Origin of the sequence: Actinomyces stomatis, from assembly GCF_031292835.1 — a bacterium.
GTDB classification, from domain to species: Bacteria; Actinomycetota; Actinomycetes; order Actinomycetales; family Actinomycetaceae; genus Actinomyces; species Actinomyces stomatis.
Window position 1 is genome coordinate 1 of record NZ_JASPEP010000013.1, and the last position, 57,671, is coordinate 57,671.

General features: G+C 68.7%; 53 protein-coding genes, 3 tRNA genes and 1 pseudogene (1 of these 57 running past the window's edge). 42 read left to right on the plus strand and 15 right to left on the minus strand.

The annotated features are described in order from the left end of the window. The 16 genes from RIV12_RS08080 to RIV12_RS08155 form a co-directional block, all read left to right on the plus strand. A partial coding sequence (locus RIV12_RS08080) for a molybdopterin-dependent oxidoreductase (RefSeq protein WP_309323094.1) occupies positions 1-940 on the plus strand: 940 nt, incomplete at its 5' end. Then, complete coding sequence (gene nuoH, locus RIV12_RS08085) at positions 937-2,541, plus strand: NADH-quinone oxidoreductase subunit NuoH (RefSeq protein ID WP_075418277.1); 1,605 nt, start codon at positions 937-939, stop codon at positions 2,539-2,541. The genes RIV12_RS08080 and nuoH, both read left to right, overlap by 4 nt. Continuing rightward, on the plus strand, positions 2,534-3,244 hold the full coding sequence (nuoI, locus tag RIV12_RS08090; protein ID WP_075418278.1) for an NADH-quinone oxidoreductase subunit NuoI: 711 nt from the start codon (positions 2,534-2,536) through the stop codon (positions 3,242-3,244). The genes nuoH and nuoI overlap by 8 nt, the downstream gene beginning before the upstream one ends. Next, entirely contained in the window at positions 3,241-4,242 is a 1,002-nt protein-coding gene (locus RIV12_RS08095) for an NADH-quinone oxidoreductase subunit J (protein WP_075418279.1), read from the plus strand. The genes nuoI and RIV12_RS08095 overlap by 4 nt, the downstream gene beginning before the upstream one ends. Next, positions 4,239-4,544, plus strand: coding sequence for an NADH-quinone oxidoreductase subunit NuoK (gene nuoK / locus RIV12_RS08100; RefSeq protein WP_075418280.1), 306 nt, complete (start codon positions 4,239-4,241; stop codon positions 4,542-4,544). Before RIV12_RS08095 ends, nuoK begins: the two co-directional genes overlap by 4 nt. A gap of 17 nt (positions 4,545-4,561) precedes the next feature. After that, a complete protein-coding gene (gene nuoL / locus RIV12_RS08105) occupies positions 4,562-6,556 on the plus strand; it encodes an NADH-quinone oxidoreductase subunit L (protein WP_075418281.1) in 1,995 nt (664 codons plus the stop codon). Between the two features lie 13 nt (positions 6,557-6,569). Further along, complete coding sequence (locus tag RIV12_RS08110; RefSeq protein ID WP_309323097.1) at positions 6,570-8,174, plus strand: NADH-quinone oxidoreductase subunit M; 1,605 nt, start codon at positions 6,570-6,572, stop codon at positions 8,172-8,174. Further along, on the plus strand, positions 8,171-9,784 hold the full coding sequence (gene nuoN / locus RIV12_RS08115; protein WP_309323099.1) for an NADH-quinone oxidoreductase subunit NuoN: 1,614 nt from the start codon (positions 8,171-8,173) through the stop codon (positions 9,782-9,784). The genes RIV12_RS08110 and nuoN overlap by 4 nt, the downstream gene beginning before the upstream one ends. Then, positions 9,781-10,887 (plus strand): polyprenyl synthetase family protein, encoded by a 1,107-nt coding sequence (locus tag RIV12_RS08120; protein ID WP_309323101.1) that lies wholly within the window; start codon positions 9,781-9,783, stop codon positions 10,885-10,887. The genes nuoN and RIV12_RS08120 overlap by 4 nt, the downstream gene beginning before the upstream one ends. 370 nt (positions 10,888-11,257) lie before the next feature. Beyond that, complete coding sequence (locus RIV12_RS08125; RefSeq protein ID WP_309323103.1) at positions 11,258-12,655, plus strand: OmpA family protein; 1,398 nt, start codon at positions 11,258-11,260, stop codon at positions 12,653-12,655. A 285-nt stretch (positions 12,656-12,940) separates the two neighbouring features. Further along, positions 12,941-14,428, plus strand: a complete 1,488-nt coding sequence (locus RIV12_RS08130) for an FAD-dependent oxidoreductase (RefSeq protein WP_309323105.1) — start codon at positions 12,941-12,943, stop codon at positions 14,426-14,428. Positions 14,429-14,509: 81 nt separating this feature from the next. After that, positions 14,510-15,625, plus strand: coding sequence for an alanine dehydrogenase (gene ald, locus RIV12_RS08135; protein WP_309323107.1), 1,116 nt, complete (start codon positions 14,510-14,512; stop codon positions 15,623-15,625). 3 nt (positions 15,626-15,628) lie between these two features. Then, a complete protein-coding gene (locus RIV12_RS08140; protein WP_309323109.1) occupies positions 15,629-16,213 on the plus strand; it encodes a GNAT family N-acetyltransferase in 585 nt (194 codons plus the stop codon). Between the two features lie 33 nt (positions 16,214-16,246). After that, positions 16,247-17,116 (plus strand): zinc metalloprotease HtpX, encoded by an 870-nt coding sequence (htpX, locus tag RIV12_RS08145; RefSeq protein WP_309323111.1) that lies wholly within the window; start codon positions 16,247-16,249, stop codon positions 17,114-17,116. A gap of 124 nt (positions 17,117-17,240) precedes the next feature. Then, positions 17,241-17,918 (plus strand): sensor domain-containing protein, encoded by a 678-nt coding sequence (locus tag RIV12_RS08150; protein WP_309323113.1) that lies wholly within the window; start codon positions 17,241-17,243, stop codon positions 17,916-17,918. Then, positions 17,918-18,457 (plus strand): P-loop nucleotide/nucleoside kinase family protein, encoded by a 540-nt coding sequence (locus RIV12_RS08155; RefSeq protein WP_309323115.1) that lies wholly within the window; start codon positions 17,918-17,920, stop codon positions 18,455-18,457. Before RIV12_RS08150 ends, RIV12_RS08155 begins: the two co-directional genes overlap by 1 nt. On the opposite strand, the gene RIV12_RS08160 is transcribed toward RIV12_RS08155, so the two are convergent. Then, entirely contained in the window at positions 18,454-19,068 is a 615-nt protein-coding gene (locus RIV12_RS08160) for an LppU/SCO3897 family protein (protein WP_309323117.1), read from the minus strand. The two genes, RIV12_RS08155 and RIV12_RS08160, sit on opposite strands and share 4 nt — an antisense overlap. A gap of 209 nt (positions 19,069-19,277) precedes the next feature. Here RIV12_RS08160 and RIV12_RS08165 point away from each other — a divergent pair, with 209 nt between their 5' ends. The 3 genes from RIV12_RS08165 (at position 19,278) to RIV12_RS08175 (ending at position 22,251) form a co-directional block, all read left to right on the plus strand. Next, on the plus strand, positions 19,278-20,252 hold the full coding sequence (locus RIV12_RS08165) for a phosphotransferase family protein (protein WP_309323119.1): 975 nt from the start codon (positions 19,278-19,280) through the stop codon (positions 20,250-20,252). Between the two features lie 98 nt (positions 20,253-20,350). Beyond that, positions 20,351-21,619: a sensor histidine kinase gene (locus RIV12_RS08170; protein ID WP_309323120.1), complete on the plus strand. Its 1,269-nt coding sequence runs from the start codon at positions 20,351-20,353 to the stop codon at positions 21,617-21,619. Then, positions 21,607-22,251, plus strand: coding sequence for a response regulator (locus tag RIV12_RS08175; RefSeq protein WP_075417056.1), 645 nt, complete (start codon positions 21,607-21,609; stop codon positions 22,249-22,251). The genes RIV12_RS08170 and RIV12_RS08175 overlap by 13 nt, the downstream gene beginning before the upstream one ends. A 17-nt stretch (positions 22,252-22,268) precedes the next feature. Here RIV12_RS08175 and RIV12_RS08180 read toward each other — a convergent pair whose 3' ends face one another. Beyond that, entirely contained in the window at positions 22,269-22,766 is a 498-nt protein-coding gene (locus RIV12_RS08180; protein ID WP_075417057.1) for a YajQ family cyclic di-GMP-binding protein, read from the minus strand. A gap of 159 nt (positions 22,767-22,925) precedes the next feature. Between RIV12_RS08180 and RIV12_RS08185 the strand changes: the two genes are divergently transcribed. The 6 genes from RIV12_RS08185 to RIV12_RS08210 all read left to right on the plus strand — a co-directional run bounded on the left by RIV12_RS08185 (position 22,926) and on the right by RIV12_RS08210 (position 25,642). Then, positions 22,926-23,007 (plus strand) — tRNA-Tyr (locus RIV12_RS08185). Positions 23,008-23,119: 112 nt separating this feature from the next. Next, positions 23,120-23,192, plus strand: a tRNA-Thr gene (locus RIV12_RS08190). Positions 23,193-23,230: 38 nt separating this feature from the next. After that, positions 23,231-23,304, plus strand: a tRNA-Met gene (locus RIV12_RS08195). A 60-nt stretch (positions 23,305-23,364) separates the two neighbouring features. After that, on the plus strand, positions 23,365-23,535 hold the full coding sequence (gene rpmG / locus RIV12_RS08200; RefSeq protein WP_003779904.1) for a 50S ribosomal protein L33: 171 nt from the start codon (positions 23,365-23,367) through the stop codon (positions 23,533-23,535). Between the two features lie 114 nt (positions 23,536-23,649). Further along, positions 23,650-24,456, plus strand: a complete 807-nt coding sequence (locus RIV12_RS08205) for a MaoC/PaaZ C-terminal domain-containing protein (protein ID WP_309323122.1) — start codon at positions 23,650-23,652, stop codon at positions 24,454-24,456. 502 nt (positions 24,457-24,958) lie between these two features. Next, positions 24,959-25,642: a MarR family winged helix-turn-helix transcriptional regulator gene (locus RIV12_RS08210; RefSeq protein ID WP_309323124.1), complete on the plus strand. Its 684-nt coding sequence runs from the start codon at positions 24,959-24,961 to the stop codon at positions 25,640-25,642. 13 nt (positions 25,643-25,655) lie between these two features. On the opposite strand, the gene RIV12_RS08215 is transcribed toward RIV12_RS08210, so the two are convergent. Further along, a complete protein-coding gene (locus tag RIV12_RS08215; RefSeq protein WP_309323126.1) occupies positions 25,656-26,321 on the minus strand; it encodes a Maf family protein in 666 nt (221 codons plus the stop codon). Positions 26,322-26,355: 34 nt separating this feature from the next. On the opposite strand from RIV12_RS08215, the gene RIV12_RS08220 reads away from it, so the two are divergent. The 4 genes from RIV12_RS08220 to RIV12_RS08235 all read left to right on the plus strand — a co-directional run bounded on the left by RIV12_RS08220 (position 26,356) and on the right by RIV12_RS08235 (position 30,584). Further along, entirely contained in the window at positions 26,356-27,273 is a 918-nt protein-coding gene (locus tag RIV12_RS08220; protein ID WP_309323128.1) for a biotin--[acetyl-CoA-carboxylase] ligase, read from the plus strand. A gap of 94 nt (positions 27,274-27,367) precedes the next feature. Further along, positions 27,368-28,522, plus strand: coding sequence for an adenylate/guanylate cyclase domain-containing protein (locus RIV12_RS08225; protein WP_309323130.1), 1,155 nt, complete (start codon positions 27,368-27,370; stop codon positions 28,520-28,522). A 226-nt stretch (positions 28,523-28,748) separates the two neighbouring features. Beyond that, positions 28,749-29,420 carry a response regulator transcription factor gene (locus RIV12_RS08230; protein ID WP_309323132.1) on the plus strand — a complete coding sequence of 224 codons (672 nt, stop codon included), beginning with the start codon at positions 28,749-28,751 and terminating at the stop codon, positions 29,418-29,420. 87 nt (positions 29,421-29,507) lie between these two features. Next, complete coding sequence (locus RIV12_RS08235) at positions 29,508-30,584, plus strand: sensor histidine kinase (RefSeq protein WP_075417064.1); 1,077 nt, start codon at positions 29,508-29,510, stop codon at positions 30,582-30,584. Positions 30,585-30,688: 104 nt separating this feature from the next. Here RIV12_RS08235 and RIV12_RS08240 read toward each other — a convergent pair whose 3' ends face one another. The 3 genes from RIV12_RS08240 to RIV12_RS08250 all read right to left on the minus strand — a co-directional run bounded on the left by RIV12_RS08240 (position 30,689) and on the right by RIV12_RS08250 (position 33,397). Further along, a complete protein-coding gene (locus RIV12_RS08240; RefSeq protein ID WP_309323134.1) occupies positions 30,689-31,420 on the minus strand; it encodes a VTT domain-containing protein in 732 nt (243 codons plus the stop codon). A 110-nt stretch (positions 31,421-31,530) separates the two neighbouring features. Next, positions 31,531-32,094 (minus strand): GtrA family protein, encoded by a 564-nt coding sequence (locus tag RIV12_RS08245; RefSeq protein ID WP_309323136.1) that lies wholly within the window; start codon positions 32,092-32,094, stop codon positions 31,531-31,533. A gap of 40 nt (positions 32,095-32,134) precedes the next feature. Beyond that, positions 32,135-33,397, minus strand: coding sequence for a hypothetical protein (locus RIV12_RS08250; protein WP_309323138.1), 1,263 nt, complete (start codon positions 33,395-33,397; stop codon positions 32,135-32,137). A gap of 77 nt (positions 33,398-33,474) precedes the next feature. On the opposite strand from RIV12_RS08250, the gene RIV12_RS08255 reads away from it, so the two are divergent. Both RIV12_RS08255 and purE read left to right on the plus strand, forming a co-directional pair. After that, positions 33,475-34,770 (plus strand): 5-(carboxyamino)imidazole ribonucleotide synthase, encoded by a 1,296-nt coding sequence (locus RIV12_RS08255; protein WP_309323140.1) that lies wholly within the window; start codon positions 33,475-33,477, stop codon positions 34,768-34,770. Between the two features lie 51 nt (positions 34,771-34,821). Beyond that, a complete protein-coding gene (gene purE, locus RIV12_RS08260; RefSeq protein ID WP_309323142.1) occupies positions 34,822-35,373 on the plus strand; it encodes a 5-(carboxyamino)imidazole ribonucleotide mutase in 552 nt (183 codons plus the stop codon). A 43-nt stretch (positions 35,374-35,416) separates the two neighbouring features. Here purE and RIV12_RS08265 read toward each other — a convergent pair whose 3' ends face one another. Further along, the gene (locus RIV12_RS08265) at positions 35,417-36,079 is read right to left on the minus strand and encodes an Abi family protein (protein WP_309323177.1); all 663 of its coding nucleotides are present in this window, start codon (positions 36,077-36,079) and stop codon (positions 35,417-35,419) included. Between the two features lie 20 nt (positions 36,080-36,099). Continuing rightward, positions 36,100-36,564, minus strand: a pseudogene (locus tag RIV12_RS13165) (Abi family protein); the annotation flags it as partial. 54 nt (positions 36,565-36,618) lie between these two features. Between RIV12_RS13165 and galE the strand changes: the two are divergent. Then, complete coding sequence (gene galE / locus RIV12_RS08275) at positions 36,619-37,608, plus strand: UDP-glucose 4-epimerase GalE (RefSeq protein WP_075417071.1); 990 nt, start codon at positions 36,619-36,621, stop codon at positions 37,606-37,608. Positions 37,609-37,696: 88 nt separating this feature from the next. Here galE and RIV12_RS08280 read toward each other — a convergent pair whose 3' ends face one another. Both RIV12_RS08280 and RIV12_RS08285 read right to left on the minus strand, forming a co-directional pair. After that, a complete protein-coding gene (locus RIV12_RS08280; protein WP_309323144.1) occupies positions 37,697-39,193 on the minus strand; it encodes an LCP family protein in 1,497 nt (498 codons plus the stop codon). Between the two features lie 15 nt (positions 39,194-39,208). Then, positions 39,209-40,483, minus strand: coding sequence for an LCP family glycopolymer transferase (locus tag RIV12_RS08285; protein ID WP_309323146.1), 1,275 nt, complete (start codon positions 40,481-40,483; stop codon positions 39,209-39,211). A 119-nt stretch (positions 40,484-40,602) separates the two neighbouring features. Here RIV12_RS08285 and RIV12_RS08290 point away from each other — a divergent pair, with 119 nt between their 5' ends. Beyond that, positions 40,603-41,658, plus strand: a complete 1,056-nt coding sequence (locus RIV12_RS08290; RefSeq protein ID WP_309323148.1) for a glycosyltransferase family 2 protein — start codon at positions 40,603-40,605, stop codon at positions 41,656-41,658. Between the two features lie 35 nt (positions 41,659-41,693). Here RIV12_RS08290 and RIV12_RS08295 read toward each other — a convergent pair whose 3' ends face one another. Next, positions 41,694-42,107: a DUF2304 domain-containing protein gene (locus tag RIV12_RS08295; protein WP_075417074.1), complete on the minus strand. Its 414-nt coding sequence runs from the start codon at positions 42,105-42,107 to the stop codon at positions 41,694-41,696. A 23-nt stretch (positions 42,108-42,130) separates the two neighbouring features. Continuing rightward, a complete protein-coding gene (locus tag RIV12_RS08300; RefSeq protein WP_075417075.1) occupies positions 42,131-42,847 on the minus strand; it encodes a glycosyltransferase family 2 protein in 717 nt (238 codons plus the stop codon). A gap of 253 nt (positions 42,848-43,100) precedes the next feature. Between RIV12_RS08300 and RIV12_RS08305 the strand changes: the two genes are divergently transcribed. Genes RIV12_RS08305 through RIV12_RS08325 form a run of 5 tightly spaced genes read left to right on the plus strand, consistent with a single transcriptional unit; the run spans position 43,101 to position 48,623 of the window. Further along, complete coding sequence (locus tag RIV12_RS08305) at positions 43,101-43,757, plus strand: acyltransferase (RefSeq protein ID WP_309323150.1); 657 nt, start codon at positions 43,101-43,103, stop codon at positions 43,755-43,757. Beyond that, the gene (locus RIV12_RS08310; protein ID WP_309323152.1) at positions 43,757-44,890 is read left to right on the plus strand and encodes a DegT/DnrJ/EryC1/StrS family aminotransferase; all 1,134 of its coding nucleotides are present in this window, start codon (positions 43,757-43,759) and stop codon (positions 44,888-44,890) included. Before RIV12_RS08305 ends, RIV12_RS08310 begins: the two co-directional genes overlap by 1 nt. A 1-nt stretch (position 44,891) precedes the next feature. Further along, a complete protein-coding gene (locus tag RIV12_RS08315) occupies positions 44,892-45,962 on the plus strand; it encodes a Gfo/Idh/MocA family protein (protein WP_309323154.1) in 1,071 nt (356 codons plus the stop codon). Between the two features lie 26 nt (positions 45,963-45,988). After that, positions 45,989-47,353, plus strand: coding sequence for a lipopolysaccharide biosynthesis protein (locus tag RIV12_RS08320; protein ID WP_309323156.1), 1,365 nt, complete (start codon positions 45,989-45,991; stop codon positions 47,351-47,353). A gap of 1 nt (position 47,354) precedes the next feature. Then, the gene (locus RIV12_RS08325; protein ID WP_309323158.1) at positions 47,355-48,623 is read left to right on the plus strand and encodes a glycosyltransferase; all 1,269 of its coding nucleotides are present in this window, start codon (positions 47,355-47,357) and stop codon (positions 48,621-48,623) included. Here the strand turns inward: RIV12_RS08325 and RIV12_RS08330 are convergent. Together RIV12_RS08330 and wecB are read right to left on the minus strand one after the other, a co-directional pair. Continuing rightward, positions 48,595-49,716: a glycosyltransferase family 4 protein gene (locus RIV12_RS08330; RefSeq protein ID WP_309323160.1), complete on the minus strand. Its 1,122-nt coding sequence runs from the start codon at positions 49,714-49,716 to the stop codon at positions 48,595-48,597. The genes RIV12_RS08325 and RIV12_RS08330 overlap by 29 nt on opposite strands. 31 nt (positions 49,717-49,747) lie before the next feature. Then, entirely contained in the window at positions 49,748-50,830 is a 1,083-nt protein-coding gene (wecB, locus tag RIV12_RS08335) for a non-hydrolyzing UDP-N-acetylglucosamine 2-epimerase (protein ID WP_309323163.1), read from the minus strand. 290 nt (positions 50,831-51,120) lie between these two features. Here wecB and RIV12_RS08340 point away from each other — a divergent pair, with 290 nt between their 5' ends. Genes RIV12_RS08340 through RIV12_RS08350 form a run of 3 tightly spaced genes read left to right on the plus strand, consistent with a single transcriptional unit; the run spans position 51,121 to position 55,795 of the window. Beyond that, the gene (locus tag RIV12_RS08340) at positions 51,121-52,275 is read left to right on the plus strand and encodes a glycosyltransferase (RefSeq protein WP_309323165.1); all 1,155 of its coding nucleotides are present in this window, start codon (positions 51,121-51,123) and stop codon (positions 52,273-52,275) included. After that, a complete protein-coding gene (locus RIV12_RS08345; protein WP_075417084.1) occupies positions 52,272-53,693 on the plus strand; it encodes a glycosyltransferase in 1,422 nt (473 codons plus the stop codon). The genes RIV12_RS08340 and RIV12_RS08345 overlap by 4 nt, the downstream gene beginning before the upstream one ends. Continuing rightward, positions 53,690-55,795 carry a DUF6541 family protein gene (locus RIV12_RS08350; RefSeq protein WP_075417085.1) on the plus strand — a complete coding sequence of 702 codons (2,106 nt, stop codon included), beginning with the start codon at positions 53,690-53,692 and terminating at the stop codon, positions 55,793-55,795. Before RIV12_RS08345 ends, RIV12_RS08350 begins: the two co-directional genes overlap by 4 nt. A gap of 30 nt (positions 55,796-55,825) precedes the next feature. Here RIV12_RS08350 and RIV12_RS08355 read toward each other — a convergent pair whose 3' ends face one another. After that, positions 55,826-57,535, minus strand: coding sequence for an asparagine synthase-related protein (locus RIV12_RS08355; RefSeq protein ID WP_309323167.1), 1,710 nt, complete (start codon positions 57,533-57,535; stop codon positions 55,826-55,828). A gap of 102 nt (positions 57,536-57,637) precedes the next feature. Between RIV12_RS08355 and RIV12_RS08360 the strand changes: the two genes are divergently transcribed. Further along, a protein-coding gene (locus RIV12_RS08360; protein ID WP_075417086.1) for a nucleotide sugar dehydrogenase crosses the window boundary here: on the plus strand, positions 57,638-57,671 show its 5' portion. Its footprint extends 1,271 nt past the window's final position; only the first 34 of its 1,305 coding nucleotides appear in the window; its start codon is at positions 57,638-57,640; the stop codon falls past the right edge of the window.

The window sequence follows — 57,671 nt, forward strand, 5'->3', positions numbered from 1 at the left end:
GGTCCCGCGCCGCAGCGGCGAGCGCGGTGGCATCGAGGCGGGCCTGCTGCCCGGCCTCCTGCCCGGCGGTCGCCCCGTGGCCGACTCCGAGGCCCGTGCCCAGGTCGAGCGGGCCTGGAACCTGGGTCCCGAGCACCCTCTGCCCGCCTCACCGGGCCGCGATGCCACCGGCATCCTCTCGGCCCTCCTGGAGGGGAGCCTCGGCGGCACCGTCGTCGGCGGTGTCGATCTGCGCGACTTCCCCGACCCGGGCCTGGCCCGCGCGGCCCTCGCCGCCAGTGGCTTCACCGTCCAGCTCGAGGTGCGCCGCAGCGAGGTCAGCGAGCACGCCGACGTCGTCCTGCCCGTCGCCCCGGCCGTGGAGAAGAACGGCACCTTCGTCAACTGGGAGGGGCGTGTGCGCCCCTTCGGTCAGGCCCATGTCTCACGCGCCCGCACCGACCGCCAGGTCCTGGGCATGCTCGCCGACGAGATGGGAGTCGACCTCCAGGTCGACGACCTGGTCGTCCTGCACGAGCAGCTCGCCGACCTGGGCCTGTGGCGCGGGAAGCGCACGCCGGTCGCCTTCGGGCCCGCCCCAGTGGTCTGCGCCGGTGCCCCCGTCCCCGCCGACGGCGTGGAGGCGCGCCTGACCACTCACAAGCCCATGCTCGACGCCGGACGCCTCCAGGACGGCGAGCCCTTCCTGGCGGCCACCGCCCTGCGCCCCATCGCCCGGGTGGGCGCCGACCTCGCCCAGCGCCTGTCGCTGGCAGCCGGCCAGGAGGTGACCGTGGCGACCGCCACCGGATCGATCACCCTGCCGGCCGTCGTCGGCGGAGTCAGCGACGGCACCGTGTGGCTGCCCGAGTGCTCGGCCGGATCCACCGTCCACCAGACCCTGGGTGCCGGGCACGGCTCCCAGGTCACCCTGACCCACGCAGCGGAGGTACTGAGGTGAACCCGATCCACGCGGCTCAGGCCGCCGCCGACGACGCCATCTCCAACGGAGGCGTGACCGCCGACTTCTCCGCCGAGACCTGGTGGCTGACCCTCATCAAGGCCGGCTTCATCGTCGCCTTCCTCATCGTCAGCGTCATGATGGCGCTGTGGGTGGAGCGACGCGGCCTGGCCCGTATGCAGACCCGTCTGGGCCCCAACGTCAACGGCCCCCTGGGCCTGCTCCAGGCGGTCGCCGACGCCGGCAAGCTCATCATGAAGGAGGACTTCTGGCTCAAGGGGGCCGAGAAGGTCATCTACCTCCTGGCGCCGCTCATCGCCGCCTTCAGCGCCTTCATGGTCTACGCGGTCATCCCCTTCGGGCCGCAGGTGAGCATCTTCGGCCACTCCACGCCCCTGCAGCTGACCGACTTCCCGGTGGCGGTCCTCTACATCCTGGCCATCACCGCCTTCGGCGTCTACGGGATCATCCTGGGCGGCTGGTCCACGCACTCCACCTACCCGCTCTTCGGCGCCGTGCGCAGCGCCGCTCAGGTCATCTCCTACGAGCTGAGCATGAGCCTGTCCATCCTCACGGTCTTCCTGGCCTCGGGGACCATGTCCACCTCCGGGATCGTCAGCGCCCAGCAGCGCATCTGGTGGGCCGTGGCGATGGTGCCCAGCTTCATCATCTACGTCATCTCCATGGTCGGTGAGGTCAACCGCCTCCCCTTCGACCTTCCCGAGGCCGAGGGCGAGCTCGTCGCCGGCCACATGGTCGAGTACTCCTCGATGAAGTTCGCCTGGTACTTCCTGGCCGAGTACATCAACATGTTCAACGTCTCGGCCGTGTGCGTTACCCTGTTCCTGGGCGGCTGGCGCTCGGCGATCCTCGGCCTGTTCTGGGAGGGCGCCAACTCCGGTTGGTGGCCGATGCTGTGGTTCGTCGCCAAGGTCTGGGCCGTCATGTTCTTCATGATCTGGACCCGTGGAACCCTGGTGCGCATCCGCTACGACCACTTCATGAAGCTGGGCTGGAAGGTTCTCATCCCGATCTCCCTGGTCTGGTTCGTGCTGGTGGCAGTGGTGCGCGCCTTCCGCACCTTCTCGGGCGCCTCCGTGCAGGCACTGCTGCTGCCGATGGCCGGTGTCTTCTGCGTCATCATGTTCATCCTCTTCCTCATGCCCGACAAGGAGGAAGAGGAGGAGCTCTACGACGAGTACGACGACGAGGACGCCGACGACGACGTCGAGATCCTGAGCGCCGACGACGATCACGTCGCCTTCCTCGAGGGCTTCCCCGTCCCGCCGCCTCCGGGCAAGTCCCTGCCCCCCTCACCGCGTGCCCGTCGCGCCGCCCTGGCGGCGGAGGCGGCCACCGCGGCCGATGACTCCGAGACCGGGGCGGTCACCGCCGTCGGTCTGCTGGAGGACGTCGACCTCGAGGACGACGACGCGGCCGGCTCCGCGGACTCCGCCGCATCCGCCGAGTCCCCCGACTCGGTCGGCACGGACGCGGCCACCGCCCTGCCCACCTTCACCCTTGACCTCAAGGCCGACTCGGCCGGTGGCAAGGACACAGACACGGCCGCTGAGGCACCCCAGGAGGGAAAAGATGACTGATCGCCCCCACCGTTCCCGGGGCTCGCAGCACGACAAGTGGCTGCGCGACGCTCCCTCCGCCCTGGCCCGGGCCTTCGCGCCCGTGGCCGGCTACGGGGTCACCATCTCCTCGATGTTCCGTCCCGTGGTCACCGAGCAGTACCCCTTCGAGCCGCCCCAGGTGATGCCCCGCTACCACGGGCGCCATCAGCTCAACCGCTACGACGACGGCCTGGAGAAGTGCATCGGCTGCGAGCTGTGCGCCTGGGCCTGCCCCGCCGACGCGATCTACGTCGAGGCCGCCTCCAACGAACCCGGCGCCCAGTACTCGCCCGGCGAGCGCTATGGGCGCGTCTACCAGATCAACTACCTGCGCTGCATCTTCTGCGGCATGTGCATCGAGGCCTGCCCCACCCGGGCCCTGACCATGTCCACCGACTTCGATGAGCTCGTCGGCCCCGGCCGCGAGGGCCTCATCTACGAGAAGGAGGACCTGCTGGCCCCCGTGCCCGAGGGCGCCGTGGCCGCGCCCCACCCCATGGTCGAGGGCACCGAGGACGGCGACTACTACCGCGGGCGGGTCGTCGGCTCCACCCAGGCCCAGATCGACTGGGTGCGGGCCCACCGGCCCGACGACCCCAGTCTGGACGATGCCCGCGCCAAGGCCGTCCCCACCGCCTCCGGTCGGGGTAGCCGTCAGACTGCGAAGGGAGCCCTGCGATGAGCGCCCTCCTGATGACCGGAGCCTCCGCCGCCGTCCCCACCGCCCTGACTCAGGACGGTCACCTGGGGCTGGGCGAGGCCATCGTGTTCGGCGTCGTCGCCCTGGTCACCGTGGCCTGCGGCATCGGCGTCCTGACCGCCAAGCGCGCCGTGAACGCCGCCATCAACATGATCGGCATCATGGTCTCGCTGGCCGTCCTCTACATCGTCAACGAGTCGCCCTTCATGGGCATCACCCAGGTCGTGGTCTACACCGGCGCCGTCATGACCCTCGTCCTGTTCGTCATCATGCTCGTGGGCGTCGGCGGCGACGAGCCGGTGGGAGCCGCCGGTACCGTCATGAGGCGCCCGGTCCTCATCCTGCTGGGACTGGGGCTGGCCGGCGCCCTGACCGCCGTCGTGTGGCGCTCCACCCTGCCGACGCCGGTCGGCCTCAAGGACGGCGCCAAGGCCGCGCCCGACCTGCTGGCCGTCACGCTCTACCACGACCACGTCGTCACCATGGAGCTGACCGCCATCCTGCTCATCGTCGCCGCCGTCGGCGCCCTGACCCTCACCCACCGTCAGCGCATCCGGGCTCGGCTCAGCCAGCGCGGGGTGGCCGCCGGCAAGATGCAGGACTACGCCACCAAGAGCGCCCACCCGGGCCAGAAGCCGATGCCCGGCGTCTACGCCTCCACCAACTCCGCCGCCGCCCCGGCCCTGGACGCGCAGGGCGAGGCCGTGGAGGAGTCCGTGCCCAGGGTCCTGCGGGCCCGCGGACAGGGCCTGGAGCTGTCCGACGTCTCCCCGGAGATGGGTCTGGCCCAGCGCTCGGGGACGATCGTCTCCCGCCTGGACGGCGCCCCGGAGGCCGGTGCAACCGGCGGCTCCCGGGCCGCCCGCCGCTCCGGGATGCCCGCCATGCCCGGCGCCGCCGCCCCCGCCGTCAAGCAGCCCGTCCTCAGCGATGACGGGGCAGCCGACTCGGCCGCCCCGGAGCAGAAGGAGGAGAAGTGAGTCTCCCCATCACCGTCTACCTCGTCCTGGCCGGGGTGCTGTTCACCCTGGGGGCGCTCACGGTGCTGCTGCGCCGCAACGCCATCATCGAGCTCATGGGAGTTGAGCTCATGCTCAACTCCGTCAACCTCGTCCTGGTGACCTTCTCCCGGATCCACGGCAACCTCACCGGTCAGGTCTTCGCCTTCTTCGTCATGGTGGTGGCCGCCGCCGAGGTCGTGGTGGGTCTGAGCATCGTCGTTTCCATCTTCCGCACCCGCAGGTCCACGTCGGTCGACGACGAGAACCTGCTCAAGAACTGAGGGGAGAGACCACCGACATGCTTCCCGCTCCTGTCACCGCCGTTGTGACGCCCCTGACCGAGGCCACCGGCCCGGCCTCCTGGGCCTGGCTGCTCATCGCCGTCCCCGCGGCCTCCGCCGCCTTCCTGCTGCTGGCCGGCCGCCGCTCCAACGCCTGGGGCCACTGGCTGGGTCTGGCCGCCTCCTTCGCCGCCGCCTGCCTCGGTGTGGGCATCCTCGTGCAGGTCCTGGGCCTGCCCGCCGAGGAACGCGTCATCGGCCTGCCCCTCTACCACTGGTTCTCCGCCGGGAACCTGAACATCGACGTCGGCCTGCGCCTGGACCCGCTGTCGCTGACCTTCGTCACCCTGGTCACCTGCGTCGGCTTCCTCATCCACCTGTACTCGGTGGCCTACATGGCCCACGACCGCGACCGGCGCCGTTTCTTCGCCTATCTCAACCTCTTCATCGCCGCGATGCTCACCCTGGTCCTGGGCGACTCCTACATCGTGCTCTTCGTCGGCTGGGAGGGCGTGGGCCTGGCCTCCTACCTGCTCATCGGCTTCTGGAACACCGCCGACGCCGATGCGCCCCAGGGCGAGCAGGCCACCAGTCGCGAGAACGCCGCCGCCGCCAAGAAGGCCTTCGTCATGAACCGTGTGGGCGACGTCGGTCTCCTGCTGGCCATGATGACGATCGTCGGCCAGATCGGCTCGGTCTCCTTCGACGACGTCTCCGCCGCCGCCCTCGACGGCTCGGTGACCACGGGCTGGCTCACCGCCATCGGCTTCTTCCTGCTCCTGGCGGCCTGCGGCAAGTCCGCCCAGTTCCCCCTCCAGGCCTGGCTGGGTGACGCCATGGCCGGCCCCACACCGGTCTCCGCCCTCATCCACGCAGCCACCATGGTCACCGCCGGCGTCTACCTCATGGTCCGCTCCGCCGCCGTCTTCGAGGGAGCCCCGAGCGCCCAGACGGCCGTGGCCGTCGTCGGCGCCATCACCCTGCTGCTGGGGGCCGTCATCGGAAGCGCCAAGGACGACATGAAGAAGGTCCTGGCCGCCTCCACCATGAGCCAGATCGGCTACATGATGCTGGGGGCCGGTCTCGGCCCGATCGGCTACGCCTTCGCCATCTTCCACCTGCTCACCCACGGCTTCTTCAAGGCCCAGCTCTTCCTGGGGGCCGGCTCGGTCATGCACGCCATGGGCGACCAGGTCAACATGCGCCGCTTCGGCGGCCTGCGCGGCGCCATGGCGATCACCTGGGTCACCATGGGCATCGGTTGGCTCGCCATCCTGGGGGTGCCGCCCTTCTCCGGCTTCTGGTCCAAGGACCGCCTCATCGAGGCCGCCTTCATCGGCGAGGGCGCCAAGCCCTGGATCCTGGGAACCATCGCCCTGTTGGGCGCGGGCCTGACCGCCTTCTACATGTCCCGCCTGTTCTTCATGATCTTCCACGGCAAGCAGCGCTGGACCACCAAAGACGACCTGGAGGGCGAGGTCCATCCCCACGAGTCCGGCTGGCTCATGACGCTGCCCCTGATCGTCCTGTCCGTGTTCTCCGCGGGCCTGGGCGGGCTGCTGACCTACAACAACATGTTCGTCACCTGGCTGGAGCCGGTCACCGGTCACGCCGAGCACGGTGAGCCGGTCCTGCCGGCCACCGTCATCATGGGCGCCACCCTCGCCCTGGTTGTGGTCGGGGTTGTCGTGGCCTGGTGGATGTACGTGCGCCGCACGGTGCCCGTCGTCCTGCAGCCCACCAACCCCCTGGTGGAGGCCGCCCGCAAGGACATGTACCAGGACGCCGTCAACGAGGCCCTGGCCATGCGCACCGGTCAGGGGCTGGTCCTGGCCACCGACGCCGTCGAGCGCTACGTCGTCGACGGCGCCATCGAGGGTGCCGCCGCGGGCACCGGCGCCCTGGGGCGCCTGACCCGCCGCACCGAGTCCGGGTACGTGCGCTCCTACGCCGGCTACATGCTGGCCGGAACGGTCCTCGTACTCATCGCCGTCCTGGCCGCCAGGTTCTGAGAGGACACGTCACATGCCGACTCTTCCCGCATCGCTGCCCGTCCTGACCGTCATGGCGATCACGCCGTTGGCCGGGGCGCTCCTGCTGTGGCTGGTTCCGCCGCTGCGCCGGCTCCACGCCCGCGCCGTGGGTCTCGTGTTCTCCCTGGCGGTCCTCGCCCTGGGCCTGTGGGCGCTGAGCGCCTTCGAGCTGGGCCACGCCGGCACTGTCCAGTTGACCGACACCCACTCCTGGATCCCCGCCATCGGCGCCTCCTGGGCCCTGGGCGTCAACGGCCTGGGCCTGTCCATGGTGCTTCTGGCCGCCTTCGTCACGCCCCTGGTGCTGCTCGCCTCCTGGGGCGAGGTCCCCGCCGACCGGCAGGGGCTGTTCACCGGGCTCGTCCTGGCGCTGGAGTTCTTCGTCGTCGTCATCTTCTCGGCCCGGGACCTGCTCCTGTTCTACCTGTGCTTCGAGGCGATGCTCATCCCGGTGTACTTCCTCATCGGCTGCTTCGGCGGACAGAAGCGTCAGCGCGCCGCCCTGAAGTTCCTCCTGTACTCCCTGGCCGGCGGGCTCGTCATGCTCATCGGCGTCATCGCCGTCTACCTGCACTCCGCCCAGAACGGCACCCCCAGCTTCCTCATCGACTCGGTGGCGGCCAACCTGCACGTGTCGGCCTCCGCGGGGCACTGGATCTTCCTGACCTTCTTCATCGCCTTCGCCATCAAGGCGCCGCTGGTCCCGGTCCACACCTGGCTGCCCGACACCGCCGAGCAGGCCACTCCGGGCACCTCGGTGCTGCTCATCGGCATCCTGGACAAGATCGGCACCTTCGGCATGATCACCCTGGTCCTGCCGATCTTCCCGGAGGCCTCCCGCTGGGCCGCCCCGGTGATCCTGGTCCTGGCGGTCGTCTCCATCATCTACGGGGGCCTGGCCGCCATCGCCCAGGACAACCTCTACCGCCTCATCTCCTACACCTCCGTGAGCCACTTCGGCTTCATGGTCCTGGGGATCTTCATCGGCAACCAGGTGGCCGCCAACGGCGCCATGGTCTACATGGTGGCCCACGGGCTGTCCATCGCCGGCCTCTACCTGGTCACCGGCTTCATGGCGCGGCGCACCGGGACCGTCACCATCAGCGAGCTCGGCGGCATCGCCCGGGTCATGCCGCTGGTGGCCGGGACCTTCCTGGTCTGCGGGCTGGCCTCCATCGCCCTGCCGGGCCTGAGCGGATTCGTGCCCGAGTGGATGGTGCTCACCGGCACCTTCTCGGTCTCGCTGGCCCTGGGCGGTGCGGCCGTCGTCGGTGTCGTCATCGCCGCCGTCTACATGCTGCTGCCCTACCAGCGGGTCTTCACCGGAGCGCCTGCGCCCGAGCGCGTCGGCAGCCCCGACCTCGACGGGCGTGAGCGCCTCGTCGTCGTCCCCATCATCGCCGCGATGCTCGCGCTCGGGCTGGCCCCGGCCACCCTCACGCACGCGCTCGACGACGTCGCCCGGCAGGTCGCGCTCACGGTGACCCGCTCCCCGCAGGACGCCGCCTCCGCCGTCGTCGCAGGTGACAGCCACGATGCCGGCGGTGCATCCGAAGCGCCCGCCGCCTCCACCGCTACGGAAGGGAACACCAAGTGAGCCCCTCAGCCACTGCCCCGATCGTCAACTGGGACGCCCTGACGCCGGTACTCATCATCCTGGGCGCCGGTGTCCTGGGCGTCCTCGTGGAGGCCTTCATCACCCGACCCGCTCGCCTGGCCATCCAGTCCACGCTGAGCCTTCTGGCCATCCTGGCCTCCGGGGTCTCCCTGTTCCTGCGCTGGGGTGAGGTCAAGGCCGCCGGGGCCGCCGCCGCGGCGACGCCCCAGTTCCAGCTCCCCAAGGGCTTCCTGCCGGGTGCCCGCATGTCCGCGGGCCTGACCGAGGATCCCTTCTCCATCGCCGCCCAGGGCATCCTCCTGGTCATCGGGCTGCTGGCCGTCATGGTCATGGCCGACCGGACCTCTGTCGGTGACGGGGCCTTCGCGGCCCAGGCCGCTGACCGGCCCGGCAGCGCGGAGGAGACCGAGTCCCTCCTGGCCGGGTGGACCACGACCGAGGTCTTCCCCCTGACCCTGTTCTCGCTGGGCGGCATGATGCTCTTCGGAGCCAGCAGTGACCTCATCACGCTGTTCGTCATCCTGGAGATGATCTCCCTGCCGCTGTACATCCTGGCGGCCACCGCCCGCCACCGCCGGCTGCTCAGCCAGGAGGCGGCGCTGAAGTACTTCGTGCTGGGTGCCTTCGCCTCGGCCTTCCTCCTCATGGGAGCGGCCCTGCTCTACGGGGTGGCCGGTGCCGTCGACTACGAGATCCTGGGCGAGGCCGTGCGCACCGTGCCGGGGCAGGAGTGGCTCGTCCTGGCCGGCCTCATGCTGGTGATCATCGGCCTGCTGTTCAAGGTGGCGGCCGTGCCCTTCCACGCCTGGAGCCCGGACGTCTACCAGGGCGCCCCCACCCCGGTCACCGGGTTCATGGCCGCCGGGGTCAAGGCCGCCGCCTTCCTGGCACTCGTGCGCTTCTACTACATGATCGCCGGTGCCATGGGCTGGGACCTGGCCCCCGCCTTGTGGGCCGTGGCGGCGCTGACCATGCTCGTGGGCACCGTCGTCGGGGTGGTTCAGCACGACGTCAAGCGCATGCTCGCCTACTCGGCCATCGCCCACGCCGGCTTCATGCTCATCGGGATCCTGGCCTACTCCCAGGCGGCGATCTCCGCGCTCAGCTTCTACGCCCTGACCTACGGGATCGCCACCGTGGGAGCCTTCGGCATCATCACCCTGGTGCGCTCCAACCGTGACGGCTCCGTGGGCGGCGAGGACGGCGACCTGGATGCCTTCAAGGGTCTGGGACGCCGCAGCCCTTGGGCGGCCGGAGCCATGACCGTCTTCCTGCTGTCCTTCGCCGGAGTGCCCCTGACGGCCGGCTTCATGGCCAAGTTCCGGCTCTTCGCCACCGGCCTGAGCGGTAACGGGGTGCCCTTCGTCATCCTCGCCGTCGTCTGCTCGGCCGTGACCGCCTTCTTCTACATGAGGCTCATCGTGCTCATGTTCTTCCATGAGCCCGACGGCGAGCGCTCCGCGGTCGTGGGCAGCCAGGGCCCGATCCTCCTGGCGGTCGGCGTTGCGGTGATAGCCACAATCGGGTTGGGTGTTTTGCCGCAGACCGCCTTCGACCTGTTCGACCAGACGGCTATGCTCCTTCCGTGATCGGATCACTGCCGCTGAGCGCCCCCGAGCTGGAGTCGCGCATCATCCCCGCCCTCCAGACCGTCGAGGACCGCCTTATGGAGGTGGTCACCAGCGCTGACGAGACCATCAACCCACCGACCTCGCACCTGGCCGAGGCCGGCGGCAAGCGCCTGCGCCCGGTCCTGGCCCTGCTGACCGCCCAGCTCGGAGACCCGGCCCTGGCCACCGGCGAGCAGATCCGCGATGCCGGCGTGGCCGTGGAGCTGACCCACATCGCCACCCTCTACCACGACGACGTCATGGACGAGGCCCCGCTGCGCCGTGGCGCCCCGAGTGCTCAGATCGTCTGGGGCAACTCCGCCGCCATCCTCACCGGCGACGTCCTCGTGGCCCGCGCCTCCCAGCTGGTGGCGGCCCTCAGCCCGGAGGCCGTCATGGCTCACGCCAAGACCTTCGAGCGCCTGTGCATGGGCCAGCTCCACGAGACCCTGCCGCGCCCAGCGGGCACCGACCCGGTGGATCACTACATCCAGGTCCTGGCGGACAAGACCGGCTCCCTCATCGCGGTGTCCGCCCGCTTCGGGGCGATGCTCACCAATGCCGGGGCGCGAACAGAACGGATCGTGGAGGAGTTCGGAGACAAGATCGGCGTGGCCTTCCAGCTGGCCGATGACGTCATCGACCTCATGAGCGACTCGGCCACCACCGGCAAGACCCCCGGCACCGACCTGCGCGAAGGCGTGGACACCATGCCGGTCCTCCTTCTGCGCAAGGCCCTGGCGGCCGGTGAGCTCGATGCCGCCGGCCAGGCCATCCTCTCGCGCCTGTCCACCGGTGACCTGTCCGACGACGCCTTCCTGGCCGACGTCGTCGCTCGCCTGCGCGAGCACCCGGTCCTGGCCCGTACCCGCGAGATGGCCATGGCCTGGGCCACCGAGGCGGTCGAGGGCCTGGAGGGCCTGGAGGAGGCCGTTCTTGACGGCACCCGGCAGCGCCTGACCCGGGCCGGCATCGAGGGTGAGGCCGCCGCGGAGGCTATGGCCGACGCCGGTGAACGGGTGGTGCAGGTGCGTGCGGCTATGGAGGACTTCGCCCGCATCCTCGTGGACCGGGCCGCCTGACAGACCGGTCCGAGGACTGACGAGGCCTCGCAACTACCCATTGACTCCCCATGGGGAGATGGGGAGCTGATGGGGAGAGACGGGTAGTTCCTCATCGTGAGCGGTGGACCGCGGCGTATAAGGTGTCTCGTACGTGTTCCCAATGCGCCGAAAGGTCCCCGACATGCCGTCCTCCACGCCGCTGTCACCCGATACCCGTACCCGACTGACCCGCCGTGGTGTCCTCACCCTGCCCGCCCTGGCCGGTGCGGGGGCGGTCCTGGCGGGGTGCGGGGTGCTCAAGAAGGGCGATACCGCCTCCTCTGGGAAGAGCTCGGGGGCCACGTCCCCACGTGCGGTCGCGACTGCGACTGGTCCGCATGGTGGGGTGATGCTGGAGGCGGAGTGGAAAGGGGCTCCGCTCTCGGTTGAGGTGGGGCCCGCCGCAGTCAACGACAAGTACGCTGTCGTGCGCTTGGTGTTCACAACGACCTCGGATGAGAATGTGAGCCTGTCTCAGCCGTTCGGCTTCGTGGATCATTCGGGGACGATGCTTGCGATCAGAATGCTCTCTTTGGATAAGGGGTTGGTGTATCGCGAACTCGACGAAGAAACACGTCATTTATATGATGGTGTTGAAAAGGGTAAACCCTTGGAAGTATTTCCAGTATTTCATGCGCCGCCCGAGGGTGTTGGCGTCGTGGAGCTGCTCCTTCCTAATGTGGGTATTGCTGCAGGTGTTCCGGTTTTGAAGAATACCGAGACTGATATCTCAGTGGATGATGTGCTGTCAAAGGCGAAGCTCGATGAGTCGGAGGCGGGGCCGTTCAAGATAGAGACGATGTCCCTAGCGGCTGACGATTCGTCGGACACGAAACAGGATGAGAAGTCGACGACGGTGACGGTGGCTGGGGATGTCACGTTCGCAACGGACTCCGATCAGCTCTCGGCTCAGGCTGACAGTGTGCTGGCGAATGTGGTGGAGCAGATCAAGAAGTATCCCTCTGGCGGGGAGCTGACGATCACGGGGCATACCGATGATGTGGCTGATGACGCGCACAACCAGGATCTATCGGAGCGGCGGGCCAAAGCGGTGTCGGAGCGGCTCAAGAAGCTGACGGAGTTGTCTGCGTGGAAGGAGTCGGTCTCGGGCAAGGGGGAGTCCTCGCCGCGAGTATCGAATGACTCCGACGAGCACCGGCAGGCTAACCGTCGTGTGGAGATCACGCTGACGCCATCGAAGCCGGCTGAGTCCAGTGCCCCACCGAGCGCGAGCGCAGCACCGTCGTCAACCTCGATGCCAAAGGCTGCCGGTCCTGCGGGCAAGGGGCCTGAGGGAGTCGATGTAACGATTCGAGATAAGGTGGCGCGCATGTCGATCGATAGTGTCACTCGGGTGGGTAAGTTCTTGATTGGCACCGTCCGGCTTGAAGCGGAACAGGATGTCATCATGCCTGCTGCGTGTCTTGTTTTGCCTGAAAGTATTGAAAGTCTGGGGTGGGAGGCTCTGCAATATGATATGTTTAGGTTCGGAGCTTATAGTCTGACAATTCTCGACGGCGGGAAGCGTTACCTGGAGGCTGGGTTTAGCTTCTCGGACGGCCGTGGCAGCTTGTTGACCAACCAGTTCGTTTATGATCTCGTTGCGGGTGGTGTGCTGAGTATGCCTGCTGTATGGCCTGACCCCGGTGGGGACAGAGTCGTTGTTGACTTGCCCGATGGAAACAATCCGACTGCGCCGCACAGGATTGTCGCCCGTCTTACCGACATCCCGGTCGTCAACGCGTAGCGCCTCTGTCGCTCAGAAAGGGGGTGGTTGATAAGAAGATGCCGCGCCGTCCTGATCGGCTCCCCGGTGGTGGCCTCGCCACATGTCCTGCCGGTACCTCCCCGACGTGACGCGGCTCAAAGCCGCGATGTTGCCCGCGCCCTGGGGGAGGGCCGCCCTTCCTCCATAGACTGTGGCACGGTGCCCCGCCGTCATCGCCGTCGCCCCGGACCGGATCAACCGGTCATCCCGGCAGCGGGAGCGCGGGCGCCACGTCCACGTCCCCTGAATCAGGAACGAAGAACAGTGAACGCACGTCCTCTCAATGTCGCCGTCATCGGAGCAGGCCCCGCAGGCATCTACGCCTCGGACATCCTCTCGAAGTCGGGTCTGGACGTCTGTATCGACCTGTTCGAGCGGCTTCCTGCGCCCTACGGGCTGGTGCGCTACGGCGTCGCCCCCGACCACCCGCGCATCAAGCAGATCATCGTGGCCCTCTACAAGATCCTCCAGCGCGGGGACATCCGGCTCATCGGCAACGTCGAGGTCGGCCGCGACATCTCGGTGGCCGAGCTCCACGAGCACTACGACGCCATCGTCTTCTCCACCGGAGCCGACACCGACGCCCCCCTCGACATCCCCGGCGTCGACGCCCCCGAGTGCTACGGCGGCGCCGACTTCGTCTCCTGGTACGACGGGCACCCCGACCACCCGCGCACCTGGGACCTGAGCGCCAAGGAGGTCGCTGTCATCGGCGTCGGCAACGTCGCCCTGGACATCGCCCGCGTCCTGGCCAAGCACGCCGACGACCTCATGACCACTGAGATCCCCGCGAACGTGGCCGCCACCCTCCGGCAGTCCCCGGTCACCGACGTACACATCTTCGGCCGCCGCGGCCCCGCCCAGGTGAAGTTCACCCCGCTGGAGCTGCGCGAGCTCGGCAAGCAGGCCGACGTCGACGTCATCGTCGACGAGGAGGACTTCGAGTACGACGAGGGCTCGCAGGCGGCCTTGGCCTCCTCCAACCAGCAGCGCCAGGTCGTCAAGGCCCTCGAGGGGTACGCGATGCAGGAGCCGGAGGACCTCACCGCCTCCCACCGCATCCACATCCACCTCTTCTCCGCACCCCACGAGGTCCTCACCGACGACGACGGCCACGTCGTCGGCCTGCGTACCGAGCGCACCCGCCTGACCGGAGACGGCAACGTCACCGGCACCGGCGAGTACCGCGACTGGCCCGTCCAGGCCGTCTACCGCGCCGTCGGATACGCCTCCAGCGCCATCGAGGGCCTCCCCTTCGACGTCGAGCGGCACGTCGTCCCCAACGAGGGCGGCCGCGTCCTCGGTGAGGACGGCAAGCCCCTGACCGGTCTGTACGCCACCGGCTGGATCCGCCGCGGCCCCGTGGGCCTCATCGGCTCCACCAAGTCCGACGCGCAGGAGACCATCACCAACCTCGTGGCCGACGCCAACGCCGGCCTGCTGCACGCCGAGACCAGTGACGAGGCCCAGGTCGGCCACGACGCCGTCATCGCCCTGCTGGAGTCCCGCGGCATCCCCTTCACCAACTGGGAGGGCTGGGAGCTGCTGGACGCCTACGAGCGCGAGCTCGGCGAGGGCTACGGCGAGGTCGTCGTCACCGGAGGGGAGTCCAAGCCGCGCGAGCGCGTCAAGGTCGTCTCCCGTGACGCCATGACCGCGATCTCCCGCTCCACCGAGGTCCCCGAGGACCTCATCGGCCAGCCAGAGGCGGGCCGCGTCCCCGAGCGCGTCGCCCACCGCCTGGCCGACTGAACCCGGGGCCGGCGGCCCCGCCGCCGGCCCCGGCCCACACGCGCCACACCACCCCTTCACAACCACACCGAAGGCAGAACCATGCGAATCGGCGTTCCCACCGAGATCAAGGACAACGAGTTCCGCGTCGCCATCACGCCGGCCGGTGTTCACGCACTCACCCGGCGCGGGCACACCGTGACCATCCAGGCGGGCGCCGGTCAGGGGGCCTCCATCCCCGACGCGGAGTACACCGCCGCCGGCGCAGTCATGACCGACGACGTCCCCGGTCTGTGGGTCGACTCCGAGCTCATCCTCAAGGTCAAGGAGCCGATTTCCCAGGAGTATCCGTTCCTGCGCCCTGACCTGCTGCTGTTCACCTACCTCCACCTGGCCGCGGACCGGCCCCTGACCGAGGAGCTGCTCACCAGGCGGGTCACCTCCATCGCCTACGAGACCGTCGAGACCGACACCGGTGCCCTTCCCCTACTGGCGCCCATGTCGGAGATCGCCGGACGCCTGGCCGCCCAGGTTGGCGCGGAGGCCCTGCTGCGCCCCTACGGCGGGGCCGGTGTCCTCCTGGGCGGCGCCGCCGGGGTGCGGCGGGGGAGCGTCGTCATCCTGGGCGGAGGCACCGCCGGCCTGAGCGCCGCGCGGGTCGCCGCCGGCATGGGCGCGGACGTCACCGTCTTCGACGTCGACCCGCTGCGCATGCGCCGGATCGAGGAGCTCGACGGCGGGACCATTCGCACCCGCTTCTCCACCGAGCTCGACGTGGCCCAGGCCTGCGCCGGGGCGGACCTGGTCATCGGCGCCGTCCTCGTGCCCGGGGCCCGCACCCCGAACCTCGTCACGCGTGCCATGGTGGAGACCATGCGGCCCGGTAGCGTGCTGGTCGACATCGCCATTGACCAGGGAGGCTGCTTCGAGGGCTCCCGCCCCACCACCCACTCGGAGCCCACCTTCGAGGTGGACGGCAAGATCTTCTACTGCGTGGCCAACATGCCCGGAGCCGTCCCGCACACCTCCACCTACGCGCTGACCAACGCGACCCTGCCCTACACCCTGGCCCTGGCCGACGAGGGCTGGCGTGGCGCCATCGCGGCGCGCCCCGACCTCGCCCGCGGACTGAGCACCTACGCCGGGACGCTCTACACCGCCGGGGTCGGCCAGGCCCTGGACCTCCCCGCGGCCGACGTCGCCGACCTGCTGGGCTGAGCGATGAGAACCCGTCGCATCCGCTTCGCCAGCAGAACCGACCGCTGGGCGCACGACCTCTACCTGCGCGCCTTCCCCGAGGATGAACGCCTGCCCTGGGCGCTCATCCACGTGCTCAGCCTGCGGCGCGGCGTCGACCTCGTCGCCTGGTGGGACCGGCCCGCCGAGCCGACCCGTGCGGCCCGCCCGGATCCTGTCGCCCTGACCTGGACCGTGCGCCGCCCCGGCTCCCGCCTGCTCTACCTCTTCTACCTGGCCGTCGATGACGCCGCCCGCGGCCGCGGCGTGGGCACCCGCCTCCTGGCCGAGCTCGAGCGCCGTCGCCCCGGCTGCAGCATCGTCCTGAACATCGAGCCCGTCATCGACGAGGCCGACAACGCCGAGCAGCGACGCCGTCGGCTTTCCTTCTACGAGCGGGCCGGCTTCCGCGACACCGGGTACGCGGTCCAGGACTCAACGGGGGAGTACTGGACCCTCGCGCGTGAGGCGCCGGGAACCACCTTCGACCCCGACGACTTCCGCGATGCCCTGCGCTGCCTGGACTGCGGCCTCATCACCGCGCGAGTGGTCCCGCGCCAGCAGACATAGGTGAGACACAGGTTCATCCCATAGTCTCCAGTCATGACAAGGACTCACCACTATAACGGTCTCAAGACCGCCGTCCTCCTGGGCGGCATGTGGAGCCTGCTCCTCCTGATCGGCTACGTACTGGCCCGGGCCACGGGTTCCGCCGTCTGGCTGATCATCGCGCCGGTCTTCGGCCTGGTGCAGACCGCCTACGGCTTCTGGAACTCCGACAAGATCGCGGTGCGCGCCATGGGGGCCATTGAGGTCACCGAGGACCAGCAGCCCCAGATGTACGCCATTGTGCGTGAGCTCTCCGCCGCCGCCGGACAGCCCATGCCACGCCTCTACGTGGCCCCCACGATGAGCCCCAACGCCTTCGCCACCGGCCGCAGTCCCTCGCACGCCGCCGTGTGCTGCACCCAGGGCATTCTCCAGCTCCTCAATGAGCGCGAGCTGCGCGGCGTCCTGGGGCACGAGCTCTCCCACGTCTACAACCGAGACATCCTCACCTCCTCGGTGGCCGCGGGCATCGCCGGAGTCATCTCCTCGATGATCACCATGACCCTGTGGTTCGGCGGCGGCAACCGGCGCGACCGGGACGGTGGCAGCATCATCACCGTCCTGCTCCTCTCCCTCCTGGCGCCCCTGGCCGCCGCCATCACCCAGTTCGCCATCTCCAGGACCCGCGAGTACGACGCCGACCACGACGGCGCCGAACTCACCCAGGATCCGCTCGCCCTGGCCAGCGCGCTCAGCAAGCTCGAGTCGGGTATCTCGCGCGTGCCCATGGGGCAGGACCCGCGCCTCGAGCCGGTCTCCTCCATGATGATCGCCAATCCCTTCGGGAGCCTGCGCAACCTCTTCTCCACTCACCCGCCCATGGACAAGCGCATCGCCCGCCTTGAGCAGATGGCCGGGTACTGACGATGACCCCGACCGTCGTCGTCGGGCTGCCGCGTCCTTCCGGCTGCCGTGTCGGGCTAGCCCCACCAAGGTCTTTCCAGGTGGCAGGATTGGGCGTGGTTCCAGGCCTGAGGAAGATGGGGGTATGAACCGATCAGTATGGGCCGCGCGCTACCGCCGACTCGGCCGGGATGCCGCCTTCCTCTTCCTCAGCGGGCCACTGGGCCTGCTCGCCTTCTGCCTCGTTCTGCCGCTGACCGCAGCCGGTGCGGGCACCGTCATCGTCGGGATCGGCCTCTTCCTCCTGACCTTGGCGTTGAGCATCTCCGGGGGCTTCGCCAACCTGGCCCGTCTCCGTGTGGCGCGTCTGGACGGACGTGAACCCAGACCTGGCGCTTACCTGTCTCCTGTTCCGGGGGCCTCCGCGCGTCGTCGGCTCTTCCGGCGTCTGCGTGACCCTCAGCGCTGGATGGACCTGCTGTGGGTCATCGTCTACTTCCCGGTCTCCCTGGTCACCTGGATCATCAGCGTCGGGTGGCTGGCCCTGGCCGTGGGTGGTTTATTCTCCCCCGTTATCGACGTCATTCTTGAGTTGATTCTTAACGCGACCGTGGGAGACCAGAGCCAGAGTCTGGCCGAGTTTCTGGGCCTGTATCCGCCCCTGCTCTGGGAGATCGGTATCCACCTGAGCGCCGGCGTCGTCTTCTCCCTGACCGCCCCCTTCGTCCTGCGGGGACTGGCCGCCATGCAGGCGGGGCTCATCCACGGCATGCTCTCCTGGCGCAGGGAGGTCAGCCGCCTCGAGCAGATGGCCAGGTACTGATGGCAACCCTGTGCGTCGTCGGCGGACTACCGGCAGTCGGCAAGACCGCCGTCTGCCGGGAGATCCTGCGCCTGCGGGCCGAGGCGCAGCCGCAGAGCCGGCCGCCGACCTGGCTGCGCATTGACACTGTTGAGCAGGCTCTGCGGGACAGTGGTGAGATGCTTCCCGGCATGCCCGGAGGCGCTGGCTACTACGTGGCTGCCGCCGTCGCCCGAGACGTCCTGGCCGCGGGCGGTGAGGTCTTGATCGAGTGCGTCAACCCGCTGCCCGTCACCCGCCGTCTGTGGGAGGAAACCGCCTCGGCCCAGGGATGCCGGTTCCTCGCCGTCGAGCTCGTCTGCTCGGATACGACCGAGCACCGCCGCCGTGCCCAGCGGCGGAGCAGCGACATCGGCGGCCTGGAGCTGCCGGACTGGCGGGAGATCGAGCACCGCGACTACGTTCCCTGGCCCGAGGCCGACCTCCGCCTGGACACCGCCCGACTCACCGCCGCCGAGGCCGCCCGGGCCGTCATCAGCGCGGGAAGAGTCACCGGCTAGTTCTGCGGGCCTAGGCACAGGGCGATGTCGGCCCCAATGCTGGAGTCGTAGCGACCGCCGTTGGACGGTATGCGGCGCATGTGAAACTGGTAGACGGTTTCGGGCTCAGGGGTGCCGGCCTTCTTACAGAGCTCGGCGTAGTGGTCGTACGCCGTCTGGTCCGTGGATGACTCGCTGACATCCTTGAGAACGGCCAGCACTGGATAGGCTCCGGAGCTCGCGCAGTCGGTGATGACTGCTTCCTTCTCCAGGCGCGCCTTGTCATTGATGACGACGCAGTCACCGGTCTGGACACGGTTGACCGCGTGCTGCGGATCCGCCTCCGGGTCGGCCAGGCACAGAAAGTCCTCCCCGGTGTCGTAGACGCTCGTGGTTCCGGGGATGGGAACGCACCTCTCCGGTTGATTCACTCGCCCCGTCACCTTGAACTCGGCTTCAGCGGAGGTGCAGCTGGTGATGGAGGGGTCGTTGCTCGAGGTGACGACCTTCGCCAGACAATGACCAGTCTTCGCGTTCTCGATCGAGGAGGAGGTGGCTATCCACCAGCCCATGAGGCCCAGAGCCGTGAGCATGGCGGCTCCGATACCGGTGGAATGAGGATCCGCGCCCACATCCTTGGACGATGCGGCTGCTCGGACAGCGGCATCTGTGGGAAGAACTGCGCCGGCTGTGGCGAAGTCTGCGGTGAATGAGTGCTCATGGGACGCTTTCGGAGAAGGGCGATGAACTGTTGCACGAGGACAACCCCCGGATACTAACCGGACGGCAGTGTCCGTGCCGCCGTTGGCGGTGCCTTCGCCAGTGATGATGAGATGGGGGAATGGACAGTCTGCTCCTGAGCGACAACGACATCGCCCGACGTATCCAGGGTGCCGTCGAGGCCGGTGAGCTGCGCGGCGTGAAGGCAGGACCGATTGTGCGGCTAGGAGCCGGAGAGAGCTACGTTGCCTGGCGAATCGGCTCCGGTGACCAGGCGCAGGTCCTGCGTGTTCCCCGGCGCTCGCCCCATGAGATGCCCCGCTCGATGACGGCCGAGTTCGAGACCCTCAGACGCGTCCCGCCCGAGCTCGGCACCAGTGCCATAGCCCTGGAGACCGGTACCGACAACCCGCTCGGCATCCCCTACATGGTGACCACCCACGTTTCCGGTCGGGCCCTGCGCGCCACCGACTGGAACCCGCGGCTCGCGACCGCCCTCGCCCACCAGATCGCCCGCCTGCACGAGGCTCTTGCTACCAGTCCCGCACCGTCGGCCGTGTTTGTGCCGAGTGCCGGCGAGCAGGGGGAGGAGCTGCTGACCTGGTGGGGCAGGCACCACCCGGAGACACTCACCGATCCACGCGTCAGTGCACTCCTACCCGCCTGGTGCCGCGAGCTCACCCGACTCGCCCCGGCTTTCGAGGCCGTCCCCATCCACCCGCTCATCCACGGTGACGTCGTCGTCACCAACGTCATCCTCGGCCCCGACGGCGTTCCACGACTCATCGACTTCGAGTGGTCGGGCCCCGGCGACAGAGCCAAGGACCTGGCCCTCATCGGTGGCCGAGTGATCGGCGGACCCTGGTACCTGCCCATGACGCCCGACGACGTCGCCGCCTTCGTCGCCGAGTACGTGCGGCTCGCGCAGGACGCCGGTGCCACTGACCCGCAACGGCTGCTGGAGCGCCGCGACGCCTATGAGCTCCTCGACCGCCTGGGAAACCTCCTGTACTGCCTCAGCCGCCCCGGTGAGGCCCGCTATGGGAGGTGGGCCGATGAGCTCGCCCACAGCCTGACCGCACGACTCGGTGGCTGAGCCGCCCGCTGCCTCAAGGCCGTGTCGGGCTAGCCCCACCAAGGTCCCGCCAGGTGGCAGGATTGGGCGTGATTCCAGGCCTGAGGAGGATATGAGGCATGAACCGATCGATATGGGCGGCGCGCTACCGGCAGCTCGGCAGGGACGCCGCCTTCCTCCTCCTCAGTGGGCCACTGAGCCTGCTCGCCTTCTACCTCGTCGTGCCGCTGACCGCCCTCGGCGTGGTCACCACCATCATCTGGGTCGGGCTGCTGCTGCTCGTCGTCGACCTGAGCATCGCTGGGGGCTTCGCCAACATCGCCCGCCTCGCCGTGGCGCGCGTGGACGGACGCGAGCCGGTGCCCGGCGGCTACCTCAAGTCCGAGCCGGGAGTCTCCGCACGCCGTCGGCTCTTCCAGCGCCTGCGCGACCCCCAGCGCTGGATGGACCTGCTGTGGGCCGTCATCTACTTCCCAGTCTCCCTCATCACCTGGATCATCAGCGTTGTGTGGCTGGCCCTGGCCGTGGGCGGCCTGCTGGCCCCCATCGCCGATATCACTCTTGACCTGGTCCTCGACCCGACCATCGGACAGCAGCGTCAGGGACTGGCTCATCTTCTGGGCCTGCAGCCGGAGCTGCTCTGGGACATCGGATTCAACCTCACCTGCGGCTTCGTCTTCTCCTTGACCGCCCCCGCCGTCCTACGGGGCCTGGCCGCCATGCAGACGGGTCTCATCCGCGCCATGCTCTCCTGGCGCAGCGAGGTCAGCCGCCTCCAGACCTCCCGGGCCGCCGTCCAGCGCGCCGAGGCCGACACCCGCCGCCGCCTCGAGCGCGACATCCACGACGGCCCCCAGCAGCGCCTCGTGCGTCTGCGTATGGACCTGGCCCGGGCCCAGCGCCAGGCCGAGAAGGATCCGGCGGCGGCGTCGGCGATCATCCAGGGCGCCATGGATCAGACTCAACAGACCCTCGACGAGCTGCGTCAGCTCTCCCGTGGCATCGCCCCACCCGTCCTCATCGACCGCGGCCTAGCGGCAGCCATCACCGAGGCCGCCACCCGCTCCTCCGTCCCCGTCACCGTGAGCACCGAGCTGCCGGACCTGCCCGACCATGTCTCCCAGGCCGCCTACTTCGTGGTCAGCGAGGCGCTGGCCAACCTCAACAAGCACTCCGGGGCCACGGCCGCCGGCGTCGATGCCCGCGTCGTCGACGGCGTCCTGCGCGTGAGGATCAGCGACAACGGCATCGGAGGGGCCTCGACCGCCAAGGGACACGGCCTGGCCGGCCTGGTTGAGCGCCTCAGCGGTGTCGACGGTAGGCTCACAGTCACGTCCCCGACCGGCGGGCCGACCACACTGGAGGCGATGATCCCGTGCGCGTTCTGATCGCTGATGACTCCGTCCTCCTGCGGGAGGGACTGGCACTCATCCTGGCCGACGGCGGCCACGAGGTCGTCGGGGGAGTGGGGGACGGTGAGGCCCTCGTGAAGGAGGCCCTGCGGCTGCGGCCCGACGTCGTCGTCGCCGATATCCGCATGCCACCCTCCCACACCGACGAGGGCCTGCGCGCCACCACCCGCATCCGCGCCCAGTGGCCGGGTGCACCCATCCTGCTGCTGAGCCAGTACGTCGTCGCCGGCTACCTGCCCGACCTCCTGGCCGACGGCGGCGGGGCCCTGGGCTACCTCCTCAAGGACCGGGTGGGCGACATCGACGCCTTCCTCGGCGCGGTCGAGCGGGTGGCGCGCGGTGAGCTCGTCCTGGATCCCGACGTCGTCTCCCAGGTCCTCCAGCGAGGCCGGCGCGACGACCCGCTCACCGAGCTCACGCCCCGTGAGCGGGAGGTCCTGGCCCTCATGGCCGAGGGTCACACCAACGCCGGCATCGCCGAGATCATGGTGGTCACCGAGGGGGCCGTGGAGAAGCACACCCAGCGGATCTTCGCCAAGCTCGGCCTGCTGCCCGACGCAGCCGTCCACCGCCGCGTCAAGGCCGTCCTGACGCTGCTGTCGGCCTAGCGGCAGGGGCGGGTGCCTCAGCGGTAGTTGACGAACTGGAGGGCGGCGTCGACGTCGAGGTTCTTCAGCAGGGCGATGACCGCCTGGAGGTCGTCGCGGGACTTGGAGGTCACGCGCACCTCGTCGCCCTGGATCGTGGCCTTGACGCTCTTGGGGCCCTCGTCACGGATCGCCTTGGTGATCCTCTTGGCCACCTCCTGAGTGAGTCCCTCGCGCAGCGGGCAGGCCAGACGATAGATCTTGCCCGAGGGGCGCGGCTCCTTGTCTCCCAGGTCCAGGGCCTTGAGGGAGACGCCGCGGCGGAAGAGCTTGGACTCCAGGACGTCCAGGATCGCCATGACCCGCTCGGCCGTGTTGGCCTCCAGGGTGATGGTGTCGCCCGACAGGCTCACGGAGGCGTCGACACCGCGGAAGTCATAGCGCTGGGAGATCTCCTTGGCGCACTGGTTGACGGCGTTGTCCACCTCCTGGCGGTCGAGGCGGGAGACGACGTCGAAGGAGGAGTCATTGGCCATGGCGGCAGTCCTTTCCGGGGGCGGGACTTCAGTCGACCCGAGTCTAGGCGGGTTGTTCTGTGAGGAGGGTCCTACGGGGGCGATTGGCGCTGCGCGCCGCTGCCTTGCTATTCTTCCACGGCGCCAAGCGATGACCGGGAGGTCGGAGCATGGAACCAAGGCGGGTTGCCCGAGCGGCCAATGGGAGCTGACTGTAAATCAGCCGCGTAATGCTACGGGGGTTCGAATCCCTCACCCGCCACGGCGATCACTCGTTGATCCCACCTCGCCAACCCGGCGAGGCCCGCAGTGAGCGAAGCCACGGCGGAACGAATTGCCAGAGCGATTCGGATCTGCCTAGGATTCGGCTCGTTGCCCCGATAGCTCAGTCGGCAGAGCGTCTCCATGGTAAGGAGAAGGTCAAGGGTTCGATTCCCTTTCGGGGCTCTCACAGCGGGGGCCACTGGCCCCCATTGTGTTCCTATGGCGAGGTAGCTCAGCTGGTTAGAGCGCACGACTCATAATCGTGAGGTCGAGGGTTCGAGTCCCTCCCCCGCTACGCAAGCTTTCGAGTACAGCGTTCCGTCGCATGCTCGAGGATCGACACGAGGAGACAAACGTGGCCAGCAAGTCCGCCGACGTTCGCCCCAAGATCACTCTGGCCTGCTCGGAGTGCAAGGAGCGCAACTACATCACCAAGAAGAACCGTCGGAACACCCCCGACCGTCTCAGCATCGCCAAGTTCTGCGCTCGCTGCGGCAAGCACACTGAGCACCGCGAGACCCGCTGAGAATCGCCTAGCGATCGCGGTTGCAGCCGCCTTGCGACCGCGGAGCGAGCCCCGTCGACACGATGTCGGCGGGGCTTCGTCGTCTCCTCGGGGCCGGCGCCTAGCATCGGAGGGGTGAACGGTCTCAGCCTCTGTGACGACGCCCTCGAGCGGCTCGCAGCAGTTCTGACCGGGATACTCGCAACCGGCTCCTCCGAGTCCTCGTCCTGCGAGACGCACCACCGGGCCCTGCGTGGGGCGGCAGGGATTCTTCCCGCTGTGCAGGCCATGCATCAGGTCCAGGGGTGGGTGCGGGACCATCGGGGTGACGCCGCCTGGGAGGGCCTGGTGCACCGCCGTTGCCGGATGAGCGCGAGCCCGGCGGGAGCCGAGGCGGCCACGGGGCGTGCCGTGCCCGATGGAGTATCGATCCGGCAGGTCGAGCGCGCGGGGTGGGAGCTCATCCAGGCGACGGTCGAGGTGTCGATGACGGGCCGGCGCTGGTGCGTGACCCACGAGCTCGCCCGCCGTACCCGGTCGCCTCAGGCGGACGCCGTCGAGAACGGGAAACTCACGGCCTCCGGGGATGGATTTGATACGCTATCTGATTCCAGCTTCTACCGGCTCTCCTACGCTGATATCGCCTCCTGGGCGGAGGTCAGCGGAGATCGGAACCCCATCCATCTCCTGCCCGGCAGAGCATCCGAGGCTGGGCTGTCGGCCGGTTCCGGTGAGGTCGTCGCTCATGGCCTGCTGCTCGGGGCGATCAGTCTCGCACTCGTCGAGTCTTCGCCTCGACGGCAGATAAGCCTGGTATTCATTGGTTCTGCTGATGTTCCTGAGTCCGAGTGCGGCGCGGAGGAGCTGTGGGTGACGCTCGCTGTTGATCCCACCAGTGGAGACATCGCTCAGGGGCGGCGGCCCATCCTGCGGCGTCGATGACGCTGCAACCCCGTGACCGCTGCCGGAGGACGACGCAGGCGCCCCATTCCCCCTATCGCCGCATGAGGGAATAATGATTGCCTGCTGGAGGGAATTTTGACGGCGATTCATTGTTGTCTTGAAGGATGTGAGATGAGAAGGTGGAAACGAATTGTCAGGCACTTCCCAATCATCGGTCAACGGGGATGATAGCGTAACAAAGGTGGGTATTTTGATTGTCAATCTGACGTATGTCAGGTGACATGAAGTCAGTGTCCGAATTGTTTTCCCGCACGAGTTCCAGTTTCCTGAATCCGCTGAGCAGCAAGGAAAAGTGGGGGTGTGACATGTGTTTTCAAGGGTGTCCGATGTTGTGGGGCACTGCGCTGGGGTGCTGGGGCTCCGACCGAGTGTGATAAAAAAGAAGCAGAGCCGCGCTTGTGTGAAAGCTAAAGGCAGACAACAAGTTCGCGCTTGAGGGTTCACGGCCTATCCGGGTCGGTGCTGAGAGGAGTCGATAAAGGTGATTACCGCAGAGCGGACGATGGTGGAGACGACGGCCTACGCCGAGGACGTTGAGATGACGTGGACTCAGAGCGATCAGGAGGCCGTTGAGGCCACCTACAACCAGGAGTCGGCCGGTTCGCCCGAGCGCGGCCGGGGGCTGGTGGGCGGCTGCGGCCAGGAGCCCACCTCGAGCTGCGGACAGAACGACTCCTTGGAGCAGGAGGGCTTCCGTCGACTCGATGAGATCGAGATGGATGCCTGGCGGTCCTTCCTGGCAGCCTCCACCTCGGTCACAGCCCGCCTCAACCGCGAGCTCGAGGCCGGATGCGGCATCTCCATGCACGAGTACGAGATCCTGGTGCGCCTGTCCGAGGCGCCCGACCACACCCTGCGCATGTCCACTCTTGCCGAGCACGTCTCGCACTCCCGCTCGCGGCTGACTCATACGGTCCGGCGCTTGGAGAGCGTGGGGTACGTCGAGCGCAGCTCCTGCGACTCCGACCGCCGCGGCGTCAACTGCACCTTGACTCAGGAGGGCTTCGACTTCCTGCGCGAGGCGGCTCCGGTGCACCTCGACGGCGTGCGCCGTCACGTCGTCGACCGCCTCAGCCGTGAGCAGCAGGTCGCCTTGGCCGAGCTCATGCGAGTCATCGCTCAGGCCCCGGACTCCTCCGGGTTCTCGGCGGCCTCGGCCTCCTGACGCTCCTGCGCGATCAGTGGGCGTCGTCAGTCGGTTTCGCCACCGGCGGCGGCGCCCACAGGTCTGTCCAGAGCACCTCCAGGTCCGTCAGAAGTCGGCGCAGCAGCGGCAGGGAGATACCCACGACGCCGTGGGGGTCGCCATCGATCCCCTCGATGAAGGCTCCGCCCAGTCCATCGATGGTGAAGGCGCCGGCGCACCACAGCGGCTCACCGGTGGCGATGTAGGCCTCGACCTCGGCCGGCGACGGGGAGCCGAAATGGATGGTGGCCGAACTGACCCCCTCGGCGATGGCGCCGTCCGCAGTGCGCACCAGGAAGTGCCCCGTGTGCAGGGTGCCGGTGCTTCCGCTCATCATCTGCCAGCGCTCACGGGCTTGAGCGGCATCGGCCGGCTTGCCGACGACCTGGCCGGAAATCTCCAGCATGGAGTCGCAGCCCACGACCACCTCGGCCTCCTGCGGGTCGGTGGATGCCATGACGTCGAGCGCCTTGGCCCGAGCCAGGGCCTGCACCTGCTCGGCCGCGCTCGGGGCGGTCAGCCCGGCGTCGCGGCGCCGCTGGAACAGCTCGCCGAGCACAGCCTCCTCATCAACGCTGGAGACTCGCACCAGCGGGTCGACGCCGGCGGCTCGCAGGGTGGCCAGGCGGCCGGATGACTTCGAGGCCAGAAGAATCACGCCGTCAGCCTATACGGGCCGGTAGGCTCGGACCATGAGCCCAGGCGGTAGCCCCTTCTCACGACTCGACACCGTTCCCGTCACCGGATCCACCCAGGACGACCTGCGCGCGGCCCTCACGGGGCCTGAACGCGGAGCCTGGCCGCACCTGTCGGCACTCCGCGCGCTGAGGCAGACCGCAGGCAGGGGGCGATCCGGACGCACCTGGGTCACCCCCGACGACGGTGGTGCCCTCCTGGTCTCCGTGGTCCTGCGGCCCCTCGTTCCCGTTGACTGCCTGACGTGGCTGCCGCTGCTGGGTGGCATGGCCGTCCGCGATGCTCTGGCTCCCCTCGTCGAGGATCTGCCCTGGCGGGTGGGGACCAAGTGGCCCAATGATGTCGTCGCCGTGCCTGATGACCCAGCAGTCGTGCCCGCGGTACCCGGCTGGGCCGGCACGCGCAAGGTCGCCGGCGTCCTCAGTGAGCTCGTCACTCCGGAAGGCCCCGACGGGTGCGCGCCTCGGGAGCTCGCACCCGATGCGGTTCCCGCCGACCGTGACGAGGCTCCGATGGTCATCCTCGGCATCGGCGTCAACATCGGGCAGGAGGCTGAGGATCTGCCGGTCCCCTGGGCCGGCTCCCTGTGCACGCTCGGTGCCGTCGGCGCGGGCGGTGGAGGTGCGTGCGCGGACACTGCGGAGGCTGTTCTCGCGGCGATCGGCCATCAGCTGGTTCAGCTCATCGGTCAGTGGGAGGAGGCCGGCGGGGACGTCGACGCCGGGGACGGCGCACTCGGGCGCAGGCTGCGCGAGGCGCTGACCACCCTGGGGAAGCAGGTCAGTGTCCAGGCTCCTGACGGTGAGCTCAGCGGGCTCGCCGTCGACGTCACCCCCGCCCTCGTACTGCGCAATCAGGGCGGTGACACCGAGGTCCGCGCCGGCGATGTGACCCTCGTGCGTGTGAAGGGCTGAGTGCCAGGAGCCGTGAGAACCACGAACTCGTTGCCGCTCCATGTGGTCGGTCGCTCAATGGGCATAGGCGTGTGATCTGCGCTACTGTGGCAGGGTGACATTAGACAGCCAAGCGAGCGAGGGGCGCGCACCGGACTCCCACGGGGTCCGGTGCGGCGCTCCGCAGAAGGCTCATGAGGACGCCCATCGTGTCGAGGGCGGGGCTGCTGCTGAGGTGGACCTTGAGGGGCGGACCACCTTGGTGGGGCATGAGTGCCTGCTGCTGGGGGCGTCCCCCAGCCTCACCCTGACCGAGGTGGCTCAGCGGGCCGGAACCAGCATGGAGATGGCGCAGAAGTTCTGGCGCGCCATGGGCTTCGCCGACGTCGACCCCGATGCGGTTCACTTCACCGAGCAGGATGTCGCCGCGCTTCAAGACACCGTGGCGCTCATTGACGAGACCAGCGACTCCTCCCTGGCCTCGGCCAGCGTGCTCGAGCTCCTCAGAGCCCAGTCCTACACCATGGACCGGCTGGTCCTGTGGGAGCTGGAGACCTTCGTCACCGACCTCAGTGAGCGTCTCGGGCTGGACGACACCTCCGCACGGCTGGTCGCCCTCGACCGTATCGATGGCCTCGTGGAGCTCTTGTCGCGCCAGCTGACCTACGTGTGGCGCCGTCACATGGCCTCCATCCTGGGACGCACCGACGCCGAGGTGTCGACCCGGGGCAGAGAGGACACCGGTCCCGACCTCTACCCGCTCATCCGCTCCCTGGGATTCGTCGACATCGTCTCCTTCACCCAGCGCGCTCAGGGCATGAGTAAAGCCGCCCTGACTCACATGCTCGAGGGCTTCGAGAACACGGCCCGGGACGTCATCACCTCCCGGGGGGCGCGGGTGGTCAAGACGATCGGGGACGCCGTCATGTACATCTCCGATGACCTTCTGATCGCCGCCGACGTCGTCACCGCCCTGGTCGATGAGCTCCAGAAGGGGCCGGACGCGATCCGGGTTCGAGCCAGCCTCGTCGAAGGACGGGTCATCTCCCGCTCCGGGGACGTCTTCGGCCCCACCGTCAACCTGGCCTCACGGCTTGTGGACGCGGCCGAACCCGGCAGTATCCGTCTGGATGAGTCAACTGCCATGGCCATTCTCCGCTCGTCTCAGGCGGATCGGTACCGGGTGGGGCAGTGCCATGAGGTGGTGGCCAAGGGACTGGGGCAGATCGTGCCCTGGTCGCTGGAGAGAACCTCGCCGACCCGTCTCTGAGCCGTAGGACCGGGATCGCGGTTCCGTTACCATCTCGTGATTCTTTGTTCGCTCAGCTCTTGAAGGAGCAACGTGGAATCGAGGTTTCCCGCGGTATCCTCACGGAAAAGTGTTCTGGGCGTGGGAGAGCGGGGGAGTCGCCGTCCCGGCAGTGGTCACGTCTTGGTATCTTCTCCACCTCTGGGACGATGGCGGTGGGGGTGTGTCGTCACCTAACATCGCGGATGTGACAACTGTTCTGCTCGTCGAAGACGACCCTGCCATCTCCGAGCCCCTCGCCCGCGCCTTTGGACGCGAGGGCTATGAGGTCCTGACTCATGGCACCGGTAAAGGCGCCCTCGAGGAGGTCTCGGCCGCTGACATCATCGTCCTGGACCTGGGGCTGCCGGACATCGACGGCCTGGACGTGGCCCGTCAGGTGCGGGCCCAGGGCCTGACCATCCCGATCCTCATGCTCACCGCGCGCAGTGAGGACTCCGACCTCGTCGTCGGTCTGGACGCCGGGGCCGATGACTACGTCACCAAGCCCTTCCGCCTGGCCGAGCTGCTGGCTCGCGTGCGGGCGCAGGTCCGCCGTGCCTCGGGGGAGGCCACGGAGGATGAGCTGAGTGTCGGAGAGATCCGGGTCGACGTCGCCGCTCACCGGGCCTTCGTCGGCTCGCGTGAGCTGCAGCTGACGACCCGGGAGTTCGAGCTGCTCCGGGTCCTGGTGCGCGCCGGCGGCGAGGTCGCCTCCGGTGAGGACATTCTCAAGGAGGTCTGGGGCGAGGATCCCACCGGGAGTCCCCAGACCCTTCAGATGCACGTGACCTGGCTGCGTCGCAAGCTCGGTGACGATGAGGAGCGGCCAGCGCTTCTGCTGGCCCAGGGGGACGGTTACCTTCTGACCGCCGGCTGAGCCGCTGACCGGGAGGGCATCCCGGAACGGGGTGCTGGAGGCTGCAGCCGCCTCGACACACCGATCGAGGCTGAAGGGGGACTTGCCATGCGTCGTTACGCCATGACGATGACGATGTCGGCGGTGTCCGTGGCGGTCCTCCTGCTGGGGCTGCCACTGGGGGGCGCCTGGATTGTCAGCGCGTTGCGCTCCGCCGGAGGCGGTGACCGGGTCACCATCATCGGCACGGTCGTCCTCACGGTTCTGGTGCTCACCGGCACCGCACTGACGGCGGCCTCCGTCGTGGCCTCCCGGGTGTCCAGACGCATCTCGGCCCCACTCATCTACCTGGCCGCCGAGGCCGAGCAGCTCGGCAGCGGTCAGGTCCGTCCGCGGCTGCGCTCCTCGGGGATCGAGGAGATCGACCTGGTCCAGGCCGAGCTCGTGCGTTCGGCGGAGCGCGTGGCCGGACGCATCGCCGCCGAGCGGCAGTTCGCCTCCGACGCCTCCCACCAGCTGCGCACGCCGCTGACCAGTCTGTCGCTGCGCCTGGAGGAGATCGAGCTGCTCGCCGGTGAGGAGGAGGTGCGCGCAGAGGCCCACGCCTGCCTGGAACAGGTCGAGAGGCTCACCGGCGTCGTCGAGGACCTGCTCAAGGTCTCACGCCGCACCGGAGGCGGCACCACGGAGGCCCTGCACCTCAAGGACATCTTCGCCCAGCAGCGTGAGGAGTGGGAGCCGGCCTTCGAGCAGGCCGGGCGCACCATCACCTTCTCCGACGAGATCAGCCACCCGGTCCTGGCCACTCCCGGATCCCTGGCCCAGGTCCTGGCCACTGTCATCGAGAACTCCTTGCGCTACGGAGCCGGGACGACCTCGGTGAGCGTGCGCAGCGCCAACGGCGGTCACGCGGTCTTCGTCGATATCGCCGACGAGGGCGACGGCGTGGCCGAGGACATCGCGCCACACGTCTTCGAGCGGCACGTCTCCGGCTACGGCTCCACCGGTGTCGGGCTGGCGCTGGCCAAGGACCTTGTCGAGGCCGACGGCGGCCGTATCGAGCTGTCCCAGCGCAGTCCGGCCGTCTTCTCCATCCTCCTCAACGCCGTCCCCAAGTCCCTGGACCCCAATAACGTCCTGCCGCAAGGTGCGCTGGTCTCCGTCGGTCGACGTCGTCGCTTCTGACTCGCTGCTGATCGCTCGAGAAATGGCGAGGACGCAGCGTGGGCTTCGAGGACTGAACCCGGGTTCAGTCCTCGAAGCCCACGGTGTGCGTCCACTCAGAGGCGTCAGGACTTCTGGCGGCGGGACTTGATGAGCTTCGAGACGCCGGAGATGAGCATCGGAGCCACCGAGATGAAGACGATCATGAGGATCATGGCGTCGATGTTGTCCTGGATCCACTTGATCGTTCCCAGGAAGTAGCCCAGCCAGGTGATGCCGAAGGCCCAGAACGTGGCGCCCAGGATGTTGAAGGTGATGAAGTGGCGGTAGTTCATCTTGCCGACACCGGCGATGACGGGCGTGAAGGTGCGTACGATCGGCACGAACTGAGCCAGGGTGACGGCCTTGCCGCCGTGGCGCTCGAAGAAGTCCGAGGTGCGGTCCACGTACTCCTGCTTGAACAGGCGTGAGTCGGGCTTGTTGAAGATCGCGGGTCCCGCCTTGCGGCCGATGAGGTAGCCGGTCTGGTTGCCGGCAATGGCCGCGAGCCACACGAGGGGGGCCGCCACCCAGATGGGGACGGGAACTCCTTCGGCCGGGTTGGTCTCGCCGATGGCCACGAACATCCCCAGGGTGAACAGCAGTGAGTCACCGGGCAGGAAGAAGCCGATGAGCAGGCCGGTCTCGGCGAAGATGACGAGCATGACGCCGAGGATGGCCCAGGGGCCGATCCAGCCGACGAAGGCTTTGATGATGAAGGTGGCATCGAGCCACTCGGGGCCGAGCATCGGTGCGTGGGCGGAGGGGAGGGCGGCGGGCAGATTCAGCGCCGGGGCCAAGGCGGTCAGGGCAGTCACCGTGCAAGGCTAAACGGTGCCCCGGCGGCCATGCCGTGAGAGCGATCCCCTCCGGGCTGTGGAATCGGGCACCCCGATATTGCAGCCTGCTGCGCTGGTTCTGTCGGGCGTCAGGGGCGAACCGAGACGGGGACGGTGCGGGGCTCAGTCCCGCTGCCGGCCTGCCCCTGGGGACCGGAGCTGTCGGTGTCGTCGTCGCCGGGGGAGCGGTCCTTGTGTCCGGTGAAGACGATGTAGTGATAGAAGACGAACCGGAATGCCGTCCCCAGGCCGAAGCCGACGACGTAGGCCGCGATGTTGTCCGCCAGCGGCGAGGTCAGCCCCAGGACGTGGTGGGTGAAGAGCAGACAGAACTGCGTGATGGCGATGCCGCCCAGGTTGGCCAGGATGAACAAGGTGGCCTCACGCGCGACGTTCTTCTGGGTGCGGCCCCGGTAGGTCCAGTAGCGGTTCGCGATCCACGAGAAGACGGTCGCGATCGAGGACGCCATCAGCTGGGCGGAGTTCGGGTGACCGGAGAGGAATCCGGTGGGGCCGTGCTGGAACAGGTTGAACAGGCCGACGTCGATCACGTAGGCCGCAGCGCCCACCATGCCGAACTGCATGAACTCCTTGACCAGGGCGATGAGCCTCTGCGTCAAGGAATTGCCGGAGGAAAGCGTCATGGCGGGCATCCTATGTCGATGACAGTCAGGTCATGCAAGCCGAGGCCGTTCACGGAACCCAGTGAATACTGACACTGCCCAAGTCCCACACCCAGGAGACCCAGAACAGCTGGCCGGTGACGCAGGCCGCCAGCAGAGCCAGTCGCCTGCGGGTGGTGCCGGCCGCCGCGGCCAGCGCCCAGCCCGCTGGGGCCAGAGGCAGCAGGAGACGCAGCACCGACGTCGTCGGGTCGAAGAAGACCAGGAGGTAGAGCAGGTAGCCCAGGCACCAGAACCAGGCCGCAGGTCCCAGGGCCCGCAGCCCCGGGGCGCTCAGCAGCAGGCCCACCGTGGCCAGCACGACGGTCAGCAGGGCCAGGGCCAGATGCGGGCCCACCCAGTCGCCCAAGCGGATCGCCCACTGCACGACGGGCGCCAGGTCCGCACCGCGCCAGGAGGTCTCAGTGGCGGTGTAGGCATCCTGCCGGCCCGTGACCAGCCAGGCGATGACCGGCCAGCTCAGGGCTGCCGAGCAGGTGAGCAGTGCCAGCGCCAGCAGCCGTCGACGCGCGCCCGGTGCTTGAGGGGTGTGGTCGGGCAGAAGACGTGGGAACCAGGAGGATGGGACCCAGCCCCGGGCGCAGGCCACCTCCCAGACCCACCACAACCCCAGCGCCGCCCCCAGCGGGACACCGACGGGGCGGGCGAAGCAGGCGGCCAGCGCGAGGGGAATCGCAGTCAGTGCCCGCCCGCGGCTCGCCAGCCACAGTGTCAGCCCCACCAGTACCAGCCCCAGGGACTCGGCGTAGGGGACCTGGAGAATTGCGGCGCACGGCGAGGACCAGACCAGCGCCACCGCCCACAGGGAGGCCCGCCTCCCCGTCATCGGTGAGAGCCAGCGGTCCATGACGACCGCCGCTGACGCCGAGGCCAGGATCGACACGATGGTGGCGCGCACGTAGAAGGACCAGCCGGTCCAGCCCAGCAGGGAGGACAGGGCGCTCAGCAGCGGCATGAAGGCCCAGGTGTTCTGGGTGATCCGCCCGTTGGCGCCCACGGGCAGCCGATCCGGGTAGCCCTCCTCAAGGATCCGGTTGTACCAGCCGGCGTCCCAGAAGCGCATGTGCTCCTCCCAGGACGGTGCGGCCCCGGCCCACGGGGTGGCGGGTGTGTCCTGGGCGCCCAGCCGCAGGATGACGAAGGTCAGGGCGCTCGCCGCGGCCCAGACCGCCAGGACCTGCAGCCGGTGGTGAGGACTCGAGGGCGCGCCGCGCGTCGAAGGCGAGTGCGGGGCCTGCTGGGCGGTGGAGGACTCTGAGGCGGGTGGGGTCACGGCTCCCACCCTACGGTCTGGACCCGAGCGCGGTGAGAATGCGGTGAGAATGCGCGGTGGGCGGGTAGCCTTGGGGCGTGAGCGTACCCATCGTCGCCGTGATCGGAGGCGGGCAGCTGGCCCGCATGATGCAGGAGGAGGCCAGTGCCCTGGGTATTCACCTGAGGGCATTGGTGGAGGCCGCGGACGGGTCCACCGGACAGGTGACCCCGGACGCTCCCGTCGGGGCCGCCGATGACGAGGCGGCCGTGCGCGCCGTCGTCGCCGGGGACGGTACTCAGGGACTCGGGGGGGAACCGGCTGCGGTCCTCACTTTCGAGCACGAGCACCAGGACTCGGCCCTTCTGGAGAGGCTCCAGTCCGAGGGGGTCAGTGTCCAGCCCACCCCGCAGGCCCTGACCCTGGCACGAGACAAGCTCGCCATGCGGCGGATGATGAGCCGGGCCGGGCTTCCGCAGCCCGCCTGGGCGGAGGTCGGCGGACCGCAGCAGGACAGCGCTGAGCAGATGGCTGACGCCGTTGAGGCCTTCGCCGGCGAGCACGGCTGGCCCGTGGTGCTCAAGACGCCGCGCGGAGGTTATGACGGTCACGGGGTCCTGCTGGTGCGCAGCGCCGAGTCCCTGCGCGAGGGCGAGGCGGCCGAGTGGATCGCCTCGGTGGCCCGTGCTCGAGCCGGTCAGGGTGACGGACGTGGTACCGGTGGGGGAGGCAGCCTAGGCGGGGCGGCGGTGACCAGTCTCCTGGTGGAGCAGGCGATCCCCTTCACCCGTGAGCTCGCCGTCCTGCTGGCCCGCACCCCCAGTGGGCAGGTGGTGGTGTGGCCGGTGGCTCAGACGGTCCAGGAGGACGGTATGTGCGCCGAGGTGCTGGCGCCGGCACCCGGTCTCGACTCGGTCGCCGTCGAGGAGGCCGAGCTCATCGGCCGCACGGTCGCCGAACGTGCCGGGGTGACCGGAGTGCTCGCCGTCGAGCTCTTCGCCGTGGAGACCTTCGGGGAGCCCACGCGCCTGTACGTCAACGAGCTGGCGATGCGTCCCCACAACTCCGGTCACTGGACCCAGGACGGGGCCGTCACCAGCCAGTTCGCCCAGCATCTGCGGGCGGTTCTCGACCTGCCGCTGGGTGCCACTGACGCCACGGCGCCCACTACCGTCATGGTCAACCTCATCGGCGGTCAGCACGAGCCGGGGGCCGACGCCCTGTCCCGGGCCATGGCCGCTCAACCCGAGGCTCGCATTCATCTCTATGGCAAGCAGTGGCGACCGGGCCGCAAGCTCGGGCACGTCACCATGACGGTCGGCCAGGGGCAGGAGGTCGCCGACGTCGTCGAGCAGGCGCGCGGGGCCGTCGCCATCCTGCGCGGGGACGCCTGAGCCGGACTTGGCGGAGCGCTTCGCAGTACACAGAAGACAGGGAGGACATTCATGAATGAGGTCAGCGGAACGACGACGGGCACGGCAGGCTCGGGGCAGCCGGTGGTCGGCATCGTCATGGGGTCGGACTCGGACTGGCCGGTCATGGGAGCCGCCGCCGAGGTTCTCGACGAGTTCGGGGTGGCCTATGAGGCCGACGTCGTCTCGGCCCACCGCATGCCCACCGAGATGATCGACTACGGGCGCGCTGCCGCCGAGAGGGGACTGCGCGTCATCATCGCCGGTGCCGGGGGAGCGGCTCACCTGCCCGGGATGCTGGCGGCCGTCACCGAGCTGCCGGTGATCGGGTTGCCGGTACCGCTGAAGTACCTCGACGGTATGGACTCCCTGCTGTCCATCGTGCAGATGCCGGCCGGGGTCCCAGTGGCCACGGTCTCCATCGGCGGGGCCCGTAACGCCGGGCTGCTGGCGGTGCGCATCCTCGCGTCCGGTCAGGGACAGGAGGCCGCCCGCCTGGGTGACGCCATGCGGGTCTTCCAGAAGAACCTTGGCGAGGTTGCCCACGCCAAGGGCGCTGCCCTGCGCGAGCGGCTGCAGGATTGATGATCAACCGACGACGCGAAGCGTGCGAAGGTCGTTGATCGCGTCAGGAGCCGGCCTCGAAGGTCTCCTGCCAGAACTCGTCGGCGTCCCAGTTGGCTTTCATTCCCAAGGCATTCAGTGGGATGTCGTGGTACTTCTCTAAAAGAGTATGCAGTCTCAGAGCCCATGTTGAGTGCGGACTGATGGTGAACAAGATCGACTGAAGAGAGACGAGAACAGGGTAGAGCCTCTTTCTTTCCAAGGCTCTAGGGTTGCCGGTATCAAAGGTGCTGCGATCGTTGAGCCAGCGGATGGTCGGGCTTCTGGGGATGGCTGGATAAACGCCAAGGAATCTGTTCCAGAGGCGTCCGTGATGGGCGCAGATGTTGCGCACCCTCACGTAGGTCTTGAGCCAAGACTGCAGCACCTGGTCAGGGAGGTTGAGCTCCCGAGCAATTATTTTACGATACTTGAGGGGCAGGCTGGCGTAAAGATGTTGAAGCTCACCGGCGGTGAGTAGTTCGATGACCAGCCAGGACGGCGGTGTCGCTGGAGACGAGTAGGTGGCAAGGTAGTGCGAGAGCGCATCTGGGTAGTGGAGGCGATCCGCCTGTTCGCAGCGATCCGAGGGGGTATGTTGCCGCTCGCGTCTTGTGAGGTCCTCGATGCGCTCAATCGTTGCGGAGTATCCTCTGCGGTTTTGGTAGTTGGAGGCATTTGGTACCAGAAGGCTCCGCCTTCGCCGTGTGTTGACATCGTGTTGGGCACTGCGGCACGCACTGCGACCTCGACGCGTTCAAGTGCGTCCATTGTCAGGAGGCGCAGCTGTCGATCGAACACATAGATATAGAGGATGTCGTCGAAGGTGGTGTCCGGTCTGAACGAGTGGGTGGTTCGGTCGGCTTGGAAGGGGATTGTGTATGGGGAGAGTCGATAGTATCCAATATGTCGGAGGTACCTGGCGGTGCGATTCCGGTCCGTGATGATGGGGCCGCGTTCAATGTAGCGCTCAATGAGGTCGTTCTCATTGAGCGCTGGTTTATCGTAATGTTGACCTGGAGGATTCGTCCTCCAATTGTAGGGTGTTGGTATGTAAAAACCCCCCGATTTGGGCGTGCTCTGATGAGCGAGAGGCCTGGGGGGTGTTGTGGTGTCAGTGTACACGGGTTTACAGCTGCGAGGGGGTGTTGGGTGGGGAACGCACTGCCGCATGGATCTCACGTTCGTTTCTGTTCGTTTCTGAGCGAGTGTGGGTAGACTGTGGGCATGAGCATTCTCGTTGCTGGAGGCGCCGGCTACATCGGCGCGCACGTGGTCCGACTTCTCCTCGAGCGCGGGGAGGAGGTCGTCGTCGTCGATGACCTGTCCTACGGGACGCCGGAGCGAGTCAAGGGAGCCTCCCTCGTCGAGCTCGACGTCGCCAGCGGCCAGGCCCCCGAGACCCTTGCTGAGGTCATGACCTCGCGCGGCGTCACCGCCGTCATCCACTTCGCCGCCCGCAAGCAGGTGGGCGAGTCCGTGGAGCGCCCCGCCTGGTACTACCAGCAGAACGTGGGTGGTCTGGCGAACATGCTGCTGGCCATGGAGACGGCCGGCGTCAAGCAGATGATCTTCTCCTCCTCCGCCGCCGTCTACGGCATGCCCCCGGTGGAGGTCGTTCCCGAGGACATCGACTGCCGCCCCATCAACCCCTATGGCGAGACCAAGCTCATCGGGGAGTGGATGATGGCCGACGCAGGGAAGGCCTGGGGGCTGCGCTGGGCCGGCCTGCGCTACTTCAATGTCGCCGGCGCCGGCTGGGACGACCTGGGCGACATGGCCACCCTCAACCTCATCCCCATGGTGCTCGACCGCCTCTCCAAGGGCGAGACCCCCAAGATCTTCGGCACCGACTACCCCACCCCCGACGGCACCTGCGTACGCGACTACATCCACGTCAAGGACCTGGCGGTCGCCCACATCGCCGCCCTGGACTACCTGGCCGGCGGCCAGGAGATGGCTGAGCACGTCTTCAACGTCGGCACCGGCCAGGGCGCATCGGTGCGGGAGGTCGTCTCCAAGGTCATCGCCTCCACGGGCCTGGACCTGGAGCCCGAGGAGCTCGCCCGCCGCGCCGGCGACCCGCCCCAGCTCATCGGCAACGCCACCCGCATCGGCGAGGTCCTGGGATGGAAGGCCGAGCACGACCTGGACGACATCGTCGCCTCGTCCTACACCTCATGGCAGGCCGACCCCAACCGGCCCCACTTCAGCTGAGCGCTCCTCGGACCCGAACGGATCTCAGCAGGCGGGCTGACACCTCATGATTGAGGTGTCAGCCCGCCTGCTGCGCGGATGCTCCGCGTCAGGACTGGTTGAAGTCGGTCGTCGTCAGCTTCCCGTCGCGCAGCTTGGAGAAGAAGTCCGGAGCGGTCGTGTCCTGCAGCAGCACCGTCTCGCCAATATCGGCGTCCTCGGGGGCGTAGGCGGTGTCCTCAATGGGCGGTGCGCCGGTCAGGCCACTGCCGGAGGCGGATCGGAAGGCCAGGACCATCTGGGCGATGCTCATGGTGCCTGCGCTCTGATCCACCGTGAGGGCATTCGTGCCGGCGTCGACCAGGGCGTCCTGCCGGGAGAAGGAGAATGCGGTGGACGGCGCGGCCGCCTTGGAGACCACCGCGGAGATGACGGCACGCTGGCGCTGGCCGCGCCCGACATCGCCAGTCGGGTCCGACTTGCGCATCCGGGAGTAGGCCAGTGCCTTCGACCCGTCCACCGTCTGACACTTGCCGTGGGAGGTGTCCCAGACCAGGCCCGAGTCCTCGTCGGCGACGTCGTAGTCCAGGCAGACGTTGACCCCGCCGACGGCGTCGACCATCTGGGACACCCCGGTCATGCCGACCTCCACGTAGTGGTCCACGGTCAGCCCGGAGAGCTTCTCCACGGTCTGGACCAACAGCTTGGGGCCGCCGAAGGAGTAGGCGGCGTTGATCTTGTTCTCCCCGTACTCGGGGATGTCCACGAAGGTGTCACGCGGCAGGGAGGTCAGGCTCGTCTGCCCGTTCTCCGCCTTGTGCAGCAGCATGATGGAGTCGGCGCGCGCCCCCTCTGTCTCGTCCTGGACGGCGCCTCCGCGCGCGTCGGACCCCACGATGAGCCAGGTCTCGCCCGGAGTGTCGGCCGCCCCGGACAGGGCGTCGACGCGGTGGAGCTGGGAGGAGACGTCGTTCCACAGCCAGGCGACCCGGGCTGCGATCAGTGCCAGGACGACGACGATGACGGCGACCGTCCAGCCCACGATCCGGCGCCATCTCGGACGGAATCGCTTCGGCTGGCGCGGCTGCTCGGGCTTGAGAGCCGGTTCACCCGGAACCGGCTCTCGTGGGGACTGTGGGCCCGGGGACCCTACGGGGTAGGTGCCGCGTCGCACGGGCATCGCCCGTGTGCGCTCAGGCCCGGACGCGGCACTGCCTTCGGCGGCATCCGACTCCAAGGGGATCGCACTCGACCCGGCCCGGGCGTGACTGCCTCGCTGAGACGGGGTGGTGGAGCGACGGGGCTGGACCGAGGGCGGCTGCTGGCCCTCTCGCTCAGAGGCGGACTGAGACGAGGCCGGCTTGTCGCTGTCCTGACGGCCCAGGACTGAGTGCCGCTGGGGTTGTCGGGCAGCCGTTGATGACGGGCGGCGCGGGGAGCCGCCGGCGACATCAGTGGGCTGTGCAACGGACTCGCCATCTGGTGCCTCCCCGCGCTCGCGGCTGCGCTGGTTGACAGCATCAATGGGGCGCTGTCGACGTGGAGGCCTGCCTCCGCCGGAGCCAGGCGTGATCGAGGGCGGGAGTGAGTCGTCTGTCGGAGTCACACCGATGATTCTGCCTCAGGCGGGGCAGGCTGGGGTGGTCGGTTTCGCGGCGGGTTGCTGCTGGGGGGCACTCGCCTTCGGGGCCTGGGACGCAGGAGCCTGCGTCGGGGCGGCCTTGGTGGGCTCGGAGGTCTCGGAGGACTCATCAGTGTTCTCCGAGGCGGAGTCATCCGCGGCGGCGCTCGAGTCCGACGAGGCCGGGGCCGAGGTGTCGGAGGGGACGGGCTTGTCCTCCTCGAGGGCCTTCCATACCTTCTTGGCGCCCTCTGTGGGGACCACTTGGTTCGGGTCGTCTGCGGGCTCGTGCGGCATGGTGATGAAGTTGATCTTGTCGATGCCGACGCCCTGGATGGAGTAGGCCAGGCCCGACAGGTTACCGATCTGACCGATGCGCTCAGAGGTGGTGAGCGTCTCGAGGGTGTTGGTCAGGAAGCCGGACTGCGTGATGAGGTTGGAGGACAGCGCCTTGGAGGCCATGGCCCTCATGAGGTTCTGCTGACGTGCGATACGGGAGATGTCCGAGCCGTCACTCACCCCGTGTCGGACACGGGCGTACTGCAGGGCGTTCTCGCCGTTCAGCTTCTGGCAGCCCTCATCGAGCTTGAAACCGGTGTACTCGGAGTCATCGATGGCCTCATCCACCTGCACGTGAACGCCTCCGAGGGAGTCGACCACCTTGGACAGGCCGGCGAAGTCGACGACGACGAAGTCGTCAATGCGGACGTGCGTCATCTTCTCCACGGTCTTGAGGGTGCAGGCCGCTCCGGAGGCCACGGCCTTCTTGTTGTCACTGCTGCTGCCGGCTCCGTTGGCGAAGGCCTTGTTGAACTGCTCGTCCTCATCGGCGGGGACCTTGTTGCCATCGAGAGTCGTGCACTCGGGGATGTCGACCAGGGTGTCGCGGGGGATGGATACGGCGTCGACGCGCTTGCGGTCAGCCGAGATGTGCATGACCAGCGCCGTGTCGGAGCGGGCCACGGAGACCTCGTCATCGCCCTGTGATCCGTCGACGTTGTTGTTCCCCGCACGGGAGTCGGTGCCCAGGATCAGGAGGTTGACGGCTCGACCCTCGTAGCTGTCCGGCGGCTTGGTGCCGGGCCGGTCCTCCTCGGAGAGCAGGCTGTCGATGTCGAACCACTTAATGCGTGACTGGATGTTGTGCCACGCGAAGCCCGCGGCGGAGACGACGAAGATCGTCACTGCGAGCAGGCTGAACCCTGCTCGGCGGGCCAGGCGGCGTCCGAGTTCTTTGGAGGAGTGCCGCGCGCGCGGCTTACTGAACTGAGGCACGGAAGCGATCATAGGGAATGAGAGGGGAGAACCATATGGGGCTTCCTACACCTGTTACATGAGATTTACCCAATGAGGGGTGAAGCCTCTCACACGGGTAACAGGGCTAGGCTCTCTCCGTGACCAGTGTTGCGAAACCCATGCCGACCAGTGCCTCGGCCACTGCCCTCAGTGCTTCGGATCAGGTAGAGGAGCGCTTGGGGGCTCAGGCCGCCGCCCCGACTACGGGAAGGGGCGACGTGGAGGCGAATGGTGATATCAGCCAACCGAGCGGGCGATCGGACTCGGGTCCCTCCGATGCGTCAGCGCCCGGCGCTCCCGACGAGCAGAGCGTGCGAGTGGTGACGGTCGCCTTCAACCCAGGTGAGGAGCTGGAGCGTTTCCTGGCCTCCCTGGCCACAGCGACGGCTCGTCGGCTCGTCGTCGTCATCGCGGACAACGGCACCGAGCACGACATCGTCACTGCCGCCGCTCAGCGCCACGGGGCGCGCGTCGTCGGGGACGGCACCAACCTCGGTTACGGGGCGGGCGCCAACCTCGCAGCCGCGGGGCTGGAGGAGGACTGGATCGTGGTGGCCAATCCCGATCTCGTCTGGAGGCCCGGGAGCCTGGACGCCCTCATCGATGCGGGCCTGGCCAACCCGGCGGCCGGCTGCCTGGGGCCCCTCCTGCTCAATCCCGACGGCACCGTCTACCCCTCCGGGCGCGCCCTGCCCTCCCTGGTCAAGGGCGCCGGACACGCCGTCCTGGGCAGAATCTGGCCGACCAACCCCTTCTCCGCCGCCTATCACAACACTGTCGGACAGGGGGCTTCTGACCGGACCCGAACAGTGGGCTGGCTCTCCGGGGCCTGCCTGCTTCTGCCCGCCTTCGCCTGGAGGCGCCTGAAGGGCTTCGATGACGACTACTTCATGTTCTTCGAGGACGTGGACCTGGGGGAGCGGGTCGGACGAGCCGGATGGCTCAACATGCAGGTGCTCGACTCCGTCGTCATCCATGAGCAGGGGGCCAGCTGGAAGGCGCGCCCCGAGAAGATGATCCGGGCGCATCACGCCTCTGCCCGGCACTACCTCTACGGCGTCTACGACTCCCCATGGCAGGCGCCAGTGCGCTGGCTGCTCTCCGGCGGGCTGCGTCTGCGTGAAGAGCTCGAGGTCCGCGCCTCCCGGCGCTGAGGGAAGGGCGCTCGGCGCCTGCCGAACGCTTGTGCTCAGTCGTGAGTCGCAGTGGTGAGTCGTGCGGCAGCAGGTGGTTCGGGCGCGTTGTCCAGGGCGATGCGCCGGGCCAGGTGCGTGATCTGCCGCTCTCTGGCGCTGTTGCGTCGGAAGGAGGAGAGGATCTGCGCCAGGAAGGCGATGACCAGGGCGTACAGCAGGAAGTCAGTGCCTCGCCCGACTCCCATCCGGTGCGCGATCGAGCTCATCACCCAGGGGAAGGTGATGTTGAAGATGGCGAAGGCCACGAAGGCCAGGGTGACCAGCCTTCGGGCAGCCATATGACGGGCCCCGCCGGGGGTGCGCAGCATCATCCAGCCGACGGCGATCACGGCCAGGATCAGGGCGGCCTGGATGTAGAACTGGTGGTTCGTGATCGGAGTGACCTGGGCGGCGAACTGATGAATCATGGGCTGTGCCTTCCGTGTCGGGCTCAGGAGAAGAGCAGGTCGACCAGAATGTTGACCGAGTTCCACAGGGACTGGCCCTTGGAGCGGGAGTAGTCGGTGTAGACGATGTGCACCGGGAACTCGCGCCAGGGCATGCCGGTGGCGCCGATCTTGCGAATGATCTCGCTGGCGTGCGCCATCCGGTTCTGTTTGAGGTCGAGCTGCGCCAGGACGTCGCGGCGGATCACCCGCAGACCGTTGTGAGCATCGGTCAGGCGCATGCCGGAGGTGTGCGAGCTGACGGCCGCCGCCGTGCGCAGGACGACTCGCTTGAGCCAACCCACCGGCGAGGGCCCCTCGAGGAAGCGTGAGCCGAGGACGACGGCGAGATCCTCATCGCGTGCCGCCGCGACCATGGCGGCGGCGTCCGTGGTGGAGTGCTGGCCGTCGGCGTCGAAAGTGACGATGTAGTCGGCATTCGTCTTCTCCAGGACGTAGGAGAAGCCCGTCTGCAGCGCGGCGCCCTGGCCGAGGTTGACCGGGTGACGCACGACCACGGCCCCCGCGGCGGCCGCCTCCTGGGCCGAGCCGTCCTTGGAGCCGTCGTCGACGACAACGACGTAGGGGAAGATCTTGCGAGCCTGGGAGATGACCTCGCGCACGACGGTTGCTTCGTTGTACAAGGGAATGACGAGCCAGGTGTCGGTGACCGGGGGCACCGGGGTGGGCCCCCCGGTCTGCGGTGCGTTGGAGGTAGTCACTACTGCATTCTTGCACGCGATGAGGGGGTGTCATCCCTCTTGCGGCAGGCGGGGGCGGTCGCTGTTGGTGGGGTAGGTCTCGTTCGGGGCGTGCCCAGGCGTCGTCTCGGGAGGAGGAGTCCCCTAGGATGGGGCAGGTCGTGCAGCGCCCGCCGCCCCCGGCGACCGGAGCGGCACGGCCTCCGGCAGCCACCAGGTTGACCGGACTCTTTCGATCGTCAGGGCGGTCCGAGCCGCCCGCACAGGAGTCGCCGTGGCCACCCGCATCGCCCCGTCCGCCGATGTCTCCGAGGACGCCGTCCTCGGAGAGGGCACCAGCATCTGGCACCTCGCACAGGTCCGTGAGCACGCCGTCCTCGGGCGGGACTGCATCGTCGGGCGTGGCGCCTACATCGGTGAGGGCGTCGTCATGGGGGACAGCTGCAAGGTGCAGAACTACGCCCTCGTCTACGAACCGGCCCGCCTGGCCGACGGGGTGTTCATCGGTCCAGCGGTCACGCTGACCAACGATCACTTCCCCCGGGCCGTCAACCCCGACGGCTCACTCAAGTCCGCCGCCGACTGGGAGCCCGTAGGAGTCACCATCGACGAGGGCGCATCGATCGGCGCCCGCGCCGTGTGCGTCGCCCCGGTGCGTATCGGGGCCTGGGCCACAGTGGCCGCAGGCGCCGTAGTCACCAAGGACGTTCCCGCCCACGCCCTGGTCGCCGGGGTTCCCGCCCGCCGCATCGGCTGGGTCGGGCGCGCCGGCGAGCCCCTCACCCCTGCCGACACCGGCCCCGACGGAGCCCCGCGCTGGCGCTGCCCCGTCACCGGGACCCTGTACGAGCAGGTCGATACCGAGCCCGGTTCCGGGGCCGGTACGCAGTCCAGCTCCGAATCCATCACCATCCGAGAGGTCACCCACTGATGTCACGCGAGTTCATCCCAGCAGCCAAGCCGATCATCGGACAGGAGGAGCGCGACGCCGTCGACGCCGTCCTCGCCTCGGGCATGGTCGTCCAGGGGCCCCAGGTCAAGGCCTTCGAGGAGGAGTTCTCCGCCCAGGTCGTCGACGGCGTCCACTGCGTGGCCGTCAACTCCGGCACCTCGGCCCAGCACGTGGCCACGCTGGCCACTGAGCTCCAGGAGCGCGCTGGAGAGGCGCCTGAGGTCATCGTCCCCTCCTTCACCTTCGCCGCCACCGGCAACTCGGTGGCCATCAGTGGCGCCGTGCCGGTCTTCGCCGACATCGACCCGGTGACCTTCACCCTCGACCCCGCCAGCGTCGAGGCCTCCATCACTGAGCGCACGGCAGCCATCGAGGTGGTCCACCTCTACGGCCTGCCCGCCAACATGCCTGAGATCCTCGCCATCGCCGAGCGTCACGGCCTGGCCGTCTTCGAGGACTGCGCCCAGGCGCACGGCGCCGCCATCGACGGTAAGCCGGTGGGCGCCTTCGGGGCCTGGGGCTCCTTCTCCTTCTACCCCACCAAGAACATGACCAGCCTTGAGGGCGGCATGATCACCACGGCCGACGCCGAGCTGGCCCGCCGCTGCCGCCTCATCCGCAACCAGGGCATGGAGCAGCAGTACGCCAACGAGCTGGTGGGCCTCAACAACCGCATGACGGACGTGGCCGCCGCCGTCGGCCGCGTCCAGCTGACCAAGCTGGCCGGCTGGACCGCTGCTCGCCAGGCCAATGCCGAGCGCCTCAACGAGCTGCTGACGGGCGTCGACGGCGTCGTCACCCCCCTCGTTCCCGAGGGCTACACGCATGTCTACCACCAGTACACGATCCGCCTCGAGGGGGCCACGGGCGCCGAGCGCGACGCCGTCCAGGCCGCCCTGCGCGAGGAGTGGCAGGTCGGCAGCGGCGTCTACTACCCGATTCCCAACCACCGCCTGGCCTCCCTGGCCCACTACGCCGAGGGCCTCGAGCTGCCCGGAACCGAGAAGGCCGCCCGTGAGTGCCTCTCCCTGCCGGTGCACCCCTCCCTGAGCGAGGCGGACCTGGAGCGCATCGGCCAGGCCGTGGCCGCCACCGTGAAGGCAGGTGCCTGACATGAGTGAGAACGTCGCTCTCGACGGCCAGGCCACGATGACCGCGTTGCCCGAGGTCCACCACCTGTCCGACAAGGGCACAGCGGACAACCCGCTGCGCGTGGGCCTCATCGGCCTGGGCTCCATGGGACGTCACCATGCCCGGGTCATCCGCGCCACCGAGGGCATGGAGCTCGTGGCCGTGGCCGATCCCGGCGGGGACCGCTTCGGCGTCGCCGGTGAGCTGGCGGTCCTGCCTGATGTCCACGCCCTCATCGACGCCGGACTGGACGCCGCCATGGTGGCGGTCCCCACCGTCTACCACGAGGACGTCGCCCTGGCCCTGGCCGAGGCCGGCGTGCACACCATGGTGGAGAAGCCCATCGCCCACGACGCCGCCGCGGGCCGCCGCGTGGCCGCCGCCTTCGCCGAGCGGGGGCTGGTGGGCGCCGTCGGCTACGTCGAGCGCTGCAACCCCGCCCTGCGGGCCCTGCGCGAGCGTCTCGACGCCGGCGAGCTCGGCGAGGTCTACCAGGTTCTCACCCGCCGCCAGGGCCCCTTCCCGGCCCGTATCAGCGACGTCGGTGTCGTCAAGGACCTGGCCACCCACGACATCGACCTGACCGCCTGGGTCGCCGGCGCCCGCTACACCTCCGTGGCCGCGCAGGTCACGCACCGCTCCGGGCGCCAGACCGAGGACATGATGGTGGCCACCGGCCTGCTGGAGGGCGGCATCATCGTCAGTCACCAGGTCAACTGGCTCACGCCCTTCAAGGAGCGCGTCACGATCGTCACCGGGGAGAAGGGATCCTTCGTGGCGGACACCCTCACCGGGGACCTCACCTTCCACGCCAACGGCACCGTGGCCTCCACCTGGGACCAGGTCGCCGCCTTCCGGGGGGTCAGCGAGGGCGACGTGATCCGCTACGCGATCCCCAAGCGCGAGCCGCTGGCCCTGGAGCAGGAGAACTTCCGCGACGCCGTGCGCGGCGTGGCCCAGCGCCACGTCACCATGGCCGAGGGCGTGGCCACGCTCGACGTCGTCGAGGCGGTGCTGACCTCGGCGAGCGAGAACCGGACGGTCGAGCTCTGAACCGGTCAGTCGCCTCGAGCGGACCCGTGGCGGGAGTGCTTGCCCGGGTCCGCTCGGTCATGGAGTCCTCCCCGTTCCTGCGCCATGTCCTGACACTGGTCAGCGGGACGGCCACCGCCCAGGCCATCGTCTTCGGCATGACGATGGTCCTCACCCGTATCTTCTCCGACGCGGACCTCGGCCAGCTCGCGCGCTACACCTCGGTGGTCTCGATCATCACGGCTGTGGCGGCGCTGCGCTACGACATGACGATCATGCTGCCTAAGAAGGACGCCTGGGCCCTGGCCTGCGCCCGCCTGGGAATGGTGTGCATCGTGGTGGTCTCGGTCGTCACGAGCGTCGTGGCCTTCCTCCTCAAACCGCTGATCACCCGGCAGTGGGGAGCCGATATCGCCGTTTGGATGCCGCTGCTGGGCGTGACCACGCTGCTGCTGTCGACGGTCCAGCTCCTCCAGTACTGGTACAACCGCCAGTCGGACTACCGGACGATCTCGATCAACCGGATCGAGCAGCAGGTCGGGCAGTCCCTCGGCCAGCTCGTCCTGGGGGCGGCGGGGATGGTCAGTGTCGGGGGCCTGCTGATCGGTCAGACGATCGGGCAGCTCTGGGCCTTCGTCAACCTGGGGCGCAAGGCCAAGCCGTTGCACCGGCCGCTGCCGCCGGAGGCTCCCAGTCTGCGGCAGGTCGCCCGCCGCTACCGGCGCATGCCCCTGCTCAACGGCCTCAACGCCTTCGTCGACGCCGTGCGGCTCAACGGCATCAACCTGCTCGTGGGCTCCTACTCGGTGGCCAGTCTGGGCCAGTTCAACCTGGCGTGGCGCTGCCTGGAGGTTCCGATGGCCCTCATCAACGCCGCCGTGGGCCAGGTCTTCTTCCACAAGCTCGCCACGCTACAGCCCGGACAGATGCGCCCGCTGGTGCGTCAGGTCATCAAACGGGTCCTCATGATCGGGTCCGTTCCCTTCGCCCTGCTCTTCGTCGTCTCGCCGTGGCTCTTCCCCCTGCTCTTCGGCAGCCAGTGGGTCGAGTCGGGCGGCTTCGCCCGGGCGCTGACACCTTGGCTGTTCATTCTGCTGGTCACCTCGCCGCTGTCCAACCTCTTCGTCGTCACGGAGAACCAGGACTGGATGCTGATCTTCTCGGTGGTCTATGCCGCCGTCCCCCTGGCCTGGCTCTGGTTCAGCCCGTACTCGCTGCTGACGACCACCTACATCCTGGGTGCCATCATGTGCGTCATCCTCGTGGGACAGATCCTCATGGCCGACGCCGCAGCCCGCGGCTTCGACTCGCGTCCCCCGGCCTCGGAGGCCAATGAGGGGCACTACGAGGCCGCAGGCGAGCCCGAGCCCTCCGCCTCCGTATCCGCCGATCCTCACGATGAGGAGCAGTGACGTGCACGTCGTCCTCACTCCCTCGTGGTACCCGGACCGGTCCCGCCCCCACAACGGTTCCTTCTTCCGTGACCAGGCGCGCATGCTTCAGCGCGGCGGGATGCGAGTGGGCGTCATCGCCCTGGAGCCGGTCTCCTTCTGGCAGGCGCGCCGGGAGCTGACGGCGGATGTCGAGGAGGGGATCGTCGTCGTGCGCGGCACGGTGCCCACGATCCCCAAGGGAGCGCTGCCCGGGGACCGGATGGCGGCTCGCGCCGTAGCGGCCCGAGCGGTGCGGCTCTATGAGGAGACGATCCGCAGTCTGCCTGAGCCTTCCGGCAGCGGCGGGGCACAGGCGGCCCCTGACGTCGTTCACGCCCACTCGGTGTTCACCGGTATTCACGTCGGCCGCTATGCCGCCGAGCACTGGGGCGCCGGACTGGCCATCACCGAGCACCGCCCCAGCTCGACGGACCGCAGCGTCCACGGATGGCGGTACCGGGCCCTGCGGCGCGACCTGAGACATGCCGGAGGACGGGCCGTCGTCTCCACCCCCTTCGCCGAGGCCCTGCGGGACTACTGGCGGCTCGGGGAGTGGAGGAGCATCGCCCTGCCGGTCAACGACGATGTCTTCGACGTCTCCAGGCCCGCCGACCAGGACCGCCAGGGCGACAACTCCAGAGCCCTGACTGTCTGCCATGTCTCCCACCTGGGGCGTAACAAGCGCCCCGAGGAGACCATCCGCGCTGTCGCCCGCCTGGCACGCGCCGATCTCGCCGCCGGGCGCGAGCCCACGCGACTGCTCCTCGTCGGAGGGGAGGATCACGAGATCGAGCCCCTCAGAGAGCTGGCCCGAGCCGAGGGCATTGAGCAGACCTCCACCTTCACCGGCCGGGTGCCCCACGACGAGGTCAGCGGACTCATGGCCGCCAGCGACGTCTTCGTCCTGGCCAGCGAGGTCGAGGCCGGGGGCACCGTCCTGGCCGAGGCGCAGGCCCTGGGGCTCGCCTGCGTGGCCACTCCCACCTGGGCGGGACGCTTCATGGTCGAGCCCGAGACCGGCCTCGTCCTGCCCGCTGAGGCCCAGGCCGACGACGACGCCCTCGTCGCCGCCCTGACCGAGGCCCTCACCCAGGTGACCGACTCGATCCGCGCCGGGGGCTACTGCCCTGAGACCATCCGGGCCCGCGCTCGCCGGCGCTTCGGGGAGGAGACCTTCGTCAAGGCCTGCCGAGAGCTCTACGAGCAGGCGTGCGGCGAGATCAGCGGGAGCGCCGGGAGTACTCAGTGACGGCGGTCTCGTAGGTGCGGCCGTAGGCGCGCGCCACCTCGCTGGGGGAGAAGGCCCGCGGCAGCGTGTCCTGGATGTCTCGCGCCGTCTGACCCTCGCAGCGCCGCATGACGTCGACGACCGCACCGGCCCACGTCGCCGGGTCGTCCTGACTGACGATCTCGGTCACCGAGGGATCCAGGAAGCTGGTGTGCGCTCCCCGATCACTGGTGACCACCGGCCGGCCTGCGGCAACGGCCTCGGCGGCGCCCAGGAAGAAGGTCTCCGCGAGCGTGGGGACGAGGAAGAGATCACTGTCGGCCAGGATCTGCTGAACCTGATCGCCCGGGAGCTGACCTGTCAGCTCCAGGTCGACGCCCAGGCGCTCAGCGAGATCGGCGCAGTGATCGGCCAGTGGCCCGCCACCCACCCAGGTCAGCCGGGCCGGCACCCCCTGCTCCGCCAGCGCCGCGACCACCTCGACGGCCAGGTCGGGGCGCTTGCGCTCGATGAGCCCCCCGATGCCGACGATCCGCAGCGTGTCACGCCCCAGCTCGACGTCCCGGCGCGGCGCCGGCTCCTCAGGCATGGTGACCTCATTGGGGACCGTCAGGATCTCGCCGTCGGGGCGGTAGACCCGCAGGTCGGCGGCGAGCTGGTCGGAGACGGTGGTGACGACGTCGGGCCTGCGCTCCAGACGCAGAACCACCTGAGCGCCCGCCCGCGCCAGGGAACCGAGCTCAGCACCGCGCTGGGCGATCCCCGACCAGTGCTCCGTGTGGAGCCACGGCTGGCGGGGCCGACCCAGGGCGTAGGGCAGAAGGGTGGAGACAGCGTGGGTGTGGACGACGTCGCTGCCCCGAGTCAGGGCCGCCAGCTCCCGTCTGGCTGCGAGCAGCTCATGGGGCCGCGACAGCGTCATGGGCAGGCGGACGACGGGCAGACCCATCACTCGATCATGCCGCACGCCGTCGTCGACGGAGGCCGAGGCGAGGTGGACGACGCGAATGTCGTGGCCGGCCGCCGCCATGGAGGCGGCGTGGCGTGCCACGAAGACCCCGAGACCGGGGGAGCGGCCCGTGGGGAACCAGGTGGTGACGATGGTGACGCGCATGATGCTGCTGAAGGAGCCGGTGCTGAGGCGATCAGCCGGGCAGGTGGTCGGTGAGGGCCTGAACCACTCGGCTCGCGGCGTTGCCGTCCCCGTAGGGGTGGGCATCGGCCTCGGCGGGCTCGGTCGGCCTCGGACGGGAGGCGGCGCTCACCAGGGCCTGGCCGGGCTCGACCAGGACGTTCCATCCCAGGTTGACGGTCTCCACCCACTCGGTCTGGGGACGCACCGTGGTGCACGGCACGCGCAGCAGGAAGGCCTCCTTCTGCAGACCGCCGGAGTCGGTGACCACGCCGCGTGCGTGCAGGGTCGAGGCGACGAGCTCGGGGTAGGCCAGAGGCGGGTGCATCCGCAGGTTGCCGGAGTCCCCCAGGGCGATGCCGTGCTCGTCGCACTTGGCCACCAGACGCGGGTGCGCCAGGAGGACCACGGGGTGATCGACCGCCGCCAGTGAATCCAGGATGGAGCGCAGTCGCTCGGGGTCGTCGGTGTTCTCCGCCCGGTGGATGGTGGCCAGCGAGTAGCCGCCCTCGGGCAGGTCCAGCTCGGTCATGACGGGGGAGGGCTCATCGATGACGGAGTCGCGCACCGAGAACAGGATGTCGGTCATCACGTCGCCCACGACGACGGTCCGCTCGGCCAGCCCCTCGTCGGCCAGGTGAGCGGCCCCCACCTCGGTCGGTGCCAGCAGCAGGTCGGCGGCGTGGTCGGTCAGGATCCGGTTGATCTCCTCGGGCATGGCCCGGTTGAAGGACCGCAGGCCCGCCTCCAGGTGGGCGATGGGCACGTGGAGCTTGACGGCGGACAGGGCCCCGGCCAGCGTGGAGTTCGTGTCCCCGTAGACCAGGACCCAGTCGGGGCGGTGGGTCTCGATGGTCTCGTCCATGGCTGCGAGCATCGTTCCGGTCTGCACCCCGTGCGATCCTGAGCCGACTCCCAGGTGGACGTCCGGGGCCGAGATCCCCAGGTCGCTGAAGAAGACGTCGGAGAGCATCGGGTCGTAGTGCTGCCCAGTGTGAACAATCACATGGTCGATGCCTGCCTCTCGGAAAGCGGCGTCGATCGGGGCTAGCTTGACGAACTGGGGCCGGGCGCCCACAACTGACATGACACGCATGACCGAGACTCTACCGTGACTCCGCAGGCTCCGGTGCCACCGGAGACCAACGCATCAAGCGCGGGGACGTCTTTTCGTACGGTCGTGAATATCGCTGAGGCGGCGCTGAAAGGGCTGTGTCTCGTCGGCTGCGCGCACCGGTTCCTCACCACTACCGTGAGGATCCTGCCCGCCGTTGTCGTGGCATAACTGTGATCGGCCAATGGTACTATCATTCGCGCTCGAGTCTGTCTGCCTGGTGCGGCCGCGCCTGGTTCCTGAGATACCCCCTAAAGGAGGCGAGGCACCGTATGGCTGCGATCGTCTACCACGCCCCATTTCCCCTGGATCGGGAGGCGTCGTCGGCTTCCGGTATCCGACCTGTGCGCATGCTCGACGCCTTCCGGGACCTCGGTTACACCGTTCTGGACGTCACCGGCTCGGCGCGGGAGCGATCCCGCCGCCTGCGGGCCCTGAGGGACCGTCTTCAGGGCGGGGAGCGCATTGACTTCCTCTACTCCGAGTGCGCGACTATCCCCACCATGCTGACCGAGCCGCGTCACCTCCCGCCCCACCCCTTCGTGGACCCGGCGCTCATGCGGCTGATGCACCGGCACGGTGTGCCCACATCCCTGTTCTACCGGGACATCTACTGGGCGTTCCCGGACTATCGCGAACGAGTCGGAACCGCGCTGGCCACGGCCATGGGCTGCGTCTACCGCTACGACCTCGCCTGGTACTCCCGCTACATCGACCGCCTCTACCTGCCCTCGATGCGTATGGGCGCCCACGTCCCCGGGTTCCCCGAGGAGCGCATGGCCCCGCTGCCCCCGGGCTGCGAGATCGTTGATGAGGCGCCCTCCTCCCACGCCGACGGCGAGCTCAACCTGCTCTACATCGGTGGGCTGGGCGGCCACTACCGGCTCCAGGAGTGCCTGCGCGCCGTCCTCGACGTCCCCGGCACCAGCCTGACCATCTGCACCCGTCCCGACCAATGGGAGGCGGCCGGCGACCAGTACGCCGACCTGGTGGACGCCGCTGGCGGTAGGATCGAGGTCGTTCACCGTTCCGGAGAGGAGCTCTCCGCCCTCTACGAGCGCGCGGACCTCTGCGTCCTGTTCGTTGAGCCCGACCCGTATCGGGAGTTCGCCTCCCCGGTCAAGCTTTACGAGTACCTCGGACGCGGCAAACCGGTCATCGCCTCCCAGGGGACCCTGGCCGCCGAGGTCGTGGGCGCCGCCGGTGCCGGTTGGACCCTTCCCTACGATGCCGGCGAGCTCTCCGGGCTGCTGCGCGGACTCCTTGAGCGCCCCCAGGAGGTCGCCGAGGCCGCCGGTCGTGCCCGAGAGGCTCGGCAGGAGCACACCTGGCTCAGTCGGGCTCGCACGGTCGCCAAGGACATGGAGGCGATTCGGGCCGGTGAGCTCGCCCCGGCCCGCACGCTGCGAGCAGGAGGAATCCGATGAGTGCACGAGGCTTCGTCAAAGCGTCGCTGGGCGCTCTGATCCTCGGCGGCACAGTGGCTGCGCTGGCGAAGGGGGTGACGTCACGTCGGTGCGCCCGATCCGGTCGACCGGGCGGCGTCCTGGTGGCCACCCGCATCCACCTGCCCGAGGCCGCTGCCGCGTCCTTCCGGCTCGACAGCGTGGAGAAGGCGCTCGTGGCCGACGGGGTGGCGGTGCGGGTCCTCACCAGCCGGGCCCCGGCCGACGCGCCGCAGGGCGATCCCGATCCTGACGGGGTCCGGGTCTCCCGCTGGCCGGTCCTGCGGGACTCCTCGGGTTACCTGCGCGGCTACGTGCCCTATCTCTCCTTCGATCTGCCCCTGGCTCTGAGGCTGCTGACGGCCTCTCGTCCGGAGGCGATCCTCGTGGAACCGCCCCCAACGACCGGTGCGGTCGTTCGGGTGGTGGCGGCCCTGCGCAGGATCCCCTACGTGTGGTACGCCGCGGACGTCTGGTCGGCGGCCGCCGCCTCCACCGGTGCCGCCGACATCGTCGTCCGGGTCGTCAAGATGCTCGAGGCCTTCGCCGTCGGCGGGGCCGCGCGAGTCATCGCCGTCAATGACGGGGTCGCCCAGTCCGTCGCCGAGCTCGTGAACGCGGCAGAGGACGATGACGCCTGGACGCAGCGTATACGGGTCGTGCCCAATGGGATCGACACCGCTGTCTTCGACGCCCACGGTCCGACTCCCTCTGAGCAGGATCGCGCTCGGATCGGGCTGAGCGGGCCGTACTTCGTCTACGCCGGAACGGCGTCGGAGTGGCAGGGAGCCGACGTCTTCGTCCACGCCCTGGCCCAGGTGCGACGCACTCATCCGAAGGCCCAGCTGCTCTTCCTGGGCCGGGGGACGGCCTGGGAGGAGATCACTCAAGCCGCCTCCCAGCTGCCCGCGGGGGCCGACGGCGCTCCGGCCGTCATCATGCACCCGGCCGTGCCGGCGGCCGAGGCCGCCGTATGGCAGCGGGGCGCCGCGGCGGCCCTGGTGTCGATCAAGCCCGGACAGGGCTACGACTTCGCCTACCCCACCAAGGTCCTCTCCGCCCTGGGGTGCGGCACACCGGTGCTCTTCGCCGGTCGCGGGCCGGTGTCCGCGGACGTGCAGGACTTCGACCTGGGATGGGCGGCCGAGCACGACGCGGCGGCGGTCGCCGAGGCCATGCGCACGGCGCTGGACGTCTACGACGCCGAGATCGCCTCGGGCGCGAGGCCCGCGACGGCGCAGCGCTTCCACGACTGGGTCGAGGACCATCGCTCGCTGCGTGCCACAGGGCAGTCCGCCGCCCACATTGTGCAGGAGGCCGCCGTCGGGGCCGCTGACGGCAGCAAGAAGAATGCTGAGTTCAATGACGTACGTCGAGTGAGTGAGGAACAACGTTGGTGACCAACAGCCTGGTCGACTGGTTCAACACCCTGCCAACCGCGCTCCTGCTTCTGTCTGCGCTCTTCGGGGTCGGGTGGCTCGTGCTGCGCGCCGCCGGGATGAGAGGGATCCGCCCCGTGGCGCTGGCCCCGACCATCAGCGCCCTCATCCTGACGGCCGACGGGCTCTTCCAGGCCGCCGTCGGCAAGCCCTGGGGCTGGATCCCCGTCATGGTGACGACTGCGATCCTGGCTCTTGTCGCCTCCACGACGAAGCGTCTCATCGACCGCTGGGACCCGGGGATCCTCCTCATGCCCGAGGATCAGCGGGAGGGCATGACCATGCGCACCGATGGCGGACGCGCCGAGCGCAGGCTCTTCCTGACGGTCCTGGTGTTCTGGGCCGTCACCGCACTGCCCGTCATTCTCACGATCCCGCCGAACGCCGTCTCCCAGAGCGGTGACGCCCTCTACCACTACATGCAGGTCGCCATTATCGAGCGCGAGGACTACGCCTCGATGTTCAACCCGAACGCCGGCATGTTCGGGTTGACGAGCCACGCGGGCTTCTACCCGATCGTGTGGCACCAGGTCGCCAGCCTGGGCGCGTGGAGCTGGCGTGAGACGCTCATCGCCAACAACGTCCTGCTGCTGGCCGTGGCGCTGGTGTGGTACCTCGGCCTGGTCTACCTGGCGCGTACCGCGCTGCCGAAGGTCCGCCAGGCCCCCTACCTGGCGCTGGCCGCCTCGCTTCTGGCCCCGGTGTTCCCCTGGCGGCTCACCTACGGTGCCGCGTTGTGGCCCTACTGCATGGCGGTGGCCACCTGCCCGGCCGTCATCGCCATGTCCATCGAGTGCTGGCGCCGAGCCCGCACCCTCCTGGTGGTGGCCGCCCGCGAGCAGAACACGTCAGAACGGGGCGCACGGGCGCGTGCGGCCATGGCACTGAGCGCCATCATCCCCTTCTTCGTCGGGTCCTGCCTCATCCACACCTCGGCGGCTGCGATGCTCCTGTGGCCGCTGTTCGGCATCGTCCTGTGCTACGCAGTGCGCTCGGGGATCAGGAGCTGGCGCGCCGGACGCCGCCCCCTGGCTGCGGCCTGGTGGATCGGTGCCCTCCTGGCGGTGGTCGTACTCGTCGCCTTCGTCTTCCTGCCCGGTCCTCAGCAGCACCACTTCGGCAGGTACACCGAGCTGGACTGGAGCAACCCCGCCACCAAGCTCCTCATCCCCATCGCCCTGAACTACTTCGGAGGATGGGCCACCGAGTGGATTGAGCTGCCGTTGACGGTCCTGAGCCTCCTGGGCGCCGCGATCTGCCTGTGGCGGCGGCGCAACTGGGAGCTGGTGGTGGGCTGGATCCTGAGCATGTCCCTCATCCTGGCCGCCATCGCCCCGATCCCGGTGCTCTCATCGATCACCGGCCTGTTCTACCGCAACCCGCACCGGCTCAAGGCGATGACCGCCGTCCTGGCCGTACTCCTCGTCGTCGTCGCCTTGGACGCTCTGCGCACATGGCTGGCCCCGGTGGTCCGTCGGGTCCGCTCCGGCTTCAACGGCGCCTTCGCCCGCGTTGGACTCTCCGACCCGACGATCTCGGTGGTGAACCGGGTGGTGGCCGCCTGCATCGTCCTCGTCCTGTGCGCGCCGGCCATGGTGGTCGGGAGCCACGCCATCGCCTCCGACGTGCGTGAGGGCTACCTGCCGGTGCACGGCGACACCCGCTTCATCGCGGACAAGGCCGAGCTCGACATGATCCGCCGGCTGCCCGAGGAGCTGCCGGACAACGCCGTCGTCATCGGTGACCCGGTGGCTGGAACGGGATACATTCCCATCCTCACCGGTATGCGCAGCGTGTGGGTCTTCCCCGGCCAGGCGGCCGACGACGCGGACGGGATCTACTTGCGCGAGCACTTCAAGCAGATCCGCACCGACCCCCACGTGTGCGAGATCCTTCAGCAGCACGGGATCCGCTACTTCTACGCGGACAAGGACATCCGCTTCAACAACTCCCAGCTCAGCAAGATCCGGCCCGGGCTGTACGGGGTCGACACCTCCAGCGGGTTCACCCTCATCGACAGCGGTGGCTCGGCCTCGCTGTGGCGTATCGACATCTGCGGCTGACGGCCACGGCCGCCTGAGAGCGTCAGCGTCTCAGTCTCGGCTCAGGTCTCCCGTGCCGTCCGTGCCCATGGGTGCGACGGGCTCGGCGCCCCAGGTCCCCTGCAGGAACAGTCGGGTCCACAGGCCCGTCGAGGTGGCCCCCCGAGCCATGCGCATGATCTGCTCGGTGCGGGGCATGGGGGCATTGAACGCCTCGAAGGCCATGGGATGGTGAAGCATGGTTCTCATGGAGACCGCTCGTGACAGGGCCGTGCGGGTGCCGGTGACGGTCAGCGCCGCCATGAGCAGGCGCCGCGGCCCTGCGGGGATCCGTGCGGCCGGCGCCTCGAAGAGCTGCGAGGCGGTGCCCGTCGCCTCGGCGTAGGCCTCCGCCGTGAACTGCGCGTACCAGTCGCGAGTGGCGGTCAGGTCCTCCGAGCCCCGCAGCCAGGTGCGCCAGACCTCGGTGTCGAGCATCGGCAGTGCCCAGCCGTATCCGAAGGCCTCGTAGGCCTTGAAGGACTCGTTGATGTACTTGGCCTGACGCTCCTGGAGGTTCACCCGCTCCACGAGCTCCTGGATGGAGCGTCCGCTTCCGGCCAGGTCCTTGCCCCGGCCGATCGGGAAGGAGACCTCCTGGGCGCCCTGCACCACCGCCCGGCGCAGCAGGGGCAGGTGGCGCCACGCACTGCGGTCCCCCTGGAGCAGTGAGTGGTGCCGGGCCACGGTGGTGAGCACGTCGTTGCGTGACGGTCCGCCCTCGAGCAGGTGCTCGTCATGCATGTTCCCGACGATCGTGTGGCCGGGCAGAAACACCGCGTCGGTGTCGATCAGGGCGCTCCGCCGCATCTGGAGCAGGGCGTACCAGTCCTGGACGTGCGGCAGGGAGGTCAGGCCCCAGGTGCGCTTCTGGAAGTCGACGCCGTCGGGCCCGGCCCAGGTGCGAGCCATCTCGGTGGGGTCCAGGTCGACCGTGAACCAGTCCATCTCGAGCGCCTCGGCCACGCCCCGGGAGATGGCTACCTCGGTGCTGCCCGGCACCCCGTAGGTGAAGGTCACGACGTCACGGGCCCCGTGGCGCTTGAGCCAGACGGCCAGCAGCCGGGAGTCCAGCCCGCCGGAGAGGGGGACCAGGAGCTGGCGGCCGTCGGTCTCCTGAAGAACGCGCTCGACCGCGGTGTCGAGCGCGGTGCGGAAGACATCCGCGAACTCCTCAGGGGACGTGATCGGATCAGCGTCGTAACGGTAGGTCTCCCACGAGCGGCTGCTCCAGGTGCCGTCGGACCTCAGCTCCACCACCGAGCCCGCAGGAGTGGCGTAGACCTCATGGGCCAGCGTCCGCGTCCCCGGCGTGAAGCCCGCGTGCAGGAAGACCTCGGCGGCCTGCTCATCGCGGGCCCAGGTGGGGGCGTGTCGACGCAGCTCCTGAGGGTCGTCGCTGATGATCCAGGTGTCACCCGCGCGGGTGAAGAGGAGGTGGTGGGAACGGGTGCGATCCGTGGTCAGGCGTACGACGCCGTCGCCCGCCTCGATGAGCGTCCACGCCCCGGTGCGCCGGCCGGGCTGCTCCTGCCGCAGGGACTCCAGGTCGCCGGGCCCGGGCGGAAGCGGGCGCCACACGTGGCACTGGCCTGACAGGGGCGACGAGGACGCCGGGGACTCGGTACTCGCGGGACCGTGCGTCCACGTCGAAGATGTCAAGTGAAGCCGGTATCCGGATGCGGTCGTGTCCGTGCGGTCCGTGTGGTCCAAGTCGTGCATGTGGACATGGTAAGCGCCGTATCATACGGAGGGCTGCTACCCGAGCCGCCACCTGAGCATCAACCTGAGTCTCAGCCTGATCCGTCGGAAGGACCAACCCGTATGCGCATCGCCGTCGTCGCCCTGGGCAAGATCG

Bases quoted from the DNA above. Each gene is read 5' to 3' on its own strand.
- RIV12_RS08235 (WP_075417064.1), top strand. From the start codon at position 29,508: ATGCGTCGTTACGCCATGACGATGACGATGTCGGCGGTGTCCGTGGCG.
- RIV12_RS08345 (WP_075417084.1), top strand. From the start codon at position 52,272: ATGAGTGCACGAGGCTTCGTCAAAGCGTCGCTGGGCGCTCTGATCCTC.
- RIV12_RS08125 (WP_309323103.1), top strand. From the start codon at position 11,258: ATGCTGGAGGCGGAGTGGAAAGGGGCTCCGCTCTCGGTTGAGGTGGGG.
- RIV12_RS08310 (WP_309323152.1), top strand. From the start codon at position 43,757: ATGTCACGCGAGTTCATCCCAGCAGCCAAGCCGATCATCGGACAGGAG.
- RIV12_RS08315 (WP_309323154.1), top strand. From the start codon at position 44,892: ATGAGTGAGAACGTCGCTCTCGACGGCCAGGCCACGATGACCGCGTTG.
- RIV12_RS08330 (WP_309323160.1), bottom strand. From the start codon at position 49,716: ATGCGCGTCACCATCGTCACCACCTGGTTCCCCACGGGCCGCTCCCCC.
- RIV12_RS08110 (WP_309323097.1), top strand. From the start codon at position 6,570: ATGCCGACTCTTCCCGCATCGCTGCCCGTCCTGACCGTCATGGCGATC.
- wecB (WP_309323163.1), bottom strand. From the start codon at position 50,830: ATGCGTGTCATGTCAGTTGTGGGCGCCCGGCCCCAGTTCGTCAAGCTA.
- nuoL (WP_075418281.1), top strand. From the start codon at position 4,562: ATGCTTCCCGCTCCTGTCACCGCCGTTGTGACGCCCCTGACCGAGGCC.
- RIV12_RS08220 (WP_309323128.1), top strand. From the start codon at position 26,356: ATGAGCCCAGGCGGTAGCCCCTTCTCACGACTCGACACCGTTCCCGTC.
- nuoI (WP_075418278.1), top strand. From the start codon at position 2,534: ATGACTGATCGCCCCCACCGTTCCCGGGGCTCGCAGCACGACAAGTGG.
- RIV12_RS08095 (WP_075418279.1), top strand. From the start codon at position 3,241: ATGAGCGCCCTCCTGATGACCGGAGCCTCCGCCGCCGTCCCCACCGCC.
- RIV12_RS08140 (WP_309323109.1), top strand. From the start codon at position 15,629: ATGAGAACCCGTCGCATCCGCTTCGCCAGCAGAACCGACCGCTGGGCG.
- RIV12_RS08340 (WP_309323165.1), top strand. From the start codon at position 51,121: ATGGCTGCGATCGTCTACCACGCCCCATTTCCCCTGGATCGGGAGGCG.
- RIV12_RS08245 (WP_309323136.1), bottom strand. From the start codon at position 32,094: ATGCCCGCCATGACGCTTTCCTCCGGCAATTCCTTGACGCAGAGGCTC.
- RIV12_RS08150 (WP_309323113.1), top strand. From the start codon at position 17,241: ATGAACCGATCAGTATGGGCCGCGCGCTACCGCCGACTCGGCCGGGAT.
- RIV12_RS08170 (WP_309323120.1), top strand. From the start codon at position 20,351: ATGAACCGATCGATATGGGCGGCGCGCTACCGGCAGCTCGGCAGGGAC.
- htpX (WP_309323111.1), top strand. From the start codon at position 16,247: ATGACAAGGACTCACCACTATAACGGTCTCAAGACCGCCGTCCTCCTG.
- galE (WP_075417071.1), top strand. From the start codon at position 36,619: ATGAGCATTCTCGTTGCTGGAGGCGCCGGCTACATCGGCGCGCACGTG.
- RIV12_RS08355 (WP_309323167.1), bottom strand. From the start codon at position 57,535: ATGCACGACTTGGACCACACGGACCGCACGGACACGACCGCATCCGGA.
- RIV12_RS08155 (WP_309323115.1), top strand. From the start codon at position 17,918: ATGGCAACCCTGTGCGTCGTCGGCGGACTACCGGCAGTCGGCAAGACC.
- ald (WP_309323107.1), top strand. From the start codon at position 14,510: ATGCGAATCGGCGTTCCCACCGAGATCAAGGACAACGAGTTCCGCGTC.
- RIV12_RS08295 (WP_075417074.1), bottom strand. From the start codon at position 42,107: ATGATTCATCAGTTCGCCGCCCAGGTCACTCCGATCACGAACCACCAG.
- RIV12_RS08165 (WP_309323119.1), top strand. From the start codon at position 19,278: ATGGACAGTCTGCTCCTGAGCGACAACGACATCGCCCGACGTATCCAG.
- RIV12_RS08180 (WP_075417057.1), bottom strand. From the start codon at position 22,766: ATGGCCAATGACTCCTCCTTCGACGTCGTCTCCCGCCTCGACCGCCAG.
- purE (WP_309323142.1), top strand. From the start codon at position 34,822: ATGAATGAGGTCAGCGGAACGACGACGGGCACGGCAGGCTCGGGGCAG.